The sequence below is a fragment of the Pseudomonas sp. P4_C4 genome, from assembly GCF_056402055.1.
In genome coordinates this window covers 1-49,454 of the sequence record NZ_JBFUID010000048.1, presented here as the reverse complement: position 1 = coordinate 49,454, position 49,454 = coordinate 1, and the positions used below count along the sequence as shown (strand labels likewise).

48 protein-coding genes and 3 pseudogenes are annotated in these 49,454 nt (G+C 59.1%); 20 read left to right on the top strand and 31 right to left on the bottom strand.

What is annotated here, in order from left to right; translation table 11 throughout:
- On the top strand, window positions 1-821 hold an 821-nt coding region (locus AC1DXW_RS22570), incomplete at its 5' end, for an AMP-binding enzyme (protein ID WP_477760465.1).
- Window positions 822-1,039: 218 nt separating this feature from the next.
- Here AC1DXW_RS22570 and AC1DXW_RS22565 read toward each other — a convergent pair.
- Window positions 1,040-1,915 (bottom strand): LysR family transcriptional regulator, encoded by an 876-nt coding sequence (locus AC1DXW_RS22565; RefSeq protein ID WP_477752791.1) that lies wholly within the window; start codon window positions 1,913-1,915, stop codon window positions 1,040-1,042.
- Between the two features lie 102 nt (window positions 1,916-2,017).
- Here AC1DXW_RS22565 and AC1DXW_RS22560 point away from each other — a divergent pair, with 102 nt between their 5' ends.
- From AC1DXW_RS22560 to AC1DXW_RS22550, 3 genes and pseudogenes are all read left to right on the top strand, one after another.
- On the top strand, window positions 2,018-2,953 hold the full coding sequence (locus tag AC1DXW_RS22560) for an NADP-dependent oxidoreductase (protein ID WP_477752790.1): 936 nt from the start codon (window positions 2,018-2,020) through the stop codon (window positions 2,951-2,953).
- Between the two features lie 34 nt (window positions 2,954-2,987).
- The gene (locus AC1DXW_RS22555; RefSeq protein ID WP_477752789.1) at window positions 2,988-3,857 is read left to right on the top strand and encodes an NmrA/HSCARG family protein; all 870 of its coding nucleotides are present in this window, start codon (window positions 2,988-2,990) and stop codon (window positions 3,855-3,857) included.
- Between the two features lie 133 nt (window positions 3,858-3,990).
- Window positions 3,991-4,166: pseudogene (locus AC1DXW_RS22550) on the top strand (IS110 family transposase); the annotation flags it as partial.
- A 158-nt stretch (window positions 4,167-4,324) separates the two neighbouring features.
- On the opposite strand, the gene AC1DXW_RS22545 reads toward AC1DXW_RS22550, so the two are convergent.
- Window positions 4,325-5,113, bottom strand: a complete 789-nt coding sequence (locus tag AC1DXW_RS22545) for an AraC family transcriptional regulator (RefSeq protein WP_477752788.1) — start codon at window positions 5,111-5,113, stop codon at window positions 4,325-4,327.
- 85 nt (window positions 5,114-5,198) lie between these two features.
- Between AC1DXW_RS22545 and AC1DXW_RS22540 the strand changes: the two genes are divergently transcribed.
- Window positions 5,199-6,197, top strand: coding sequence for a bile acid:sodium symporter family protein (locus tag AC1DXW_RS22540; protein ID WP_477752787.1), 999 nt, complete (start codon window positions 5,199-5,201; stop codon window positions 6,195-6,197).
- Between the two features lie 45 nt (window positions 6,198-6,242).
- Here the strand turns inward: AC1DXW_RS22540 and AC1DXW_RS22535 are convergent, their stop codons facing one another.
- From AC1DXW_RS22535 to ribBA, 6 genes are all read right to left on the bottom strand, one after another.
- Window positions 6,243-7,958 carry an amidase gene (locus tag AC1DXW_RS22535; RefSeq protein ID WP_477752786.1) on the bottom strand — a complete coding sequence of 572 codons (1,716 nt, stop codon included), beginning with the start codon at window positions 7,956-7,958 and terminating at the stop codon, window positions 6,243-6,245.
- Between the two features lie 264 nt (window positions 7,959-8,222).
- Entirely contained in the window at window positions 8,223-9,377 is a 1,155-nt protein-coding gene (locus AC1DXW_RS22530) for an ABC transporter ATP-binding protein (protein WP_477752785.1), read from the bottom strand.
- A gap of 17 nt (window positions 9,378-9,394) precedes the next feature.
- Window positions 9,395-10,204, bottom strand: coding sequence for an ABC transporter permease (locus tag AC1DXW_RS22525; protein WP_007976227.1), 810 nt, complete (start codon window positions 10,202-10,204; stop codon window positions 9,395-9,397).
- A 6-nt stretch (window positions 10,205-10,210) separates the two neighbouring features.
- Window positions 10,211-11,143 carry an ABC transporter permease gene (locus AC1DXW_RS22520; protein WP_223463131.1) on the bottom strand — a complete coding sequence of 311 codons (933 nt, stop codon included), beginning with the start codon at window positions 11,141-11,143 and terminating at the stop codon, window positions 10,211-10,213.
- On the bottom strand, window positions 11,140-12,165 hold the full coding sequence (locus tag AC1DXW_RS22515; protein WP_477752784.1) for an ABC transporter substrate-binding protein: 1,026 nt from the start codon (window positions 12,163-12,165) through the stop codon (window positions 11,140-11,142). Before AC1DXW_RS22515 ends, AC1DXW_RS22520 begins: the two co-directional genes overlap by 4 nt.
- Before the next feature lie 321 nt (window positions 12,166-12,486).
- A complete protein-coding gene (ribBA, locus tag AC1DXW_RS22510; RefSeq protein ID WP_477752783.1) occupies window positions 12,487-13,596 on the bottom strand; it encodes a bifunctional 3,4-dihydroxy-2-butanone-4-phosphate synthase/GTP cyclohydrolase II in 1,110 nt (369 codons plus the stop codon).
- Between the two features lie 70 nt (window positions 13,597-13,666).
- On the opposite strand from ribBA, the gene AC1DXW_RS22505 reads away from it, so the two are divergent.
- A complete protein-coding gene (locus AC1DXW_RS22505; RefSeq protein ID WP_477752782.1) occupies window positions 13,667-13,963 on the top strand; it encodes a DUF1330 domain-containing protein in 297 nt (98 codons plus the stop codon).
- A gap of 935 nt (window positions 13,964-14,898) precedes the next feature.
- On the opposite strand, the gene AC1DXW_RS22500 is transcribed toward AC1DXW_RS22505, so the two are convergent.
- Entirely contained in the window at window positions 14,899-16,209 is a 1,311-nt protein-coding gene (locus AC1DXW_RS22500) for an ATP-binding protein (RefSeq protein ID WP_477752781.1), read from the bottom strand.
- On the bottom strand, window positions 16,206-16,946 hold the full coding sequence (locus tag AC1DXW_RS22495; protein ID WP_477752780.1) for a response regulator: 741 nt from the start codon (window positions 16,944-16,946) through the stop codon (window positions 16,206-16,208). The genes AC1DXW_RS22500 and AC1DXW_RS22495 overlap by 4 nt, the downstream gene beginning before the upstream one ends.
- Before the next feature lie 295 nt (window positions 16,947-17,241).
- On the opposite strand from AC1DXW_RS22495, the gene AC1DXW_RS22490 reads away from it, so the two are divergent.
- The 3 genes from AC1DXW_RS22490 (at window position 17,242) to AC1DXW_RS22480 (ending at window position 19,130) form a co-directional block, all read left to right on the top strand.
- The gene (locus AC1DXW_RS22490) at window positions 17,242-17,505 is read left to right on the top strand and encodes a DUF2790 domain-containing protein (RefSeq protein WP_477752779.1); all 264 of its coding nucleotides are present in this window, start codon (window positions 17,242-17,244) and stop codon (window positions 17,503-17,505) included.
- Between the two features lie 48 nt (window positions 17,506-17,553).
- Entirely contained in the window at window positions 17,554-17,766 is a 213-nt protein-coding gene (locus tag AC1DXW_RS22485) for a hypothetical protein (protein ID WP_477752778.1), read from the top strand.
- Between the two features lie 146 nt (window positions 17,767-17,912).
- Window positions 17,913-19,130: a cytochrome c biogenesis protein DipZ gene (locus AC1DXW_RS22480; protein WP_477752777.1), complete on the top strand. Its 1,218-nt coding sequence runs from the start codon at window positions 17,913-17,915 to the stop codon at window positions 19,128-19,130.
- 17 nt (window positions 19,131-19,147) lie between these two features.
- Here the strand turns inward: AC1DXW_RS22480 and AC1DXW_RS22475 are convergent, their stop codons facing one another.
- Both AC1DXW_RS22475 and AC1DXW_RS22470 read right to left on the bottom strand, forming a co-directional pair.
- The gene (locus AC1DXW_RS22475; protein ID WP_477752776.1) at window positions 19,148-19,609 is read right to left on the bottom strand and encodes a GNAT family N-acetyltransferase; all 462 of its coding nucleotides are present in this window, start codon (window positions 19,607-19,609) and stop codon (window positions 19,148-19,150) included.
- Window positions 19,610-19,685: 76 nt separating this feature from the next.
- A complete protein-coding gene (locus AC1DXW_RS22470; RefSeq protein WP_477752775.1) occupies window positions 19,686-20,663 on the bottom strand; it encodes an AraC family transcriptional regulator in 978 nt (325 codons plus the stop codon).
- Window positions 20,664-20,841: 178 nt separating this feature from the next.
- On the opposite strand from AC1DXW_RS22470, the gene AC1DXW_RS22465 reads away from it, so the two are divergent.
- Window positions 20,842-21,111, top strand: coding sequence for a DUF4242 domain-containing protein (locus tag AC1DXW_RS22465; RefSeq protein WP_477752774.1), 270 nt, complete (start codon window positions 20,842-20,844; stop codon window positions 21,109-21,111).
- Window positions 21,112-21,155: 44 nt separating this feature from the next.
- Window positions 21,156-21,968: a class I SAM-dependent methyltransferase gene (locus AC1DXW_RS22460; RefSeq protein ID WP_477752773.1), complete on the top strand. Its 813-nt coding sequence runs from the start codon at window positions 21,156-21,158 to the stop codon at window positions 21,966-21,968.
- Window positions 21,969-22,101: 133 nt separating this feature from the next.
- On the opposite strand, the gene AC1DXW_RS22455 is transcribed toward AC1DXW_RS22460, so the two are convergent.
- Entirely contained in the window at window positions 22,102-22,488 is a 387-nt protein-coding gene (locus tag AC1DXW_RS22455) for a DUF488 domain-containing protein (protein ID WP_477752772.1), read from the bottom strand.
- A gap of 2 nt (window positions 22,489-22,490) precedes the next feature.
- Window positions 22,491-23,213, bottom strand: coding sequence for a phosphatidylcholine synthase (gene pcsA / locus AC1DXW_RS22450; RefSeq protein WP_477752771.1), 723 nt, complete (start codon window positions 23,211-23,213; stop codon window positions 22,491-22,493).
- 259 nt (window positions 23,214-23,472) lie between these two features.
- Here pcsA and AC1DXW_RS22445 point away from each other — a divergent pair, with 259 nt between their 5' ends.
- The gene (locus AC1DXW_RS22445; RefSeq protein WP_477752770.1) at window positions 23,473-24,198 is read left to right on the top strand and encodes a tellurite resistance TerB family protein; all 726 of its coding nucleotides are present in this window, start codon (window positions 23,473-23,475) and stop codon (window positions 24,196-24,198) included.
- A gap of 102 nt (window positions 24,199-24,300) precedes the next feature.
- On the opposite strand, the gene AC1DXW_RS22440 is transcribed toward AC1DXW_RS22445, so the two are convergent.
- The 8 genes from AC1DXW_RS22440 to potE form a co-directional block, all read right to left on the bottom strand.
- A complete protein-coding gene (locus AC1DXW_RS22440; protein ID WP_477752769.1) occupies window positions 24,301-24,975 on the bottom strand; it encodes a DUF3313 domain-containing protein in 675 nt (224 codons plus the stop codon).
- Between the two features lie 50 nt (window positions 24,976-25,025).
- The gene (locus AC1DXW_RS22435) at window positions 25,026-26,294 is read right to left on the bottom strand and encodes an OmpP1/FadL family transporter (RefSeq protein ID WP_477752768.1); all 1,269 of its coding nucleotides are present in this window, start codon (window positions 26,292-26,294) and stop codon (window positions 25,026-25,028) included.
- Between the two features lie 68 nt (window positions 26,295-26,362).
- The gene (locus AC1DXW_RS22430) at window positions 26,363-27,976 is read right to left on the bottom strand and encodes an arylsulfatase (protein ID WP_477752767.1); all 1,614 of its coding nucleotides are present in this window, start codon (window positions 27,974-27,976) and stop codon (window positions 26,363-26,365) included.
- Between the two features lie 216 nt (window positions 27,977-28,192).
- A complete protein-coding gene (locus tag AC1DXW_RS22425) occupies window positions 28,193-28,471 on the bottom strand; it encodes a DUF3303 domain-containing protein (protein WP_116263655.1) in 279 nt (92 codons plus the stop codon).
- 204 nt (window positions 28,472-28,675) lie between these two features.
- The gene (locus AC1DXW_RS22420) at window positions 28,676-29,215 is read right to left on the bottom strand and encodes an HD domain-containing protein (RefSeq protein ID WP_477752766.1); all 540 of its coding nucleotides are present in this window, start codon (window positions 29,213-29,215) and stop codon (window positions 28,676-28,678) included.
- Entirely contained in the window at window positions 29,215-29,616 is a 402-nt protein-coding gene (locus AC1DXW_RS22415) for a hypothetical protein (RefSeq protein WP_477752765.1), read from the bottom strand. The genes AC1DXW_RS22420 and AC1DXW_RS22415 overlap by 1 nt, the downstream gene beginning before the upstream one ends.
- Before the next feature lie 196 nt (window positions 29,617-29,812).
- Complete coding sequence (locus tag AC1DXW_RS22410) at window positions 29,813-32,098, bottom strand: Orn/Lys/Arg family decarboxylase (protein WP_477752764.1); 2,286 nt, start codon at window positions 32,096-32,098, stop codon at window positions 29,813-29,815.
- On the bottom strand, window positions 32,095-33,504 hold the full coding sequence (gene potE, locus AC1DXW_RS22405; protein ID WP_477752763.1) for a putrescine-ornithine antiporter: 1,410 nt from the start codon (window positions 33,502-33,504) through the stop codon (window positions 32,095-32,097). The genes AC1DXW_RS22410 and potE overlap by 4 nt, the downstream gene beginning before the upstream one ends.
- 182 nt (window positions 33,505-33,686) lie before the next feature.
- Between potE and AC1DXW_RS22400 the strand changes: the two genes are divergently transcribed.
- Both AC1DXW_RS22400 and AC1DXW_RS22395 read left to right on the top strand, forming a co-directional pair.
- Window positions 33,687-34,016, top strand: a complete 330-nt coding sequence (locus AC1DXW_RS22400) for a hypothetical protein (RefSeq protein ID WP_477752762.1) — start codon at window positions 33,687-33,689, stop codon at window positions 34,014-34,016.
- Window positions 34,017-34,140: 124 nt separating this feature from the next.
- Window positions 34,141-34,557: an organic hydroperoxide resistance protein gene (locus AC1DXW_RS22395; RefSeq protein ID WP_007991821.1), complete on the top strand. Its 417-nt coding sequence runs from the start codon at window positions 34,141-34,143 to the stop codon at window positions 34,555-34,557.
- Window positions 34,558-34,800: 243 nt separating this feature from the next.
- Here the strand turns inward: AC1DXW_RS22395 and AC1DXW_RS22390 are convergent, their stop codons facing one another.
- From AC1DXW_RS22390 to AC1DXW_RS22365, 6 genes and pseudogenes are all read right to left on the bottom strand, one after another.
- On the bottom strand, window positions 34,801-35,310 hold the full coding sequence (locus AC1DXW_RS22390) for a copper chaperone PCu(A)C (protein WP_477752761.1): 510 nt from the start codon (window positions 35,308-35,310) through the stop codon (window positions 34,801-34,803).
- Between the two features lies 1 nt (window position 35,311).
- A complete protein-coding gene (locus AC1DXW_RS22385) occupies window positions 35,312-35,917 on the bottom strand; it encodes an SCO family protein (protein ID WP_477752760.1) in 606 nt (201 codons plus the stop codon).
- A 180-nt stretch (window positions 35,918-36,097) separates the two neighbouring features.
- Complete coding sequence (locus AC1DXW_RS22380) at window positions 36,098-36,982, bottom strand: ChaN family lipoprotein (RefSeq protein WP_477752759.1); 885 nt, start codon at window positions 36,980-36,982, stop codon at window positions 36,098-36,100.
- A gap of 53 nt (window positions 36,983-37,035) precedes the next feature.
- On the bottom strand, window positions 37,036-37,803 hold the full coding sequence (locus AC1DXW_RS22375; protein ID WP_477752758.1) for a heme ABC transporter ATP-binding protein: 768 nt from the start codon (window positions 37,801-37,803) through the stop codon (window positions 37,036-37,038).
- Window positions 37,803-38,786, bottom strand: a complete 984-nt coding sequence (locus AC1DXW_RS22370; protein WP_477752798.1) for a FecCD family ABC transporter permease — start codon at window positions 38,784-38,786, stop codon at window positions 37,803-37,805. The genes AC1DXW_RS22375 and AC1DXW_RS22370 overlap by 1 nt, the downstream gene beginning before the upstream one ends.
- Window positions 38,787-38,952: 166 nt before the next feature.
- Window positions 38,953-39,095 (bottom strand): annotated as a pseudogene (locus AC1DXW_RS22365) (hemin-degrading factor); the annotation flags it as partial.
- Between the two features lie 114 nt (window positions 39,096-39,209).
- On the opposite strand from AC1DXW_RS22365, the gene metE reads away from it, so the two are divergent.
- Window positions 39,210-41,498: a 5-methyltetrahydropteroyltriglutamate--homocysteine S-methyltransferase gene (metE, locus tag AC1DXW_RS22360; protein WP_477752757.1), complete on the top strand. Its 2,289-nt coding sequence runs from the start codon at window positions 39,210-39,212 to the stop codon at window positions 41,496-41,498.
- Between the two features lie 224 nt (window positions 41,499-41,722).
- Here the strand turns inward: metE and AC1DXW_RS22355 are convergent, their stop codons facing one another.
- Both AC1DXW_RS22355 and AC1DXW_RS22350 read right to left on the bottom strand, forming a co-directional pair.
- Complete coding sequence (locus AC1DXW_RS22355; protein ID WP_477752756.1) at window positions 41,723-42,394, bottom strand: class I SAM-dependent methyltransferase; 672 nt, start codon at window positions 42,392-42,394, stop codon at window positions 41,723-41,725.
- A 96-nt stretch (window positions 42,395-42,490) separates the two neighbouring features.
- Window positions 42,491-42,709, bottom strand: a complete 219-nt coding sequence (locus AC1DXW_RS22350; RefSeq protein ID WP_223463933.1) for a DUF4287 domain-containing protein — start codon at window positions 42,707-42,709, stop codon at window positions 42,491-42,493.
- 250 nt (window positions 42,710-42,959) lie between these two features.
- Here AC1DXW_RS22350 and AC1DXW_RS22345 point away from each other — a divergent pair.
- From AC1DXW_RS22345 to AC1DXW_RS22325, 5 genes and pseudogenes are all read left to right on the top strand, one after another.
- Window positions 42,960-43,133 (top strand): annotated as a pseudogene (locus AC1DXW_RS22345) (AraC family transcriptional regulator); the annotation flags it as partial.
- A 732-nt stretch (window positions 43,134-43,865) separates the two neighbouring features.
- Entirely contained in the window at window positions 43,866-44,723 is an 858-nt protein-coding gene (locus AC1DXW_RS22340; protein WP_477752755.1) for an McbB family protein, read from the top strand.
- Window positions 44,720-45,523: a nitroreductase family protein gene (locus AC1DXW_RS22335; RefSeq protein WP_477760464.1), complete on the top strand. Its 804-nt coding sequence runs from the start codon at window positions 44,720-44,722 to the stop codon at window positions 45,521-45,523. Before AC1DXW_RS22340 ends, AC1DXW_RS22335 begins: the two co-directional genes overlap by 4 nt.
- Window positions 45,510-46,709, top strand: coding sequence for a YcaO-like family protein (locus tag AC1DXW_RS22330; RefSeq protein WP_477760463.1), 1,200 nt, complete (start codon window positions 45,510-45,512; stop codon window positions 46,707-46,709). Before AC1DXW_RS22335 ends, AC1DXW_RS22330 begins: the two co-directional genes overlap by 14 nt.
- A 754-nt stretch (window positions 46,710-47,463) precedes the next feature.
- Entirely contained in the window at window positions 47,464-48,198 is a 735-nt protein-coding gene (locus AC1DXW_RS22325) for an AAA family ATPase (RefSeq protein WP_477760462.1), read from the top strand.
- A 192-nt stretch (window positions 48,199-48,390) separates the two neighbouring features.
- On the opposite strand, the gene AC1DXW_RS22320 is transcribed toward AC1DXW_RS22325, so the two are convergent.
- A partial coding sequence (locus AC1DXW_RS22320) for a mechanosensitive ion channel family protein (protein ID WP_477760461.1) occupies window positions 48,391-49,454 on the bottom strand: 1,064 nt, incomplete at its 5' end.

Here is a 49,454-nt window from a genome sequence, read left to right as displayed (position 1 = left end):
GCCTGCGCCTGTTGGGTTCGGTGGGTGAGCCGATCAACCCGGAAGCCTGGGACTGGTACTACAAGAATGTCGGCAATTCCCGCTGCCCGATCGTCGACACCTGGTGGCAGACCGAGACCGGCGGCAACATGATGAGCCCGCTGCCGGGTGCTCACGCGCTCAAGCCAGGCTCTGCGGCGCGTCCGTTCTTCGGCGTGGTGCCGGCACTGGTGGACAACCTGGGCAACATCGTCGAAGGCGAGGCCGAGGGCAACCTGGTGATTCTCGATTCGTGGCCAGGCCAGGCGCGTACGCTGTTTGGCGATCATGACCGCTTCGTCGACACTTACTTCAAGACCTTCCGTGGCATGTACTTCACCGGTGACGGTGCCCGTCGCGATGCCGATGGTTACTACTGGATCACCGGTCGCGTGGACGACGTGCTCAACGTGTCCGGCCACCGCATGGGCACCGCCGAGATCGAAAGCGCAATGGTCGCTCACCCGAAAGTCGCCGAAGCCGCGGTGGTCGGTGTGCCGCACGACATCAAGGGGCAGGGCATTTATGTCTACGTCACTATCAACAGCGGTGAAGAGCCGAACGAGCAACTGCGCCTGGAACTGAAAAACTGGGTGCGCAAAGAGATCGGTCCGATCGCTTCGCCGGATGTCATTCAGTGGGCACCGGGGCTGCCGAAGACTCGCTCGGGCAAGATCATGCGGCGGATTCTGCGCAAGATTGCGACGGCCGAATACGATGGGTTGGGGGATATTTCCACCCTGGCCGATCCAGGTGTGGTGCAGTATCTGATCGACACCCACAAAACCATGAACGCTTCATAAACTACAAAAAAACCATGTCGAGGATGAAGCTTCGCCCGGTCATTTACCGGGAGGAGCTTCTTTGTCCTGTGGATTCAACCGATCGATGCAACACACTAGATTCTGTGTAGACAGGAGGAGTGTTGCAGACGAAGCAGCGACCTCGGATCTATTGCACCGAAAACCAGAAAAAACTGATATGGGATCGCTGGCAGAAAGGCGATACAGGGAGTGGGCTTCTATCCCTTTAAAACCAGAGACATGTCCGGGTATTTAGCGCACATGAAATCGACGAATGCGCGAACCTTCGGAGCAGCAAGGCGCCTGGAGGTGTGCAAGACCCAGAGCTCGGGTTCTACACCCGATACCGTGCCCCACTGGACCAACTCGCCACGGGCAAGCTGGTTCCATGCGATGGACTGTGGGATGAGGGCGGCACCACCTCCGGCGATAGCCGCGTCGCGAACCATCAGTAACGAAGAGAACCGCAGCTTTGGGATCGGCTCCAGGACCAAATGCCCTCCATCGAGACTCCAGTGGGTGGGCTGGAAACTCGAAGTTACTATGCTGGGCACTGGTCTGATTGCGCCGGGCATTGGCTTAAGCACTTCTGGCGCAGCCACTACCACCAGCCGGTCCTTGGCGAAGCAGCGGCCGACCAAACTGCTGTCGGGACTCGGGTTGATCCGAATGGCGACGTCGAATTGTTCCTCCACGAGGTCGACCAGGCGATCCTCCGCCACGACTTCAATCACAACCTCTGGGTAGGCCGCACAGAATTCGGCGCCAATGCGGCCCATCGCAAGCTGGGAGAACAGGACAGGGGAGGCGACACGCAAGCGTCCGCGGGGTGTCGATACGCCCTCACGGGCCGCCGTCATGGCTTCGGCCACCTCGCCCAATGGACCTTCTGTTCGAGCCATCAGCATTTCGCCAGCTTCGGTGAGCTTCAGGCCGCGAGCGCTGCGCTCGATCAGCCTCACGCCCAGTTGTTCCTCAAGGTCGGAGATTCGGCGCGATAAGGTTGCTTTGGATATGCCGCTCGCACGGCTCGCCTTCCCGAGCCCCTCATTCGTTGCGACGAGCGTGAAATCGATCAGAGCGTTAAGGTTCATGGTGTTCCATTTTTGAAACGAAGTGTCTGCATTTTGGTGTCTCTGCTTTATCTGTGCAACAGCATATCTTCTCGTCATCGGAACTCGATACGAGGAACTGCAATGAGCACCATGCAACGCGCGGTACTGATCCGGGCATACGGCGGCGCTGACGCCGCGCAAGTGGCCGAGATCGAAAAACCAGAACCTGGACAAAACCAGGTTCTGGTTCGAGTTCGTGCCGCCGGCGTGAACGGCATCGATTGGAAGGTCCGCGAAGGCCATGTGCGAAATGCCTTCCCGCTTCCATTGCCAATAGTACTGGGCGCCGAAATGGCGGGTGTTGTCGAGGCTGTCGGGCCCGGTGCCTCTCGCTTTCGTGTTGGCGATCGCGTCATGGGCGCGGTGGGAGGGCTGGGCGCGTACGCCGAATTCGTGAGCGTCAGTGAAGCGAGCCTCTCCCTTACGCCTGAAAACCTTGATGACGTCCATGCTGCCGCTGTACCCGTCGCAGCCGTGGCGGCCTGGAAGAGCCTCCATCATGCGGGTCCGATTCATCCAGGCCAGCGAATCCTTATTCACGGCGCTGCAGGAGGACTGGGCGCCTATGCCGTGCAGTACGCCAAGCGGGCCGCCGCCGAGGTCTTCGCCACTGCGGGCACGGCTGACCTGGATTATGTGCGCAGCCTCGGCGCGGATCATGTCATCGACTATCAATCCCAACGTTTCGAGGATGTCGTCCAGGACATTGACCTGGTGCTCGACTACGTCGGGGGTGAGGTACTGGATCGCTCGTGGCAGGTGTTGGCGGAAAACGGCGTCATTGTCGGCACGTCATCACCCGACATTCTGGCGCGCACGCCGGCGAATCGCCGAGGCCTCTGGTTCATGAACAAGCCCGACCCCGAGTTGCTGGAGACGCTGGCCCAGGAAATCGCCAGCGGCACGCTGCAGTCCAGGATCGGCAAGGTCGTTGGTTTCGCCGACATCCCTGATGCCATCGAACGCAATCGCAGCGTTTCACGGACTGGCAAGGTCGTTGCGGACTTCTCTCGCTAATCCACCCTAAGTATCCACTGTAGGAAATTCAAAAATGAGCATTCTCGTTATTGGTGCCACGGGCACCATTGGTTCACTCATCACTCAGGGCCTTGCCAGCGCGGGCGCCGAGGTCAAAGCTCTAGTGCGCCAATCGGGTAAGTGCGACTTCCCGGCTGGCGTCACTGAAGTTGTTGCAGACCTCACCGATGTACCGTCGCTGCGCGTCGCGCTGTCGTCGGTGCGGACGCTGTTCCTGCTCAACGCCGTTACGCCCGATGAGGTGACGCAAGCCCTCATCACGCTGAACCTTGCTCGCGAGGCTGGCATCGAGCGCCTCGTTTACCTGTCTGTGATTCATGCCGACAAGTTCACCAATGTGCCGCACTTCACCGGCAAGCATACGGTTGAACGGATGATCGAAAGCTTCAACATCCCCGCAACTATCCTGCGTCCGGCTTACTTCATGCAAAACGACCGTATGGTCCAACAGTCGATTCAGAATTACTCGGTGTACCCGATGCCAATCGGCTCGGCGGGCGTCTCGATGATAGATGCGCGCGACATCGCCGATGTTGCCGTTGCAGAGTTGCTGCGACGCGACAAAGCGTCTTCTGCTCTGGATCGTGTAACCCTGGAGTTGGTTGGACCGCAAGCGCTTACCGGTGCTTCCGTGGCGAAGATCTGGAGTTCCGCCCTGGGTCGCGACATTGCCTACGGCGGTGACGATGTGGCGGCCTTCGAAGGACAGCTGGCTTCATACGGTTCCACCTGGTTGGCTTATGACATGCGCCTGATGATGACGGGTATCCAGACGTTCGGCATGCAAGCAACTGAAGGAACCGTAGAACAGCTTCAGACCATCATCGGGCACCCGCTGCGCACCTATGAAGACTTCGTCCGCGAGGCCATTGCAGAGGTTTAAACAGCCAGGGCGGTGAGGGCGGGTTTATTTCTTGGCTGGTGCGCCGCCCCCATGAAAATCTGTCCTCGTTCGCCATACCACTACTCCCTCAATGGACGAACGGCGCCAGACATTGCCGGCAGGAACATAGGGTCGACCTGCGCTTTACATGTCTTGCTGGGTCGTAATCCTTCATCAGCCAGACTTCAAGGCACGCTATGACGCTCTTCGGGAGCGAGGCAAGAGCGCGAAAGTCGCGCTCTTGCCTGCATGCGAGTCTTACTGATTAGGCTGAATGCCATGTTGCGGGACGGCACCGAATGGCGGTGACGAGTGGTATGGTGAAGGCAGTTGCTCCCACAGGGTTCGCGGCTATCCGCAGAATCCGCGAGCAACCAACACAACTGTAGGAGCGAGCCTGCTCGCGATGGCGGCCTGATAGGCAATAAAAGAATTGAATTGCTCCCACAGTTTTTCCTGTGCAGGGCTCAGCGAAAAAACTCCCCCGGTGTTTCGCCGAACTGCTGGCGGAACGCAGCGATAAACGCCGACGTCGAGTCGTAGCCACAGGCCAGCGCGACGTCGGTCACTCGCTCGCCCTGTTCCAGTGGCGTCAGGGCGCCGAGCAGGCGCAAGCGCTGGCGCCAGGCGCGAAACGTCAGGCCAGTGTCGCGCAGGAACAGGCGACTGAGGGTTTTCTCTGTGACGCCGAATTTGTCGCTCCAGTGGCTGAGGGTGGTCTGTTGCTCCGGGTGCGACTCCAGGCTTTGGGCGATTTGCCGCAATCGGCTGTCCTGGGGCAGGGGCAGCATCAAATTGATCTGCGGCGCCTCAGCCAATTGATCCAGAATCACCTGGGCCAACCGGCCGTGCGGACCGTTCTGATCGTATTCCACCGGAATCTGACTAAAGGCGCGGATCAACTCACGCAACAAATCACTGACCCCCAGCACATGACAGCCCGGCGGCGCCCACGTCGAGACGCTGCAATCGATGTACAGGCTGCGCATTTCCGTGCGCGGCGAGCTGAACACCCGGTGCGGCATGCCCGCCGGAATCCACACCGCACGCTCCGGCGGGGCGACGAAGCGCCCGACGCCGGTCTGTATTTCGAGCACGCCCTGAATCGCATAGGAAAGCTGCACCCACGGATGGCTGTGGCGCCGGGTCAGGGCGCGATTGGGCAGCGATTCGGTGCGACCGTAGAGCGGTCGTGGCAGGCTGGACAGTCCGGGAATACTGCGTCGAACACTCTTGTCATGTTCTTTAGGCGGCATCAGCTGGCTCATCGGCGTTAGTCGGTAATTATCAGGCACGTTAGAGTCGCTTTCACGTACTGGCAACCCCCGGATGATCAACCCCATGACTCGCCCCCGTCTGTTACCCGACAACTTCACCCTGACCCTGATCGGCGTGGTGACGCTCGCCAGCCTGCTGCCCGCCAGCGGTCAGGTCGCGGTCGGTTTTGGCTGGCTGACCAACATCGCCATCGCGCTGCTGTTTTTCCTGCATGGCGCCAAACTGTCCCGCGAGTCGATCATTGCCGGTGCCGGACACTGGCGCCTGCATTTGCTGGTGTTCAGCCTGACCTTCGTGCTGTTCCCGCTGCTCGGCCTGGCGCTCAAGCCGCTGCTGTCGCCGCTGATCGGCAATGACCTGTACATGGGCATGCTCTACCTGTGCGCGTTGCCTGCCACGGTGCAGTCGGCGATTGCCTTTACTTCGCTGGCACGGGGCAACATCCCGGCGGCAATTTGCAGCGCGGCGGCGTCCAGCCTGTTCGGGATTTTCCTCACGCCGTTGCTGGTGACCCTGCTGCTCAATGTGCACGGCGAAGGCGCCTCGACCCTCGACGCCATCCTCAAGATCAGCGTGCAGTTACTGCTGCCGTTCATTGCCGGGCAAATCGCGCGGCGCTGGATCGGCAATTGGGTAGCGCGCAACAAGAGCTGGTTGAAGTTCGTCGATCAGGGTTCGATTTTGCTGGTGGTCTACGGCGCGTTCAGCGAGGCGGTGATCGAGGGGCTCTGGCAGCAGATTCCGTTGCTGGATCTGGTCGGGCTGGTGGTGGTCTGTTGCATCGTTTTGGCGCTGGTGTTGCTGGCGTCGACGGTGCTCGGCAAAGCCTTCGGCTTCAACCAGGAAGACCGCATCACCATTCTCTTCTGTGGCTCGAAGAAAAGCCTGGCGACCGGCGTGCCGATGGCGCAGGTGTTGTTTGCCGGTAGCACCATTGGCTTGCTGATCTTGCCGCTGATGCTGTTCCACCAGATTCAATTGATGGTCTGTGCAGTGCTGGCGCAGCGTTATGCCAATCGGCCGGAATCGATTCCGGAACTGATGGCCCAGGTTGATCCCTGATTTGCCAGCCGTGGCGGCTCGCGTGAGCCGCCACGGTTTTACCGGTCAGCGCTTGTCAGCGACCAATGGCGGGGTACGCGGCGGGATCATGCGTTTTTTCCCGGTCGACTCGAATGCCGACGCCAGGTGCAGCAGCGACGAGTCGTCATAGGCGCGCCCGGCAAACGTCAGGCCGACCGGCATGCCGATGTCCGGCATCACGCCCATCGGCACGGTCACCGTCGGCACGCCAAGGTGACGGATGGCGAGGTTGCCGTTGGCGACCCATACGCCGTTGCTCCAGGCGATATCTGCCGATTGCGGATCGACATCGGCATTCGCCGGGCCCACGTCGGCAACCGTCGGGAACAGCACTGCGTCGAGACCCAGGCGATCCATCCAGTCTTCCAGATCGATCTTGCGGGTTTTCTCCAGCCCGCGCAGGCCGTCCGGCATCGTGCTGATCTGGTCCCACGGCGTGATGCCACGCTCGGCCATGCGCACGTATTCGTCCATGCCGGCAACCAGGTCGCCTTCGCGGTTGGGCAGGGTGCCCGGGTCGTGAGGGAAGATCTGCGGGCCGTCGACATCGACGAGGCGATTCAGTTTGGGATCGCCGTTCGCTTGCAGGAAATCATCGAACGCCCAGGCGGTCAGGTCCCACAGTTCGTGGTGCAGGAATTCCTTGGAAACGATGCCGCGATTGAACACGGTCGGCGCGCCAGGACGATCACCTTCGCAATTGGAGACCAGCGGGAAATCCACTTCGAGCACTTCGGCGCCCGCGGCTTCGAGGGCCTTGCGTGCCTGTTCCCAGAGCCCGATCACCGAAGGACGGGTGTTGATGCGTTGGCCGGTCGGCCCACCGATGCCCGGCGCTTCGGATGTGCCGGCTTCAGGGTCGGCGTTGATGTACATGCGTGGAATGCCGAACTTCTTGCCTTTGAGCGCCTCGCTGTTGGCGGCCAGCGCCGCGTAGGATTTGGGGCGCACCAGGGACGAGCTCGGGATCGGCACCCAGGGTTGCAGGCGCCACAGGTCGCCACGGGTGTCCGGGTCATCGGCCACGACCACGTCGAGCACTTCGAGCAGGTCGGCCATGGTCCGGGCAAACGGCACGACCACGTCCATGGTCGGGGTCAACGGCCAGTTGCCGCGTACCGAGATCACCCCGCGCGAAGGCGTGTAGGCGCACAAGCCATTGTTCGAGGCCGGGCCGCGACCGCTCGACCAGGTTTCTTCCGCCAGGCCGAAGGCCGCGAAACTCGCGGCAGTGGCCGTACCCGCGCCGTTCGACGAACCAGAGGCGAAAGGAGCGGTGAGGTAATCAGCGTTGTACGGGCTTTCGGCGCGGCCGTAGACGCCGCGCTGCATCCCGCCGTTGGCCATCGGCGGCATGTTGGTCTTGCCCAGGCAGATCGCCCCGGCGGCGCGCAGGCGCTCGATGGTGAACGCATCGCGATAGGCGACCAGGTCCTTGAAGGCCGGGCTGCCGGAAGCGGCGGTGAGGCCCTTGACCAGATAGCTGTCCTTGGCGGTGTAAGGGATACCGTCCAGCGCTCCCAGCGTCTGGCCCTTGGCGCGACGGGCGTCGGACGCCTGCGCTTCGGCGAGCGCCTCGGGGTTGCGCACCACGACCGCATTCAGCGCCGTTGGCGTTTCGGGGCCGTCATAGGCGTCGATCCGCGCGAGATAAGCCTGGACCAGTTCAACCGAGGTGGTCTGGCCGGATTCGAGCGCGGCGCGCAGCTCGGCAATGGAAACTTCGGTAACTTCGATCATGCTGCCACCGCCGCTTGCAGGTGGAGGGTCCCAAACACTTCACTTTTCTCGAAATGGACTTTCATATCGTTATTCTCGTTGCACTGTGTGGCACGACAGGGTTGGGTGTTAAAAATACTGAGCACTATTTAGCATTAAACCGGGATTTTAGGAATCCGTTGTCCAATTTATCTTACAGGCGACAGAAAAAAGGCCACCACAACCCGACGTTGTGGTGGCCCGAGGGTGACTCATTATAGTGGCCCGCGCGCGCAGGCCAATGGATCAGTGAGCGCCGGCGGCCTTGTTCAGGTCGCTTTCGGCCCATTCGGTGTACACACAGGCATCGGCGGTGGCCCAGCGCACTCGCACCGGGTCACCGGCCTTGAGCGGCATGCCGGCGGCGGACAGCGCCTTGACCGTCATCGAGGTGCCGCCAGCGGTGACCACGCTGCAGGTCTGGCTTTCGCCGAGAAACAGCACTTCCACGACCTTGGCCGAGACTTCGTTCCAGCCGGCGGCCAGCGGTTCGGCAAGGGCTTGTTCATTGCTCAGGGCCAGGGCTTTTTCCGGACGCACCATCAGCAGCACGTCCTGATCGGTGTGCAGGCCGGCCGTGAGTCGGATCGACAGCGCCTGGCCTTCGAAGGTCGCCACCGCATTACCCTGGGCCTTGAGCTTGAGGAAGTTCGAGTTGCCGAGGAACGAGGCGACAAAGGCGTTCGGCGGATTCTGGTACAGGTCATAGCCGCTGCCCAGGCCGACGATTTTGCCGTGGCTGAAAATCGCGATGCGCTGGGACAAACGCATGGCTTCTTCCTGATCGTGGGTCACGTAGACGATGGTGATGCCCAGGCGCCGATGCAGTTGGCGCAGTTCATCCTGCAAGTCTTCACGCAGTTTCTTGTCCAGTGCACCGAGGGGTTCGTCCATCAACAGGATGCGTGGCTCATAAACCAGCGCCCGTGCAATGGCGACTCGTTGCTGCTGGCCACCGGAGAGTTGCGAAGGGCGGCGATGGGCAAATTGCTCAAGCTGCACCAGCTTGAGCATCGCATCGACCCGGCGTTCGCGTTCGGCGGCGGCCAGTTTGCGAATGGCCAACGGGAAGGCGATGTTGTCGCGTACCGACAGGTGCGGGAACAGTGAGTAGCGCTGGAACACCATGCCGATGTCGCGTTTGTGCGGCGGCACGTTGACCAGCGACTGGCCGTTGACCAGGATCTCGCCGCTGCTCGGGGTTTCGAAGCCGGCGAGCATCGACAGCGTAGTGCTTTTGCCCGAGCCGCTGGAGCCAAGGAAGGTGAGGAATTCACCGTCCTTGATGTCCAGCGAGATGTTGTCCACGGCGGCGAAGTCGCCGTAGTGCTTGTTCAGGTTACGCAGGCTGACCAGGGGCTTGTCATTTTGCTGCGCGGAATCTTTGATCACTGCACTCATGTCGTACTCCTGGGCGCTCAGGCGCTGATTTCGTTGCGCCGGCGCAGAGCGGCGGCGATCACCATGACCAATACCGAGAGGCCGATCAGCAGCGTCGAAGCGACGGCGATCACGGGCGTCAGGTCCTGGCGCAGGGTGGTCCACATTTTCACGGGAAGGGTTTGCAGGGTCGGGCTGGCCATCATCACGCTCAGCACCACTTCATCCCACGAGACGAGGAAGGCGAAGAGGGCGCCGGCCACCATGCCCGGACGGATCGCCGGGAAGGTCACCTTGAACACCGCTTGCAGGCGCGAGGCGCCGCAGATCACCGCTGCATCCTCGATCGACTGGTCGAACAGCTTCAGCGAGTTGATGATCGAGATGATGGTGAACGGCAACGCGACGATGACGTGGCTGACCACAAACGCGAACATGGTCCCGGTGTAGCCGAGTTTCAGGAACAGCGCGTACACCGCCACGGCGATAATCACCAGCGGCACGATCATCGGCAGGGTGAACAGGCCATAGAGCATTTCCCGGCCGGGGAAGCGGCCACGCACCAGGGCGAAAGCGGTCGGCAGGCCCAGCGCGACGGCGAAGAACGTGGTCAGCACCGCGACTTTCAGGCTGGCCATGGCGGCGTTCATCCAGTCGGCGTTGGAGAAGAACTGGCCGTACCATTTCAGCGTCCAGCCCGGCGGCGGGAACACCAGCCATTGCGACGATCCGAACGACAGCAGCACGATGAACACGATCGGCAACAGCAGGAACAGACCGATCAGCCCGGTGGTGGCATACAGGCCGAAGCGCATGCGCCGGCTCATGGCATTGGGGGTCAGGAGCATGACGGCTTACCTCGCGTTGCTGGCGCCAACCGGGGATTCCGGCTGAAGCTTCAGGTAGAAGTAGAACAGCACCAGCGTGATCACGATCAGCAACGCGGCGCCGGCGCTGGCCAGGCCCCAGTTGAGGAACGACTGCACCTGCTGAATGATGAACTCGGGCAGCATCATGTTCTGTGCACCGCCCAGCAGCGCCGGGGTCACGTAGTAACCGAGGGACATCACGAACACCATCAAACCACCGGAGAACAGCCCCGGCCGGCACAGCGGCAGGAACACCCGGAAGAAGTTGGTCCAGGGGCTGGCGCCGCAGATCGAACCGGCCTGCAGGATCATCGGGTCGATGGCCTGCATGGTCGCCTGCAACGGCAGCACGATGAACGGGATCATGATGTAACTCATGCCGATCACCACGCCGGTGAGGTTGTGCACCATCTCCAGCGGTTGATCGATGATGCCCATGGCCATCAACGCCTTGTTGATCACCCCGGAGGCTTGCAGCAACACCAGCCAGGAGTAGGTGCGGGCGAGCAGGCTGGTCCACATCGACAGCAGCACGATGTTGAGGATCCAGCGGCCCCAGCCGCGCGGCACCAGGGTGATTGCCCAGGCCAGCGGGAAGCCCAGCAACAGGCTGAACAGCGTCACCAGTCCCGCCACCGAGAAGGTGTTCAACAACACCCGTGCGTAGGCGGAGTTGGCGAACAGTTGCTCGTAGTTGCCCAGACCCGGCACCGGTTCCAGCACGCCGCGCAGCAGCAGGCCAATCAGCGGCGCGAGAAAGAACAGGCCGAGAAACAGCAGGGCGGGGATCAGGTTGCTCGATCCGCGCCAGCGCTGGGCCAGGCTTGGCGATTGCGTCATTGCAGCCGCCTTGCCGGCAGCGCCAGGGGCGCTCCCGACTGACGTGGAGGGACGGGATGCGGTTGCCGTCATTTTCATTTGACCAGCCATTCGTTCCACCGTGTCGCGATGGCCGGACCGTTCTTGGCCCAGTACGCGAAATCAAGAGTGATCTGATCCTTTACGTAGGCGGTCGGCAGATTCGGGGCCAGCACCGAGTCCAGGCGCTGCACGCTGTCGACGTTGACCGGGGCGTAGGCGGTCAGGTTGGAGAAGTCGGCCTGGCCCTTGGCACTGCTGGCGTTGGCCAGGAACTTCATCGCCGCGTCCTTGTTTTTCGAACCCTTGGGAATGACCAGGATGTCGGCCATGACCAGGTTCTGTTTCCAGCTTACGCCGACTGGGGCGCCGTCTTCTTGCAGGGCATGAATCCGGCCGTTCCAGAACTGGCCCATGCTTGCCTCACCGGAGGCCAGCAGCTGCTGCGACTGCGCGCCGCCGCCCCACCAGACGATGTCTTTCTTGATGGTGTCGAGTTTTTTGAAGGCGCGGTCCAGGTCCAGCGGGTAGAGCTTGTCCGCCGCTACACCGTCGGCCAGCAGCGCCAGTTCCAGCACGCCAGGGCTTGGCCATTTGTACAGGGCGCGTTTGCCGGGGTAGGTCTTGGTGTCGAACAGCGCGGACCAGTCTTGAGGCTTGTTGGCGCCGAGCTTGCCTTCGTTGTAGCCGAGGACGAAGGAGAAGAAGAACGAGCCGACGCCGTAATCGCTGACGAAGCGCGGGTCGATCTTGTCGCGTTCAATCACTTTGAAATCGAGGGGCTCGAGCAAGCCTTCAGCGGCGGCGCGCAGGGCGAAGTCGGCTTCGACGTCGACCACGTCCCACTGCACGTTGCCGCTCTCGACCATGGCCTTGAGCTTGCCGTAGTCGGTCGGGCCATCCTGCACCACGGTGATGCCGCTGGCCTTGCTGAACGGGTCGGCCCAGGCCTGCTTCTGTGCATCCTGGGTGCTGCCGCCCCAGCTCACGAAGTTGACGCTTTCAGCCGCCAGCAATGCCTGGCTGGTCACGCTCAGCAGTCCCGCAAAAAGAACTGCGGTCGCACGTTTGTTCAACACCATTTTCACGCCCTCATTGTTGTGTTTATGAGCGGGGCTTTGGAGTGCCCGCCTATCGGGAGCAGTAAGTCCGTCGAGTCAGTGCTGACTGTTCGGTCTATGGAATATCATATTATGGTATTCCAAGCTTTGTGCAAGCACTTTGCCGTACCGGCTATCAGCCGAAAGTGGATTTTCAGTGGTTCCGAAGGTTGCCCGGTTACGCAATCCCCTGTGGGAGCGAGCTTGCTCGCGATGAGGGCGTGTCAGTCGATACCAGTGTTGACTGTCATACCGCTATCGCGAGCAAGCTCGCTCCCACAGGGAAATGTGCTACGCCAAGAGTCACCCGGTGAATGGAATACTCTCCACCACCTCCAGGTCATACCCGGTCAAGCCTGCATATTTCAGAGGCGGACCCAGATGACGCAGCTTGCCGACACCCAGGTTTTGCAGGATCTGCGCTCCAGTGCCCACCTCCGAATAAATCCGCGACTGCGAGCGGTTGAACTGCCGGGGCGGCTGGGTCAGTTGCGGCACGCGTTCGAGCAGCGCCTGCGAGGATTCGTGATTGGCCAGCACCACCACCACGCCGTGGCCTTCGGCGGCGACGCGCTGCAAGGCGGCCCACAACGTCCAGTTGGTCGGCCCGCTGTATTCGGCGCCGACCAGATCGCGCAACGGATCGATCACATGCACGCGCACCAGCGTCGGCTCATCGCGACGCAGATCGCCCATGACCATGGCCATGTGGACACCGCCTTCGATGTGATCCTCAAAGGTGATCAGACGAAAGGTGCCGTGCACGGTCGGCAGGTCACGTTCACCGATGCGCACGATGGTGTGTTCGGTGCTCAGGCGATAGTGGATCAGGTCGGCGATGGTGCCGATCTTGATCCCGTGCTTGCGCGCGAACACTTCCAGGTCGGGGCGGCGGGCCATGGTGCCGTCGTCGTTCATCACTTCGACGATCACCGAGGCGGGCGTATGGCCGGCCAGGCGGGCCAGGTCGCAGCCGGCTTCGGTATGGCCGGCACGAGTCAGCACGCCGCCTTCCCGGGCGCGCAACGGGAAGATATGGCCGGGTTGCACGATGTCGGCAGGGCCGGCATGGGCGGCGACAGCAGCGGCCACGGTGCAGGCCCGATCCGCAGCGGAGATACCGGTGGTCACGCCGACGGCGGCCTCGATGGACACGGTGAAGGCGGTGCTGAACACGCTGCCGTTGCTCGGCACCATCTGCTCCAGGCCCAGGCGTTTGCAGTGCTCGTCGGTCAGGGTCAGGCAGATCAGGCCGCGGGCTTCCCGGGCCATGAAGCTGATCGCCTCGGGTGTGCAGCAATCGGCGGCCAGCAACAGGTCGCCTTCGTTTTCCCGGTCTTCATCGTCCACCAGCAGAACCATTTTGCCGAGGCGGTAATCTTCGATGATTTCTTCGATGCTGTTGAAGGCCATGCTGGAGTCTCAGTGTTTGTTGGATTGGTAATGTGGTATACCATAATACAAAATAAACCGAGAGGTCACTATGAAGGCGTACTGGATTGCTCACGTGGATGTCACCGACCCCGATCAATACAGCCAATACACTCAGCGGGCGCCGCAGGCGTTTGCCCTGTATGGCGGACGGATTCTGGCTCGCGGTGGGCGTAGCGAGGCGATGGAAGGCCGGCCTACGCCGCAACGCAGCGTGGTGATCGAGTTCGATTCCTATGAGCAGGCGGTGGCTTGTTATCACTCGGCGTTGTATCAGGAGGCTAGGGGGTATCGTGAAGGGGTGGCTTCGGCTGAGGTGATTATTGTCGAGGGCGTGGCGCCGCTCTGAATGGCGACTGAGTACATATCCGTTGCTGCGGTAACGGCGGCTGGCGGTTTCGCCCTTACGGCGAGTCCCTTTTTTTACAAGCGCCTAAAAAAAGTAACCAAAAAAACGCTCGCCCCGAACGTACGGCCCCTCGCTAAGGCTCGGCGTTCCTTCGCTCCGGCATTCATCCGGGGGCATTGCCCTCCGGTCGGCTTCGCTTCGACCTACATGCAATGAGTTCGACTGCGTCGAACGGCGCTGCGCGCCAATCCCCGGATAAACACCTCCGCTCAGCCTGCCGAGGGGGCGGGTGGATCAAGATCAAAAGCTGCAGGCGAGCTAACGCTCGGCCTGATGAGTGGTGAGAAGCGACGCGGTGGTGTGGGCTGCTGTGCTTTTGCTGTTTTGTGGGAGCGAGCTTGCTCGCGATGGCGGCCTGACAGCCGACCAATTTCTTTCGAATGTACCCAGCCCAACTGTAGGAGCGAGCTTGCTCGCGATGACGGCCTTTCAGCCGACCAGGTACTCACAGACGAACGACCCCAGCAAACAGGCCGGCCGGTAGGCCGCCTCGGACGCTTTTGCGGTGTACGCCCCCTCGTGAGGCCGAGTGGAGGTTCTGCGCAGTGGGCAACCCGGTATGGATGGCGGCGGGCCCACGGAGCAGGACCGGAGCGAGGGGATGCCGAGCCACGGCGAGGCACCGAATGTCAGGGGCAAGAGCCCTTGGTTACTTGGGGCCGGGCGGCGTTCCGCTTTTCCAAGTGACCCGCCGTAAGGGCGGAACCCTAAGTGGCCGTTACGGCAGCAACGGATAGGTACACCCTCAAAAATCCATGCCGCCTGACACAAAGCCATCGTCGGAACGCCGCCCGGACCAAGCTCGCTCCCACAGGGATCTTCAGTGGCCACAAGTCCCGAGTAAACCCGAGAACCGGAACCGAAACCGAAAAGATCTACACCGACAATCGCAACTCCGCACACAACCCGCCACCCTCTCGATTGCTCAGGGTCAACGACCCGCCAATTGCGTTCGCCAGTTGCTGGGCGATTGCCAGTCCCAGCCCGGTGCCACCAGTGCTGCGGTTGCGGGAGTTTTCCACGCGGTAGAACGGTTCCATCACTTGCTTGAGTTCTTCTTCAGCGATGCCCGGGCCGCGGTCGAGGATCTTGATCGACAGGTTGCCATCGGCCTGTTTTTCCACTTGCAACTCGGCAGCACCGGCAAATTTCAATGCGTTGTCCGTCAGGTTGACCAGCACCCGGCGCAAGGCGTGGGGGCGGGTGTCGATGACGGTGGCGCTTTTGCCTGTGAGCCGAACGTCCTTGCCCACGTCCTGGTAGTCGAACACCAGGCTGTCGAGGAACGAGTCGAGGTCGGTGCGGCGGCTTTCTTCGGTGGCGCCGTGGATGCTGCGGGCGTAGGCCACGCCTTCGCGAACCAGGTGTTCCATCTCGCCAAGGTCGTTCCACAGTTTGTCTTTTTCGCTGGAGTCGTCCATGAACTCGGCGCGCAGTTTCATGCGGGTGATCGGGGTTTGCAGGTCGTGGGAAATCGCCGCGAGCAACTGCATGCGTTCCTTCAGGTACGCCGCGATGCGTGCCTGCATCGAGTTGAAGGCCTTGGCGGCGTGGGCGACTTCGGTCGGGCCTTTTTCGTCCAGGAGTACCGGGTGCGCGTTGGGGTCCAGGGTTTCGACGGCACCGGCGAGGCGGGTGAGGGGGCGGATGGCGATTCTGACCGCCAGCCAGGAGCAGGCCAGCATCAGCGCCAGTTGCCCGAGCAACACGAAGGGCAGCCAGGGCGACAACGGGACCATTGCCGGACGGACGTCGATGGTCAGCGGGCTGCCATCTGCCAGGTTCAAGTGCACTTGAAAATGTTTTTTCGGCCCGGGGATGTCGGTAAAGGTCATCGGGTAATCGTGACCGATGGCGTCTTTGATCGAGGCAATGGCAATGGGCGTATCGGGCATGTCGGTGCGTATGGGCGTGCCCGGCGAACCCTCATTGAGCAGGTAGCTGTAATTGCGCCGCTCCAGTTGTTGCAGCCAGCCGGATCGCTCGTTGGCGGGCAAGCGGTCGAGGATGGCTATGGACGTGGAAACGTCGGTTTCCAGGTTGCCGAGCATGGTGTTTTTCGAGGATTCGTAGCGCTCGTAATACTGCGCGCCGAAGGACAGCGCCTGGGCGAGGATCAGGCCGATCAGGAAAATCAGCGACAGCCGCGAGGCCAGGGTCCGCGGCCAATGCAGCGCCTGCGTCATGATCGATCGCCCAGGATTTCCACCGGCAGGGAGAACACATAGCCTTCGCTGCGCACGGTCTTGATATAGGCCGGTTCGCGGGCGTCGTCGAGCAGGCGCTGGCGCAGGCGACTGACCAGCAAGTCGATGGAACGGTCGAACAGGTCGGCATCGCGACCCTGGGTCAGGTTCAGCAGCTGATCACGGTTGAGCACTCGTTGCGGATGATCGAGAAACACCCGCAGCAATCGATACTCGGCACCGCTCAGGGCCACCATGGTACCGTTTTCGTCGAGCAGGTGACGGGCCGAGGTGTCCAGGCGCCAGCGCCCGAAGGCCAGCAGACGGCTGGCTTCGGTCACCACCAGGTTCGGCGGCAGCATGCGGGTGCGCCGTAGCACCGCGTTGATCCGCGCCAACAGTTCACGGGCCGCGAAGGGCTTGACCAGGTAGTCGTCGGCGCCCATTTCCAGGCCGAGAATGCGATCGGTTTCATCGTTGCGGGCGGTGAGCATCAGCACTGGCGTGGTCTTGTGTTTGCCGGCGCGCAGTTCGCGGCACAACAGCAAGCCATCGTCCCCCGGCATCATGATGTCCAGCACGATCAGGTCCACCGGGGTGGTTTCCAGAAAAGCGCGCATCTGCCGTCCATCCGCCACGACCGTGGTGCGCAAGCCGTTCTTCTTCAGGTAGTTGCCTACCAGCTCGCGGATTTCGCGGTCATCGTCAACGATGAGGATGTGATCAACGTGATCCATTGGGCCAAACCTCTGATAAATGGGGAATGCCACACAGTCTATCGAGCCTGGGCGGGCTCGCCTGCCGCCCTTTGTATTGCAGTGTATCTGGCTTGCCTGAGGATACACACGAAGGCAAAAAAGCCGATTTTCAGCGGTTTTGTATTGCTCTGTATCTGCGCCCGGTTCTGATACGTACCGATTGATTCACGCCGATTCCCGACACAGACGAGATACCTCGCAAGCTTTTAATAGGTTCCATCGAGGCAAACCAGACCGCTTCGGATCAACCTTTTGAAACCTTGAGGAACTCGCCATGAACACCAAAGCCATCTACGCCGCGTGCCTGTTTGCCGCACTGAACATCTGCACCCTGTCGGCCCGTGCCGAAGCCGATGTCGCTCCAAAAACCTACACCTACGGCACCCAACTTGACATCAGGAAAGTGGTGTCGCTGACCGAGGACGCTACACCTTCCTGCGGCGTGGTGAATGCGCAGCTGACGTACCTCGATTCCCAGTCCAAAACCCAGGTGCTGGATTACCGCAAGTTGGCTGACAACTGCAACTCGGAAAACTGAGTGTTGCGATCAACGACCGCTTAATCCATTTGCAACAGGAAGGACATCATGAACAACGTTTCCCGCTACCTGACCGCCATCGCCTTTTCCGTCGCCGGTGCGGCAGCCCATGCCAACGCCGCTGTCGAGCAAAGTGCCTGCGCCAGCAACACCTGCTTCCAGCTCACGCCGGTGGCAGAGAAGGGCACCCATGGGTTCCTTGCGCAAGACGGTTCCAGCCGCACGCCGCAGGGGCAGTTGCTGAATGAACAGACCGCTTGAGAACACCCCCAATCCATTGTAGGAGCGAGCCTGCTCGCGATGGCGTCGGGTCAGGCGATACATCGTTGACCGAACAATCGCTATCGCGAGCAGGCTCGCTCCTACAGTGGTGATGTGTTGCCCTCTAATTTGCATCAGGTGATCCCATGTTACTCATCGCTTTCCTGGGCGGCATATTGACCGTCCTCAGCCCGTGCATCCTGCCGGTCGTGCCATTGCTGTTTGCCGGGGCCGACCGCACACGCTCCTCGATCCTGCTCACCCTCGGCGGCATGGTCCTGACCTTTGCCCTGGTCTCCAGCCTGGCCGTGGTCAGCAGTGAGTGGGTGATTCAGGCCAGCAACACCGGCCGCCACGTAGCGCTGGTGGTGATGGTGCTGTTCGCCCTGTCGCTGATTTCCGCTCGGGTCGGTGACTGGCTGGCGCGGCCCTTCGTGCTGCTGGGTAATCGCATCGACCCGAACTCGCGCAAGGTGTCCGGGCCGCTGGCTTCGATCATGATCGGTGTCGCCACCGGGTTGCTCTGGGCACCGTGCGCCGGGCCGATCCTCGGGGTGATTCTGACCAGCGCCATGCTGCAGGGCGCGAACGCCGGCACCAGTCTGTTGTTGGTGGCCTATGGCGCGGGCAGTGCGCTGTCCCTGGGCACCTTGATCTTTACCGGTCGCGGCCTGGTCAATCGCTTGAAACCGTCGATTCCGGTTACGGGCTGGTTGCGCCGTGGCGCCGGGGTTGCGGTGCTGGTCGGGGCGGCGGTGATTGCAACGGGGGCCAACGACCTGTTGCTGGCCAATACTTCTTCGCAAGGTGTCAGCAGTGTCGAGAAGGGCGTGCTGGAGACCGTGCCGAAAGTCGTCGATTACCTGGTCAGCAAGGTCAAGGCCGACAGCACCATGGGCAACGCCCAGGGCGCCATGCCGTCGCTGTCCGGCGCAGTGGACTGGCTCAACTCGCCCGCACTGACCAACGAAGCGCTGAAAGGCAAAGTGGTGCTGGTGGACTTCTGGACCTTCGACTGCATCAACTGCAAGCACACCCTGCCGTACGTGAAGGACTGGGCGAAGAAATATGAAAAGGACGGACTGGTGGTGATCGGCGTGCACACGCCCGAATACGGCTTTGAACGCATCATCGACAACGTCAGGGCCAAGGTGAAGGAGTACGGCATCACCTACCCGGTGGCGATCGACAACAACTACGCGATCTGGCGCAACTTCGACAACCAGTACTGGCCGGCGCACTACCTGATCGATGCCAAGGGGCAGGTGCGTTACACCCACTTCGGTGAAGGCAGCTACGACACGCAGGAACAAATGATTCAGCAGTTGCTGCAGGAGGCCAGGGCCAGCGCGCCTGCGGCGTAATCCGCTTGATCAATGGCTCACAGGTCCCGAGCCATGAGCCATTGATCTTTTTCCCACGCTTCAAAACGCTCCAGCACCACCCAGCCGCGCTTGGCGTAATAAGCACTCTGGTCCTGGGTGTGCAGGTAGATCCTCTTCTCGCCGCTGGCTTTGGCTTGCGCGCAAATCCCTTCGATCAATCGCTCTGCCAGGCCCTTGCCGCGTGCCTCGGGGGTGATGAACACGCAAGCGAGCCACGGCCCCAGATCCGGGCGATGGTCCAGGTCGGCCCTGGCCAGTGCTGCGCCGCCCACCAGCTCGTCGTGGTCGAGGGCGATCAGACATTTCCAGTCGCCGTTGTCTTGGCCTTCGGCGAACTCTCGTTGCCAGTCAGGCAGGGGCTGTCCGGCGTATTCGTAGTGGAACTGCTGGTGGATCCACGAAGCGAATGTGTTGCTGTGCTGCATATGTCGAGCAAGCCAGTCCAGGCGGGGTGCCATGTTGTGAGTCCTTTCAGAGGTCAGTCGCTGGGTAGCGAGAGTAGCGGGCCTGGGCGGTGCTGTCGCCTTCGCTGGCTCAGCGACCGCTCAAGTGATTCGAGGCCGCCTGACCGCGCCGCCACGCCGCCGGCGGCGCACCGTACTCGCGACGAAAGGCGCGGCTGAAGGCGGTATCGGTCTGGTAGCCGACTTCTTCGGCGATCCGCGTCAAGGAGCTGTTGCTGCTGCGCAACAGATTGGCGGCCAGCAACATGCGCCATTGCGTCAGGTATTGCATCGGCGACACCCCCACCAGTTGCTGGAAACGTTCGGCCAATACCGATCTTGAGGTGCTGGCGGTGCGCGCCAGTTCGTCCAGCGTCCAGGCGTGGCAGGGTTTTTTATGCAAGGCGTTGAGGGCAGCGCCGACGATGCGGTCGCGAACACCGGCCAGCCAGCCGGTGCGGCCTTCGCCCTGTTCATTCATGTACAGGCGCAGCACTTCGATGAACAGCACTTCGGCGAGTTTGGCCAATACCCCTTCGCCGCCGGGGCGGGGCGAGCGGGCTTCGGCGAGGGCATAGCGCACCGAGGATTCCAGCCAGATACCGGCATCCGAACCGCGCACATTGACCCGCACCACGGCCGGCAAGCCCTTGAGCAACATGCCTGCCAGGCGCGTGTCGCAGGCCAAGTACCCGCACACCAGGCGGGTGACCGCGCCACCCCCGCCATAACTCAGCTGCCGGGGCCGCCGCGCCAACACCGCATCCAGTCGCGCACCCGTGGCCGGGGGTAATCCGGGACGTGAGCACATGCGATGGGCATCGCCCTGGGGGAAGATCACCACGTCGCCCGCACTCAGCAGCAGCGGCGGGTCATCGCCCAGTTCGACGTAGCACTCGCCCTCGGTGATCAGGTGAAAGATCACCACCCGTTCCGCATCGGGCTCCAGAAACGGCGCCGCCGTATCGGCGCTGGGCGACTGGTAGCACCAGGGCGCAGTGAAGCGGGCGTTGATGAAGATCGCGCCGACCAGATGCACGACGCGCAGGGTCTGTGACAGAGCGTCCATTGGGGTTTCCCCGTGGGAGGGTTCCTGATTGTGAACGCGCCGGCGCGCAACGTGGAATCTCCGGACGATCGGGCAGGGTTGGGCGACGATCGGGCAGGACGCCAGCGCCCGTCAGGACGATAGTTTGACCACAGGGTGAGTGCCGCCCTGCCATCCAGAACAATAAAGAGAGGTTGCCATGCCTAAGTTCGTCATCGAACGTGAGATCCAGGGCGCCGGAGCTCTGTCGGAAAGGGATTTGAAAGCCGCTTCGCAAAAGTCCTGCCGGGCCTTGCGTGAGTTGCCAGAGGTGCAGTGGCTGCAGAGTTATGTCACTGGTGACAAGCTCTATTGCGTGTACATCTCGCCGAGCGAGGCGCAGATCCAGGAGCACGCCAGGCTGAGCGGTTTTCCTGCCAACCGCATTTCCCAGGTCATGAACATCATCGATCCGACAACGGCGGAGTAACCGCGGCCGGACCCGATTTGTGTTTCAACCCAGAGACCGCCTCCATGAGTACACCCATTGACCTGACTGCCTTGAAAAACCGCCAGATGGCCTCCTGGGCCAGCGGTGACTACGCCGTGATCGGCACCACCCTGCAAATTGTCGGCGAGCAACTGGCCGAAGCCTGCGACCTGTTGTGCGATGAGCGCGTGCTCGATGTTGCTGCCGGCAACGGCAACGCGACACTCGCGGCTGCACGCCGTGGTTGCCAGGTGACGTCCACCGACTATGTCGCGGCCTTGCTCGAACGCGGCGAAGAACGGGCCCGGGCAGAACGCCTGAACGTCTCCTTCCAGGTCGCCGATGCCGAAGCCTTGCCCTTTGCCGACGGCAGTTTTGATGCCGTGCTGTCGACCTTCGGCGTGATGTTCACGCCGGACCAGCCCAAAGCCGCCACGGAACTGGCGCGGGTTTGCCGCCCGGGCGGCCGGATCGGCCTGGCCAACTGGACGCCGGAAGGTTTCGTCGGCCAGATGTTCAAGACCCTGGGCCAGCACCTGCCACCCCCGCCGGGAGCGAATCCGCCCTCGCGCTGGGGTACTGAAGCCTGGCTGCACGAGCATTTTGACGAGCGCGAATTTCTGCTCCAGGTGACGCGTCGCACCTTCAATTTCCGCTATCGCTCGGCGGCGCATTTCATCGACACCTTCCGCGAGTGGTACGGGCCGGTGCACAAGGCCTTCGCCGCGCTGCCCGCGGATGGGGCCAAAGCCCTGGAGTCGGACCTGACCGAGTTGATCAACCGGATGAACCGGGCGGGCGACAAGTCGCTGGTGGTGCCGAGTGAATACCTGGAGGTGGTGATTACGCGGCGGTAGCTGACAACCCGGCAAAAAACTGTGGGAGCGAGCTTGCTCGCGATAGCGGTCTTCCAGTCACAGTGCTGTGTCTGATACACCGCCATCGCGAGCAAGCTCGCTCCCACAGGGGTTGTGTGGTGGTCAATGGCATCTAAATCACTACGGCACCACGCGCCTCCAGCAACTCGCGCAACACCGACCGGTGACAATGCGCTTCATCCTCGCAATAACACCCCACGGCCAGGGACGTCTGATGAGACAACGCGGCCAGCAGGTCGAGCATCTGACTGGCAGCGGGCTGGCTCATCTCGGCCTTGAATTTGCGTCTGAACACCTCCCAGGCCTTGGCATCTTGCGCAGCCTTGGCCTCGGCCACCAGCTCCGCGCTGGGCGACAGCAGCGGCTGCCAGACATCATAAAAATCCCGACAGGCGAATTCGGCTTTCGGTACGCCACGGGGAGGGCGGCGTACCGTACCCAGGCGCAAACCTTCGTCGGGTCGACGGGGTGATCCGAGTTGAACAATATGGACCGCCATGGCTACTTGAGCCGCGATTGGTCAAACCACTCGAGCGCCGTGCGCCATAAGCAGATGCCCAGGAAGTACGCCGACATCAGCAGCCACAGCCCCATCACCAACGGGTTGATCACCGGGTGGTTGAGCACCAGCGACAAACTGCACAGCAACCAGATGGCCGTCACCGCAATGTTGATCGGCATGAACCGGCGCACGCGGAACGGATGCAGGAATTTCATCCGGGTCACGGTCAGCAGCGCCAGGCCAATCACCGTAACAAAGGTGATCCACGGCGACGGAGCGATGATGTACAGGCACAGGGCAACCACGTTCCAGGCGGCGGGGAAGCCCTGGAAGTAGTTGTCCTTGCTCTTCATGTTGACGTTGCAGAAGCAGAACAGCGACGACACCAGAATCAGCGAAACGCTCAGCAGCAAGGTGTAGTCCGGCAACGGGATGTAGCGATAGATGAACAGTGCCGGGATAAACACATACGTCAGGTAATCGATCACCAGGTCGAGGATCGAGCCATCGAAGCTCGGCAACACTGACTGCACATTGACCTTGCGCGCCAGTGCACCGTCCAGCCCGTCGACGATCAGGGCGACGCCCAGCCACAGCAGGCAATGGGTCGGCTGGTTATCCAGCAGGGACAGGGTGGCGAGGAAAGCGGTGACCACGCCAGTGGCGGTAAAACCATGGGCGCCCCATGCTTTGAGTCTGGCGATTCGTAGGGTTGAAATCACGGGGGCGTTCTCCAGTGAATGAAGCAAGCCAGTTGTCACCCCGCGTATGGGGGCGGTGGCAAACCGGGTCGGGTTGCAGGTATCGACCGGGTATCCGGGAATAAGGTTCACCACCTATGAATCTTAGCTGCGCCGCAAAAAAACACTCCGGACCCATCTGCGGTAGCACGGGCGCGTCAGCCCAACGGTGCTGGCACATTCGCCTGCGGGGACTATCGTTGCCTGACTGGATAAACCCCTTCCAAAGAGGACAAGCGTCATGAACACCAGCGATCTGCTCGAACAATTATTGCGCGCCGGCCAGGGCTCGATGGCGCAGCAGGGTGGCAGTGGCGCGGCGGCCCAAGGCGGGCTCGGCGACCTGGGTGGATTGCTCGGCGGGTTGTTGGGCGGTGGCGGCGGTGCTGGCGGCGGTGGCGCAGGGTTGGGCGGTTTGCTCGGTGGTTTGCTCGGCGGCGGTTCGCCGATGGGTGGCGCGCCACAAAGCCGCTCCGGTGGTGGCACAAATTATGCGGCGCTGGCGTCCCTCGGCATGATGGCGTTCCAGGCGTACCAGGCCTGGCAGCGCAGTCAGGCGTCGGCCCCGCAAGAAGCTCCGCGCACGGTGGACTTGCTCGCCGGCCCGGAAGCCGAGGAGCACAGCCATGCGATCCTGCGGGCATTGATTGCGGCGGCCAAGGCCGATGGCCGGATCGACGACGTCGAGAAGCAGATGATCAGCACCGAGATCGGCCGTCACACTGACGATCCTCAATTGCAGCAATGGCTGGACGATGAAGTCGCCAAGCCACTGGACCCCAATGACGTGGCGCAGTCGGCGACCGATCCTGGAATGGCCTCGGAGATGTATCTGGCCAGCGTGATGCTGGTGGACGACCAGCAGGACGCCGAGCGCAACTATCTGGATGAACTGGCCGCGGCGTTGCAGATCGAGCCGCAGTTGCAATTGCATCTGGAGCAGCAAGCCAAGGGCGGCGCGGTCTAAGTTGCCTACGGCAGCAGAAACGTGGGGATGTAGGAGTGACCGCAAGAGTCAGGAAGGAACTCCAGGTGGCGAGGGAGCAAGCTCCCTCGCCACAAGAGTGTGTTACTTCAGGAACGCCTGGAAGTCGGTGCCCAGTTTGTCGATCGCCGCCTTGAAGTCCTTGGCGGTAATCTTCTGGCTTTCGTTTTCCAGGGCGGTGCCAAACACTTTGCGCACCACTTTGGCCACGGTCTGGTTGCTCTTCGCGTCGACGAACTCGGCTTCGATGAACAGGGTGGTGTCCTGGTCGCGGTGACCGGTGGCGGCCTGAGTCGCGCCGACAACGGCTGCGACCGGGACCACTTCATACCACTTCATGCCTTCGTTCTCGGCGGTCACCCCGGTAATTGCCGCACGCATGATCAGGGGCCTGGAACCGGCCGGTACGGACGAGGTGTTGGACACTACGCGGTATTTCTGACCCAGGGTGGCCTTGGCCTTGCTGGTCATGTAGTTCTGGATGTCGGAGAGCGTTTGCTGGTTGACCCGTTCGTTGGGCTTGGGCGCCGGGTACAGCTCCAGCTTGTTGAACACCACGGTGTCATAAGCATTCGGGTTCCACGAAGGGCTGACCCAGCGCATCGCGGTGCCGCCGCTCGGCGTTTGGACTTCCTGCAGGTTGTTGTAGTTGGACAGGAAGCCAGAGTATTGCTCCTTCTCAGTCACTTTCGAGGTGCAACCGCCTAGCAACAGACTGGCCAGCGCGGCGCCGACAAGCAGTTTTCGGGACAGATTCATAGTGGTGTTTACTCCTTGGATGAAATCGTCGTTCTTTCGTTTACAAAACATCAGAATCGCCAGGTCATATTCCCGGTCAAGGCTTGAATCCAGGCATTGTCGAATTCACCGGAAATTTGATTGCCCGATACGGATTTGGCCTGGTCAACCGGCATGTCGCCGATCCAGACCATGGCCCAGCTGACGTTGACATCAGTGTCTTTGTTCAGAGCATAGGTGGCTCCTGTGGCAATGCGCCAGGATTCGCTCATCGGCACGACCACGCTACGGTTGCTGTCCGAGACGGCACTGCTGTCGTAGGCCACGCCGAAGTTCCACAACCACTGCTCGGTGGCCTGGTATTGCGCGCCAAGGGAAAGGTGCCAGGTGTCCTTGAAGCCGGCGTCGACCGTTGTCGATTGCGCACCAAGGGCCGTGGTGTCGACCTCTACGGCGATGTCGCCGAACTTGGACCAGTCCTGCCAGTTGGCCGAGGCCAACAACGCCCATTGCCGGTCCAGTTGCTGGAACAGACTCAGGGTGACGGTTTGCGGTACCTTCATATCGAGTTCGGTGTTGGTGTTGTTGACGCGCTCGAGCAGACGTCCGTCGCCCTTCACATCGAGCCGGTCCTCGAAGTCCAGGTCGACCTGGCTGGTGTAGGTCAGGCCGATGCGTGTGCCGGGTTGCGGGGCGTAGATCACCCCGACGTTGGCGCCATAACCCCAGTCGTTGTCCTTGTATTTGTACTGGCCGTCCGAGCGGTCAGTGAAGCCGAAAGGGGAACGGTCGATAGCGGTGTCTGCCTTCAACATGCCGTACATGGCCTTGATGCCCAGGCCGACCGACCACTGCTCGTTGAAGCGATAAGCCACGCTCGGTACCAGCGACAGGCCGAGCAGGCTGGAGTTCTGTGCGAAGTAACGGCCGGACCAATCGTTGTCGTAGTTGACCGCCAACCCGAAGTCACCGTACTGGCCGAAACCGACGCTCCAGTGCTCGTCCAGTTCATGGCTGATGAAGAAGCTGCCACCGGGAATCGGATCGAGGGCATTGCCACTGCCGCTGCCCGGGACGTTGGTGCCGGAGTCGCGGTCGAAGCTCAGGTCGCCATACAGAACCTGCAAGCCGGCGGTGATTTGCGTGCCCGGCAGGTAGCTCATGCCCGCGGGGTTACTGGCTATGGTCGAGGGGCCTTGGGCACGGGCGGCGGCACCGGCGTTGGCCAGGCCGGCGTTATCGGTGCCGATTTCATAGAGCATGATGCCACCGGCCCAGGCTTGCTGGCAGCACAGGGCAAGTAGCGCAGAAGCGGGCAGGGTAGCGGTTTTTGTCGGCATTGAAATCCCTCAGCAATTGTCCATTTCGAATACGGGTGGACTGCACCAGCCACCCGTGGATTCGGCTGTTACTTAGCCATCTCTGCTCGAGCCTTGGCGATCTTGGCTTTAACCGAGTCGAGGTTGAAACTCGCGCCTTTTTGCATCGGCGGGAACTCGATCGCTGTTTCAGCCAGTTTGGCCACCTGCTGCTGGACGAACACGAAACGCCAGAATTGGAACTTGAACCAGTCGAAGTATTGTTGTGAACCCTGCGCGGCCTGATTTTCCGGCCAGCCCATGCGCTCGAACGGGTCGAGTCGAAGATTGGTCAGGTTCGGCACGTCCACATCAACTTTAGCCCCCAACCAGCCACCCGGTTGGTCAATGAAGCGATATTTGTAGTCGTCTATGCGCACTGCACCCAAGGAGCTTTCTCCGAAGTAGAAGACTTCATGCCGGTTCGACGGACCTTTTCCGGTGATCATTGGAGTTTGATCATAGCCGTCCAGGTGAACTTTGTAGGTGGTGTCGCCCAATTGTTTGCCTTTGAGCAGTTCCGCCGTGATGTTCGGGTTGCCCGCCGCCGCGACCAGGGTCGGGAACCAGTCCATGCCGGACATGATGCCGTTGCCGATCTGGTTGGCCGGCACCTTGCCCGGCCAGCGGATGATCGCCGGCACCCGGAAGCCACCTTCCATGACCGTGCCTTTGCCCATGGCGAACGGCGTCGTGCCGCCATCGGGCCAGGTGAAGTTTTCCGCACCATTGTCGGTGGTGAAAATTACGATGGTGTTGTCGTCCATACCGTCTTTTTTCAGCTTCGCCAGGACGTCGCCAACGATGTCATCGAGCTGCGCCATGCCGGCTTCCTGTTCCGACCAGCCATTCTGCGAGTTGCGCATGGCTTCGTACTTGTCGGACAGGTGCGTGACGATGTGCATGCGGGTCGGGTTGAGCCAGACGAAGAACGGTTTGTTGTCCTGTTTGGCCTTGTCGATGAAAGAGAAGGCCTTGTCGCGAATCTCCTCGTCGACGGTTTTCATCCGCTCCGGATAGAGCGTACCGGCGTCTTCGATTTTCTGCTTGCCCACCTTGCCCCAGCGCGGCATCACGGTCGTGTCATCGGTGGTGGAGGCCCAACTGTGGACCATGTTGCGTGGGCCGACGCTGTCCAGCAGTTCCTTCGGATAATTGGGGTGCGCCGGGTCTTCCATGGCGTCGAGGTGATAGAGGTAGCCGAAGAATTCATCGAAACCGTGGACGGTGGGCAGGAACTGGTTGAGGTCACCCAAGTGGTTCTTGCCGAACTGGCCAGTGGCATAACCCATGGCCTTGAGTGCGGTCGCGATGGTGACGGCTTCGGCGGGAATACCCACGGGCGAGCCGGCCTGGCCGACAGTGGTCATGCCCGTACGAATCGGCAGTTCGCCGGTGATGAAATTGGCGCGGCCGGCGGTGCAACTGGCTTCGGCGTAATAGTCGGTGAAACGCATGCCTTCGTTCGCTAGCTGATCAAGGTTGGGCGTTCGGCCGGCCATCATGCCCTGGTTGTAGACGCCGATATTCGACCAGCCGATATCGTCGCCCATGATCACCAGGATGTTGGGGGCTTTGTCGGCGGCCAGGGTCAGGCTGGGAAACGCCATTGCAGACAGCAACAGGGGGACCGCTAACATCGAGGTTAAGGTTGTCCGATTCATGTCGAGCTCCTGCGTACTTGCGTGAGTAAATCGAGACGAGCCCCCAACCGTCGTTGAAATTCGTAACCCCCGGGAAGAGCGTAGGTTTGAATTGCGAAATATCCAGTAATGGATAGTCAGAAAGCATTGATTCAGGCGCATTGCGCCGAAAGAGTGTCCCGTTAAAGACACCGGCGAAATCGGGGCGGCGAGCGGTACTCGCCGCCTCGATCGTCATTACCGGGCGGCAGTGGCGGCCAGCAAGGGTGCGATTTGCTCATCGGTCAATGCGGCGTGCACGTCCATGCTCATCAGGTCGTTCCACTCCAGCACCCATTTTTGAATCGGCACCAAATCACTCGCCTCGGCAATGCCGAAGCCGGCCGAGCTCCCTACAGCATGCCAGCGTCCGTGCATGGTGACGCCTGCAGGCGGCGCGCCACCGGTCTTGAGAAAACGTGCGATTGCGGCATCACGGTTGTCCGGGCTGATTGTCCAACTGACGATGAATAACATCGGCCACCTCCTGTTACGGATTGGCACCGGTCTTTATGCGCGTACCTGGCTGGCGCCGGGGCCGTGGCCACGCTTGGATTTCCAGTTCCGTCCTGGCTGGCTTGCGGCAAAATCTCCCATGGAAGGCATAGCAGCGCCTCGCGATTCATGTACGACCGCTGATCCTGTTCCGGTGCATTTTCGAGGGGGTAACAGACGCCTGTTTCACCAGCGAAACATGGGCAGCGGGCGCAGCGGCGAGCGGATGAATTGCCGGGCTGAAAGCTTCATCAGCATCGAGTGAAAACCGTGATCGGGAAAGGTCGCCTGCACGGTTTTGATGAAGCTTCGGGGCAAGCCGAAACGCACCAGGCCCAGGGACACATCCACCAGATCGGCCTGGCGGAAGGGTTCGACACTGTTGGCACAAGCGCCGCGATACCGGCGCAGCTTGTGATGCTCAAGTATCAACGCACTGACTTCATCCTTCAGTTCCGCTCGTTGCTGGCTGTCGAGGTACTCAGTGGCCAGGGCAATGGATGGCGGCAGGTAGTCGAGGGTGTCATCGGTCCAGATACCCAGGTCATGAAATGCCGCTGCGATCTGTACGGCGTCCGAGGGCAAACCTTCGGCACCGCTGAGGGCAACATGGAAATTCAGCACCCGGTAAATGTGGTTGCGGTAGCCCTGCAGGTCGGCACCGATGGCCAGGGCGTACGTGGTGAGAATCTTGTCGGTGAGGGGGAATTCGAGAAGAGGTTTCATCAGGCGTCACGCAACAGGTCGTTGGCATTGAGCAGTTCGTAGGCAATCTCCGGGCGCTTTTCCATGGCACGGCGAATAGCGGCGGGGATGTTGGCGCGGGTCTTGCGGCACAGCCCCGGCAGTTCGCCAACGCGGATGCCGATGCCGCGCATGGTGCGCACTTCGTTGAAGCCGGGGGCGATGTCCACGCGCAGACCCAACTGTTCGAACATGCGCCGTTGCACGTGCTCAAGATCGCTCAGACTCTGCAGGTTTTCCAGGCGTTCGATCAGGCGTTTTTCTTCGTTGCGGGTCAGAAACAGAATGCGCAGGTCCGCCCCCGGTGTTTCCAGCAACGGGTCACGCCCGCAGTCGCAGGCGCCAGGTGGGCAGGGTGAGCGGATCGCAGCGGTGGTGGTCATGGGGATCAATCATAGAGCGCTGTGATCGAATTTGCCCATAGGGATTTGTGGGGGCGATGCAAAGCAATGTAGGAGCGAGCTTGCTCGCGATGGCGGAGTATCAGCCGACATCATTGCTGAATGTCAGTCCGCAATCGTCGGAACGCCGCCCGGAGCAAGCTCGCTCCCACAGGTTTTACGGTGAGTCTCGCTTACCTCACTTCAAGACAAGCATCCGATAAACGCCGTCTTCGACTTCGATCCCGTGGGTGTCATGGGTGAAGCCGGGGAAGGATTTGTCGAAGGCTTCCAGTGCCTTGAGATACGCCAGCAATGGACCGTCCGCCGGACCCGCGTTCTCGCCTGGCATGAGCAGCGGGATGCCTGGTGGATACGGCACGATACCGGTCGCGGCAAGACGCCCGGCGGCTTCGTTGAGGGTGACCAGTTCGATGTCGTTGCGCACCAGTTTTTCGTAGGCCTCCACCGGGCTGAACTCGGCTTTTGGCAGGGTGCCGAAGGCCTGGGACATGTTGGCGGTGGTCTTGTGTTTCTTCATGGCGGCGAAGATTTCGTCGGCCAGATCCTTCAGGCCCATGCCGGCATAGCGGTGCTGGTTGGCGTTGTACAGGTCGGGCAGGCACAGCTCGAGCTCGGCGTTGTCGTCGTAATCGCGTTTGAAGTCGAGCAGGGCATTGAGCAGCGTGCCCCATTTGCCTTTGGTGATACCGATGGAGAACAGGAACAGGATGGTGAAGTCGGTGGTTTTCTCGACCACGATACCCTGACGACCCAGGTAAGCGGTGACTACGCAGGCGGGGATGCCATTGGTGAGCAGGTTGCCGTCGTCACCCATGCCCGGGGCAAGTACCGAAACCTTGATCGGGTCGAGCATGCAGTAGCCGTCTTCGATGTCACCGAAACCGTGCCATACCGCGTTCGGGTGCAGGACCCAGCAGTTCGGGTCGGTTTTAAGCGTAGCCGGGTCGACCTCATGGAACGGCACGGTCGCTGCGCCAACCTGTACGGTCGGTGGCTGCCAACAGGTGAAGAACCAGTCATCCTTGCTCAGCATCTCGTTGTGCATGCGCGAGAGAACCTGGCGGAAGCTGATCGCTTCTTCAATCGATTCGCTGGTGAGGATCTGCCCGCTCGGCGCTTCCATCATTGCCGAGCTGACGTCACAGGACGCCATGATCGCGTAGTTCGGCGAGGTCGAGGCGTGCATCATGTACGACTCGTTGAAGCGCGCATGTTCGATCGGGTTACGCCCGTCACGTACGTGGATCATCGAGGCCTGGGACAGGGCGGCCAGCAATTTGTGGGTCGACTGGGTGGCGAACACGGTCGGCTTGGACTTGTCGTGATCGGCCGGGTTGCCGTGCATGGCATGGCGCCCGCTGTACAGCGGGTTGAAGCGCGCATAACCGTACCAGGCTTCGTCGAAGTGCAGACGGTCGACACTTTCGCCCAGCAGCTCTTCGACGCGGGTGACGTTGTAGGTCAGGCCGTCGTAGGTGGAGTTGGTGACAATGGCGTGCACCGGCGTCGGGTCGATGCCTGCCTTGACCAGCGGGTTGTTGGCGATGGCGGCTTTCACGCCTTCGGCGCTCAGGGTCTGCGGCAGGATCGGGCCGATGATGCCGTAGCGGTTGCGGGTCGGCACCAGGTAGGTCGGAATCGCCCCGGACAGAGTCATCGCATGCTCGGCGGACTTGTGGCAATTGCGGTCGCACAGGGCGATCTGGTTGCGCGTGACGCTGGCCATGAGGATGACGCGGTTGGACATCGACGAACCGTTGGTCACGTAATACGTGCGGTGCGCGCCGAAAACCTTGGCGGCATAACGTTCGCCCTGGCCGATGGGGCCGCTGTGATCGAGTAGCGAACCGAGTTCGCCGACCGAGATCGACAGGTCGGAACGCAGCAGGTTTTCGCCGAAGAACTCGTAGAAGGCCCGGCCTGCGGTGCTCTTCAGGAATGCCGTGCCACCGGCATGCCCTGGGGTGTGCCACGAGTATTCATAGTTGCGGGCAAACTTCACCAGCGCGCCGAACATCGGCGGCAGGGCAGCCTGGCGATAGCGTTCGATGGCCGCCAGGATGCGCCCGCTGAGGAAACGGGAGGTGTCCTCGGGCAGCCAGATGAAGTCGTCGGCGTGTTGCATGACCAATAACGGAATGGTCGACGCGGTGGTACGGTCGCTGATCAGGAACACCGGCACCCGGGTGTTGCGCTCACGCAGCTTGACCAGCAATTTGGTGCAGTCGGCGTGGCCTTCGCTGGTGTCCATTTCCCATCGGATGAGCACGCATTGAATAGCCGGGTCAGAGCGCAGGATCGAGGCGGCATCGGTGAGGCTTTCCGAGGCCAGAACACTGACGCCACGTCCCTCTACGTCGTGGACCAGTTGGTCCAGGGCGCGGCCGAACACCGTTCGCTTGTCCGGCGGACTGCTGACCAGTAGCGCCAGCATGCCCAGCGAGTGTTTATATTCCGTCATGCTTGAACCTCCATAGTGGCTGTATTCAGATTATTCACCGGCACTGGCTCGGCAGTGAGGTGCTGCGCGCTGACGGTTTGCGTCGGTACGCTGTTGTTGAGAGCTTCGAGGCGGATCAGGCGGTTGTTGACGAAGCCGAACAGGGTGTAACCGAAGATCGTGGCCACGCCGCCCAGCATCAGGGCCTGCTCACCGGAGCTGTACAGTGCCAGGTAGCTGTAGGCCGCCGCGATCAGGGCAATGACGTTGGTCACCAGTGCCTTGCCTTCCGGCACGTTGGAGACTTTCTGCATGGTCATCAGCGCGGCCATGGACAGGATGTAAGGCACCAGGTTGGTCACCACCGCGAGATTGACCAGGGTGTCGAACTGCTTGCTCAGGTCAGGGCTGATGGTGAGCAGGGCCAGCGCGGTCTGTGCGGCGAGCAGTACCAGCATGCCGACAATCGGCGTTCCCGCTTTGTTGGCCTTGGCGAAGATCGACAGGAAGTAACCGGTGTCCGCCGAGCTTTTGTACACCTGGGCGATGGTGAACTGCCAACCCAGCAGCGAGCCGATGCAGGCGAGTACCATGGCCGCCATCACGATGTCGCCGACCATTGGGGTGAACATCTTGGCAAACACCAGGCCGAACGGTGCGGTGGACGCGACCAGTTCTTCGTTGCCGACGATACCGAAGATGACGTTGGTGGAGACGATGTAGATCACCGCCGCACCCAGGGTGCCGCCCAGCACGGCAATCGGTACGTTGCGCTCAGGGTTTTCCACCGCGTCGGTGTTGGCGCAAGCCGATTCCAGGCCGAGGAAGGCCCACAGGGTGATCGCCACCGAGGCGCCTGCCGCTTCGAACCAGCCTTTGTCGTGAGGGTTCCAGCCTGCGGCGTAGACGCTGCTGTCGAACCAGAACCAGCCCACCGTGGATACCAGCACCACCGGGGCAATTACACCCCAGACCGTGATCGCACCGATCCGGCCGGTAATGCTGGCGCCGCCAAAGTTGGCGAAGGTGGTGATCCACAACAGAGCAATAGTCGCCAGACCTACTTGCAGCGAATCGAGTTTTATCCCGAACAACACCTGGATATAACCAACCGCAGTAATACTGATCGCCACGTTGGCAATCAACAGCGACAGACCGTAGGTGTAGTTGGTGATGTAGTTACCCGCTTTACCGAACGTGTATTCGGCATAACCGCCCATGCCGCCGGTCTTGCGGCTGAGCATCCCGCATCGCGCAAACGCGTAGGCCAGAGCGAGGGAACCGGTGGCCGTCACCAGCCAGGAGAGGATCGAAATTGCACCGACTTCCGCGAGTTTCGTCGGTAGAAGCACAATGCCGGAGCCCAACATGTTGACGGCAGTCAACATTGTCAGTTGCCCCACACTCATTTTCTTTGCGACTGACATTCCGTTGCCTCACTTAGTTGGCGATTGAGAGTCTTAGCTATAGCAAAGGATTGAAAACTCGCAAGAAATGACATTGCCCATCTCGTTTTCGCTTTAATTTGCAGAAAAGGCACGATGCTGGCCCCCAAGTTTAAAAATCCTCAGCAAAATTAGTTCATTTTCAGCCAGTTAAATAGGTCAAGATGCGCAAGATATGGATCGCGTTAATCCCGCTGGTAGTTGCGGGTGTAGCCAATTCGGCTCAAGCCAAAGAGCTGGCCAGCAATGATCAGTACATGTGCAGTTGGGGTGCGGGCACCGCTGCAAGGGCACAGGAACTCAAGCTTGCAGGCGTTTCTTTGTATGCTGCGCGCCAGAAAATCCAGGTCTACAAGTTCGCCAAAACCTGGATGCGCATGATGGCACTTGGCATTACAGAGCAAACTTATGACAGTCCGTCGCGATTCAAACCGACTGCTGTACGGCAGAGCTTTTATGAGGACTGCGTCAGGTACAAGTTGGCACGTAAATAAACAAGAAACGGGCGCTGGTCGGATCGACCACGGTGTGGGCGTGTGACGTCTATATTGATTGACCATCCCAGCGATCCGATGGGGTGTTAAAGCCGGTTTTTTACAACTTAATCAGGAGGTCACCATGAACCAGATCGATAAAGTGTTGTACACCGCCAAAACCCACACCACCGGCGGGCGTGACGGCGCCTCCCGCAGCTCCGACGGAATCCTCGATGTGAAGCTGTCGTCGCCAGGTGCGGGCGGTGGCGGTACTAACCCTGAGCAACTGTTCTCTGCCGGATGGTCAGCCTGTTTTATCGGCGCCATGCAGGTTGCGGCCAGGGAAATGAAAGTAGCGTTGCCCAAGGATGTGGCCGTCGATGCCGAAGTCGACCTGGGCACCAATGAAGGCGGCTACCTGCTCCAGGCGCGGCTCAATGTCAGCCTGCCAGGGCTGGATCGCGAAACCGCGCAGAAAATCGTCGACACCGGGCACCAGTACTGCCCGTACTCGAAAGCCACGCGCAACAACATCAACGTCGTACTCAAGCTGGTTTGAGTTGATGTGAAAAGGTCTTGGCGAATGACATGGGTTATCGCCAAGACCTGAAAGGCTCGCCCCACAAATATTGTGGCCGACCGCGGGACTCACATTCACTGAAGATCAAACCTGTGGGAGCGAGCTTGCTCCGGGCGGCGATCCGACGATGGCGAAGTGTCAGGCGACATCGATGTCGAATGTGCTGGCCTCATCGCGAGCAAGCTCGCTCCCACAGGTTCTGTGTTTTAACTGACGGAGCAATCAATTCATCTTGCTGTGATCATGCATCATCGAGCTGTGATCCATAGTGCCAATCGCCTTGGCAACGGCTTCAACCTGAATCGACGCTTTCTCACCCCTGGCGTCTTCCACGGTCAGGGTCAGCGGCACCTTGTCGCCTTCCTTGATCTGGCCCGTCAGGTTCATGAGCATGATGTGGTAGCCGTGGGGATCGAAGCTCACCGCTTTACCGGCGGGCAGTGCGACGGCGCCCACCTGCTGCATTTTCATCACGTCGTCTTTCATGCTCATTTCATGGATCTGCACAAGCCCGGCAACCGGCGTTTGCACGCTCAGCAGTTTGCTGTCGCTGCTCGCGGTGACGGTCATGAAGGCACCGCTCGACGGCTGGCCGGCCACGGTGGCGCGGACCCAGGCGTCTTCGACCTCGGTTTGTGCCGACGCCTGAAAGGCCAGGCCGACCAGGGACAAGCCCAGCGCCAGTTGCTTGCAGCGTTGTGCGAAACGGTTTTTAGCCTGCGGGGCATTCATTTCAGCAAACCTCCATCACGGTGAGCAGGTCTTCTGCGCACTCTTGGGCCGTCAGGGACGTGGACAGTCCCAGGCGCAGAGTGCCCCGGGAGTCGAAGACATAGCTGGTCGCGGTATGGGAGAGGGTATAGGTATCGCCGCTCGGGACTTTTTCAAAAAACACGCCAAATTCCTTGGCGGTGGCAGCGGTTTCTTCCAGGGTGCCGTACAGCGCTTCAAAACTCGGGTCGAAGGCTTTTACGTATTTATCGATCATCTCTGGCGTGTCGCGCTCAGGGTCCAGGGTGATGAAGATCACCTGCAGCCTTTCGCCATCGCGACCCATCAGCTTTTTGGCCTGGGCCGCGCGGGCCAGGGTGGTCGGGCACACGGCCGGGCACTGGGTGAAACCGAAGAACACCATCGGCATCAGGCCGCGATAGCTGCCCAGCATCCGGGTTTCGCCCTGAGCGTTCTTGAGCTTGAAGTTGCGCCCCATGATCTTGTCGCTGAGGTCTTTGCCGTACTTGAACGACAGCTTGCTGCTGTCGTCGCAACCGGCGAGCAGGCCCAGGCTCAACAGGCCCATGCCTTGCAGGACCGTTCGGCGGGTATACACAGTACTCATGAAAAAAAGCATCCTGTTGAACAGGCTGAAATGACAGCGTGATGACTGTACAGACGAAAAAATCGTGGGGATGTTAACAAACTGTGTCGGTGCCGGAGGGGCGGATACGACCATTGGACCGACACAGAGGCGTGACATAGTGTCGCGCCGGAACGGGGCTTGATGATTTTGTAGGGGGGATTAACGACGCAGCTGCGCGCAATGATCCTCTTCCGGTTGTGCGGCGGTGTACCACACGTAATCCGCACTCTCGGCAGTCACGGTCTTGCCCGCTTCGGCCAGGATCAGCACCGCATTCCCTTCACCGGCACCGAGGTCTTTCAAGTGCAATGGCACCCCCAGGTCCTTGCGCACGTGGAAGGCACCGGCCAGCAGCAACGCCGGCAGAGGCGCGGCCATCAGGCGCTCCGCCATGTGCCGGTCACGCTGTTGCTGCACCGCGAGCATCGCCGGCATCTGTGCTTCGGGCAACAGACCACAATGGGATTCGCGGATGTCGTCCAGCAAGGTCGCCTGCACCTGTTGGGTGGTGGACGCTTGCCCCGTGAGTACCGGGCGCTGTTTGTAGATCTGCATGATCTGCGCGCGGTCCAGGTTCGCCGCCAGCAGCGGATACGGTTGTCGCAGCGCGTAGGTGACCAGTGCGCCATAAACACTCCAGTCCCAATTGGCCTGCCAGGCCAGCGCCGTGAACGCATCGGCCGGTGGCTGTCCGGCGCGGGTCGCGGCTTGGGCGGCATCGACCCTGGCCTGTTGATCGGGATTGAGCATTTCCATCAGCAGACTGCCCTGGGCGCGTTGTGCCGCCAGTTCGCGCAGCAACCACAGTTGCAGGGCGTGGTGGTCCGGGTTGTCGTGCTGCTCTCCGGCCAAAACACGTGGGGCAGCGGCCAGGCGTTGGACCAGTTCTTGCGGCGTCAGCGTGCGGCCCGTGGCGAGTTCACGGATGACCCCGAAGTCAGTGTGATCACGCCCTTGCGGGGCGATCGACGCCGGCAGTGGTGTAACTTGATGGGTTTGGCAGGCAGCCAACAGGCTGAATGCACAGAGCAATACAAAGCGCATCGGTTTTCCTTATTGGACAGGTGCCCCCTCGATGACAGAGGAGGGGGGCGGTATCAGCGCGCGATGATCAACGGATGGCCGCGTTCCGGATGCTGGTGGATCAGCACCTCCAACCCATAGACCGCCGCCAGCGCTTCGGCGGTCAGCACCTCGGCCGGTGGACCGTAGGCGTGGGGCAGGCCCTGTTGCAACAACAGTAGTTGATCGCAGTAACGTGCGGCCAGGTTGAGGTCGTGCAGAATCACCAGCACCGCCGCCCCGCGCTCGGCGAAATCACGCACGGCTTGCAAAATGGTGTGCTGGTGCAGCGGATCGAGCATCGACGTCGGTTCATCGAGCAGCAGGGTTTGCCCTTCGGCACCCGGCCACAGTTGAGCGAGCACCCGCGCCAGATGCACGCGCTGGCGTTCACCGCCGGACAGGGCCAGGTAACTGCGTCCGGCCAGATGAAGCGCATCGGCAGCTGAAAGCGCCTCGGCGACGATTTCGCCATCGCGCACACGGCCGCTGGCGTGAGGCAAGCGACCCATGCCCACGACTTGATTGACCGAGAAGGCAAAGTTCAGGCTCGAACTCTGCGGCAGCACGGCCAGGCGTTTGGCCCGTTCCTGATCCGGCCAGTCGGCGAGTGGACGCTCGTCGAGGCTGACCGTGCCTTCGCTGCTCGCCAGTTCGCCGCATAAAGCGGTGAGCAGGGTGCTTTTGCCGGCACCATTGGGCCCCAGCACACCGAGCACTTCACCGGGGCGCAACTCGATATCGATGTTCGCCAGTACCGTGCGGTTGCCACGACGTACCAGCAAGTTGTTTGCCCGCAGCATCAGGAACGCCCTCGTACCAGCAGATAAAGAAAGAACGGAGCGCCGATCAGTGCCGTCACGATGCCGATGGGTAATTCCGCCGGCGCCAACAGCAGGCGTGCGGCCAGGTCGGCCAGCAACAGCAGGCTGGCGCCGGCCAGCAACGACGCGGGCAGTAACACCCGGTGATCAGGACCGACCAGCAGACGCATCAGATGCGGTACCACCAAGCCGATAAAACCGATCAGGCCTGCCGCGGCGACTGCCGCGCCGACGCCGAGCGCCGTGCACAGCACCAGCTCAAGCTTGATCCGCTCGATGTCGAAGCCCAGGTGCCGGGCCTCCGACTCACCCAGCAGCATGGCATTGAGCGCCGCCGCCCGACGGGGCAACCACAGCGCCACGCCCAGGGTGACGATCAGCAACGGCCACAAGCGCAGGTAGCTGGCACCGTTGAGGCTGCCCAGGTTCCAGAACGTCAAGGTGCGCAAGGTCGCGTCATCGGCCAGGTAGGTGAACAGCCCCACGCCGGCACCGGCCATGGCCGTCATCGCCACTCCCGCCAAGAGCAGGGTGGCAACGTCGGTTTGCCCGTTGCGGCGGCCGAAGCGATACACCACCGCCGTGACAATCAAGCCACCGGCGAAGGCGCTGACCGACAGCAGATAAGGTTCGATGGCCGCTGGCATGCCGCCGAGCAGGCTGCCGCCGACGATGGCGAGCGCGGCACCGAGTGCCGCGCCACCGGAAACACCGACCAGGCCCGGATCGGCCAAGGGGTTGCGGAACAACCCCTGCATCGCCACGCCGGACAACGCCAGTACCGAACCCACGGCGATGCCGAGCAAGCTGCGCGGCAGGCGAATCTGACCGAGGATCAACTCCGCCTGCTGCGTGTCGCCACCGTCAAGTGGCAACCCGAGCAGGCGCATCCCGCCCAGCAAGGTATCGCCCAGCGGCAGGCTGACCGGCCCGAGGGCCAGGGACAGCCAGAACACCAGCACCAGCAACAGCAGCAAAAAGATCAACGTCGGACGCGGCCGAAAAATGGCCGTCATGGGTTGGTCCCGGCGGTCTGCGCTTTGGCGTTCGGGTAGAACGCCGTGGCACAGGCCGGCAGTGTCTTGATACGCATCGGGACTATTCCTTAGCCGATCAGAGGGGGTGGTGGGCATCGAAACCTTCGTAGCGGGTGATGATGCCATCGACGCCCGGCTTACGCACACGCCACGGTTCGGTCACGCCAGTGGTTTCTGATGCAGGTTGAACATTGGGGCGAGCACGCTAAATCAGGTGTCCATCCAGCGCAGGCTGTGCATTGTCATCGATCATGAGAATAACTTGTGATCATCACGATTAAAATGAGTTTGTCTCACTCGCTGGCACTGTCGACAATGGCCCCATTGAACGCATTGGAGTTATTTGACATGGCTGTGGCCCATTCCCTTGGATTTCCGCGCATTGGTCGCGACCGCGAACTGAAAAAGGCTCAAGAGGCGTTCTGGAAGGGCGAGCTCGACGAAGCCGGTCTGCGCACCGTGGGCCGCGACCTGCGCAAGACCCACTGGGACTTGCAGAAAAAGGCCGGGATCGAGCTGTTGCCGGTCGGTGACTTTGCCTGGTACGACCAGGTCCTGACCCACTCGCTGATGTTCGGTGTGATCCCTGAGCGCTTCCGCCCGCACGATGGCAAGGCCAGCCTGCAAACCCTGTTCGGCATGGCGCGCGGTGTGAGCGACAGCTGCTGCGGCGGCGCGCATGCCCAGGAAATGACCAAGTGGTTCGACACCAACTATCACTACCTCGTGCCTGAATTCAGCGCCGATCAACAATTCCAGCTCGGCTGGGATCAGCTGTTCGAAGAAGTCGAAGAGGCCCGCGCACTGGGGCACCACGTCAAGCCGGTGATCATCGGCCCGTTGACTTACCTGTGGCTGGGCAAGGTCAAGGGCGCCGAATTCGACAAGCTGGAGCTGCTGGATCGTCTGCTGCCACTGTACGGTCAAATCTTCCAGCGCCTCGCGGCACAAGGCGTTGAATGGGTACAAATCGACGAGCCGATCCTGGTCCTCGATTTGCCGCAGGACTGGAAAAACGCCTTTGAGCGMGCCTACAACCTGATTCAGCGCGACCCGCTGAAGAAGCTGGTCGCCACTTACTTCGGCGGTCTGGAAGAGAACCTGGGCCTGGCCGCCAACCTGCCGGTGGACGGTCTGCACATCGATCTGGTGCGCGCACCTGAGCAGTTCCCGACCATCCTCGACCGCCTGCCGGCCTACAAAGTGCTGTCGCTGGGCGTGGTCAACGGCCGCAACGTCTGGCGCTGCGACCTGGAAAACGCCCTGGCCACGTTGCAGTATGCTCACGAGCGTCTGGGTGATCGCCTGTGGGTCGCGCCATCCTGCTCGCTGCTGCACAGCCCGGTTGACCTGGGGCGTGAAGACAAGCTCGATGCCGAACTGAAAAGCTGGCTGGCGTTTGCCGTGCAGAAGTGTGAAGAAGTTGCGGTGCTGGCTCAGGCGGTGAATGAACCTGAAGCGCCGAAGGTGCTTGAAGCGCTGACTCGAAGCCGTGCCGTGCAGGCCAGCCGTGCTGCGTCGCCGCGCATCCACAAACCGGCCGTGCAGGCACGTGTTGCCGCGATCACCGCCAAGGACAGCCAGCGTCATTCGCTGTTTGCCCAGCGTATCGAGAAGCAACGCGCCGGTTTGAACCTGCCGCTGTTCCCGACCACCACCATCGGTTCGTTCCCGCAAACCGCGTCGATCCGTCTGGCTCGCCAGTCGTTCAAGCAAGGCAAACTGACCGAAGCCGAATACACCGAAGCGATGCACAGCGAGATCCGTCACGCCGTGCAAGTGCAGGAACACCTGGGCCTGGACGTGCTGGTGCACGGTGAAGCCGAGCGTAACGACATGGTCGAGTACTTCGCCGAGCAACTCGACGGCTACGTGTTCACCCGTTTCGGTTGGGTCCAGAGCTACGGTTCGCGCTGTGTGAAACCGGCGGTGATCTTCGGCGACCTGAGCCGTCCGAACGCCATGACCGTGGAGTGGATCCGCTACGCCCAAGGCCTCACCGACAAAGTGATGAAGGGCATGCTGACCGGTCCTGTGACCATGCTGATGTGGTCGTTCCCGCGCGAAGACGTGAGCCGCGAAGTGCAGGCCCGCCAACTGGCCCTGGCGATTCGCGACGAAGTGGTGGACCTGGAAGCCGCCGGGATCAAGATCGTGCAGATCGACGAAGCCGCGTTCCGCGAAGGCTTGCCGTTGCGCCGGGCGCAGTGGCAGCACTACCTGGACTGGGCGACCGAAGTGTTCCGCCTGTGCGCCTGCGGCGTGCGTGACGAAACCCAGATCCACACCCACATGTGCTACAGCGAATTCAATGATGTGATCGAGTCCATCGCCGCCATGGATGCCGACGTGATCACCATCGAAACCTCGCGCTCGGACATGGAACTGCTGGATGCGTTCGAAGCCTTCGCTTACCCCAACGAAATCGGCCCGGGCGTGTATGACATCCACTCGCCACGGGTGCCGGACTCCGCGGAAATGGCCAACCTGCTGCGCAAGGCCGCCAAGCGTATTCCCGCCGACCGCCTGTGGGTCAACCCGGACTGCGGCCTGAAGACCCGCGGCTGGCCGGAAACCGAAGCGGCGCTGGTGCACATGGTCAATGCGGCGCGCCAGCTGCGTAAAGAGTGGGCCTGACGCTTTAGTGGGGGTGGCACTGAAACCTGTGGGAGCGAGCTTGCTCGCGATGGCGGCGTGACAGCCACCGACGAAGTGACTACCAGACCGCTATCGCGAGCAAGTCGGATCGCCGCACCGTCGCTCCCACAGTGATTTGGGTGGTTCGCAGATTTTGCGTACAGCCGCCGCTTCTACAGGAATTGCATGACAGTCAGCACCTGTATGCAGGCATTGAAAGCCAATCACCGCCGCGGCTCGGCCACCAACAGCAACGACTGCGGCACAGGGCTTTGCGGGTGCTGCGGCTCCTGCAAGCCGGCTAGCGCAAAACCCGCCATGTCCAGCGCATTGAGCCAGCTGGACAGGGTGCGGAAATACCACGGCATGGGCTGCCACTGCCCCTTGAACCCGGCGAAGGTCTCTTCCCGCCAGCCATCCTGATAGTCGCCCGCCGCAGCTGCCCATGGATGCAACGTCTGGATCACCAGTGCACCGCCAGGAGCGAGCAGGACGTTCATGGCGGCGAGCAGAGGGATGATGTCCTGATGCAGCAGGGCAAAATTGGCGCAGATCAGGTCGTAGTCGCGGCCGATGTCGACTTTCGCTTCGGCCAACGCTTCATAACTCGCCACATGCACCTTCGACGAACCCGCCGCTTGCGCCGCCTCCACCAGCGTCACGTCGCCATCCACACCCACCGCGTCAATGGCCCGTTCAGCCAGCGCGCGCAACAACCAGCCTTCGCCGCAACCCAGGTCGAGTACACGCTCGGGCTGACGACCCAGCACCGCCAGCAGAATGGCCTGGTCGGTGACCTTGAGGCGGCTTTCGATGGTGCCGCTGCGGATGGCGTCGATCCAGGCCTGGGCGTTGTGGTGCCAGCTGTCGAGGAGGATGGATTCGGGGGCTGACATGGTCGATGTCCGGCGTGATGGCTTGGATGAAAGGATAGGGCAACCGAAGGTTAACGGTGGAGCCGGTTTTTACCCGGCTCCACCGACTGCGCGTGGCTAGGCGCTTTTGGTGGCTGCCAAATGATAGGCAACCAACGCGTTGGCGTGGCCATGACCCATGCCGTGTTCGGCTTTGAGCCAGGTCACCATCTCCATGTGTTTCTTGTCGCTGACGGTTTTAAGCAGATCCAGCCAATGGGTGATCGGCTGACCGTACTTTTTTTCGATTGACGGGAAGTACGAAGCCGGTCCTTTGGTTTTTGTCTCTTCGGTCACGATGCAAACTCCCTTTTCGATTTTCCAGGTTCGAAAGCAGCGCCGGTTACGTTACTTATTTGCCGTCAACGAGTCTATCGTCCGAGAGACGAAGCAAGGGGGACTTGAGCATGGCGTGGCATCCGTTCTTGTTCTTGAGCGCAGGTTTGCGGGCTCTATCGATGAGTACCGCAGCGGTGAACTGAATATGAGTTTTGTCGACGTGGCCCAGGCTCAGTTGTTCCGCACTCAACATGAGATCGATCAGGGCGAGGGTAAACTGTGTGCACAGGGTCATGCCTGGGGCTTCAACGATTCCAGCTATTTCTCTACAGCGTTCAAGGTCCGCTTCGGTGTTTCTCCTGACGAATACCGTAAGTGCTACATCAATGCCTCGTTTGAAACTCTGTGGGCGGGCGCGTTTTTTCCCAGTTGCACGAACTGAGCAGCACACTCCCTCAAACATCACCGCCAACAACGTAGTGGGTACCTTCGTCGCCATCTACAGCCTCACCACCGAATGCCATCCGACTATCAAGATTACCGTCCGTCGTCTTTATTTGAATTCAAAAGCCCAGTTCAAAAAAAGAACCTTTAAAAAATAAGAAATTTCTTACTCCGTCCTACAAAAGTCTGAGTGCGGTGCTATTCGGGCTGTTTCAGTTTGGAGTCAATTTTGATGTGGGTTTTTAAATGCTTATGGATATCTGTGAATGTGATGCGATTTTTTAAACTTGAAGTAAACGAAAAGCGAACCGGATATCTTGCGCGAATCTTCCTGAAATATTGAGTGAAAGTTCCTACATCAAAAAAAATGACCTCTTGCGCCAAGTTCTGAAAATTACTAAATATAGAGGTGTCACTAATTCTGGTGGCGCTTCCTCTAACTGCGAGTAATCACTGATGAATAGCGAAAATTTTGGAGACGTTCTTTATTTTGGCGATGAGTTTGAATACGGCTCATGTCCACATATGGCTGGAGGCTCCGGTAGTCAAGGTGGATGTGGAGGTAGTGGTGGATGTGGGGGTGGGGGAGGTTGTAAAGGTGGAAGTGGCGGTAGCGGTGGTAGCGGCGGGAATGCTGTAACTACCCAAGTATCCTCCGACAACGACTGATAACTCATCGAACATGGCTTTTCTGGTCTTGGCCAGAAAAGCCATGCAAAGGATCTGCGTAATGATCAATATACAAAGTTATGAAATTCTTAATTTTCCTGCTGGTAATTTGGTGGTTTCAAAAAGAGGGGTATCGAAGATAAGCTCGCCACCATTGCTGGCGGCCCTGACTAAATTAAAGAGCTATAAAAATATTTCAAAGGATGAGTTCAATGAAATTTTGTCGGAGCATGGTTTGAATCCAGAGGCCGCTTATGAGTTTTTAGAAAAAACACTCTCCATCAGGGAAAACGTTGGTGGCGTGTATTTTGAAAAAACGATCGTGGCCCATGATTGGAGTGAAAATAGCGACTTTGAAGAGTTGTTGAGAAGTGAAATTGATACTCCGCTGGAAGTAAGAAATATCTCAGAATCGCTCAAGGATGTTGTTTTGGGTAAGAAGTATTACATAGTTGTCGCTTGCATGAACTATGATTATGATTTTATAAAGAAAATATACTTCGATCTTGTAAGTGTGGCGCCGGACAGCGCGATCAGTGTTTGTTATCGTACGGGTAATTCTTACTGCATTAGTCAACCATATTTGCCGAAAGTCGGAAATCCATGTCATTTTTGTAGCATAGACAGGCTGATAAACTATGAAGAGTATCACAGTAGCAGGAGTACTTGGTCAAAGCTCCTGCAGTTTTGCAAAAGCAAGCATATAGCAGTTCCTACCAGTCCGCTAAATATTCTGCAGCGATCTTTGGTTGTTGGTGCGATTATTAATAAAATAAAGTTGCTAGCGAGTCTTGATGGCGAATGTCGCTATCAAGATAATATACTTCAAGACTCTTACATTGATTTTAATGGTAATTTTGTGAGAGATGTCCCGGTTTCTCACTGGCATATGTGCGACTGCCTGAGGATGCAGGGATGAAATATATACCCCATGACTACTATCTAAAGTTTATGAGTTCAACTGTTCATGCAGAGACTCTGGATTTTCATGCAAAGGGAAATTATACGATTCACGACGCGTTCAAACATGCTACTCGTCTCCACAATGTCGGCGATGAGCAGCTTGCCAAATTGACCGGGAATGAACTTAGGCTTTACCCAGATCTTAATTTGGTTCTTCCAGTTCGCTCTCAATTAAATAGGGATTCGATTGTTTGTCGTAATGAATCTTGTGAAGCTTTTTCTAGCGCAAATATAGATTTTTCCAAGGTCGAAAAACTAATCTCCCCTATGCTTTCATTAAGAGAGGATAGTTATAAGCGTGGATACCCAAGCGGCGGTGCGCTATATCCAGTTGAAGTGTTTGTTTGTTCTCTCATGGAAGATGAGAAAAGTTGGCCCTGTCCTGAAAAAATATTGCATTTACTACCGCAGTCGAGAGGGTTTGAAGTAATGCAGGATACACAAAATATCCATGACCTTAAAAATGCAATTTTGTCTGCTCCAGGAAATATTGGTACACCGCGTATAGCAATAGTTTATGCCGTCTACATACCTAAAACGCTGTTCAAATACAGGTATCGAGGGTACAGACTTGCGCTAATGGAGGTCGGATCAATTTATATGCTCATCGAATTGCAAGCTAAAAAGCTTGGGTTGCGATGCAGGTTGTGGTCCGCGTACACAGACACGATGCTGAGTAAGGCAATAGGTCTTAATCCAACGCTTTTCTTTCCTATGTGTGTGCACTTTATTGGTGAACAATGTGATCCTATATAACTCTAGTTACTACTCATCGTTACCAGGGGCTCTGATTTGTCAGCCGGCCTGTTTACTATCTCTTCCATTTTCCGTTGAAGTGGAAGATCCGTGGTTAAACGGAGGGTCTGGAATAGGAAACGGTTCAACTTCTATAAAGGCGGCGCTAGGTGAGTACTTTGAAAGACGACATTTTTATATGGAGGTTAAGTCTGACGTAATGGGGGATATCAATCATTCATTGACGAGATTGGAAGCTAGCAAATTTATCTATGCTTTTTCTCAAACTAATGAGAGTAATTTGACATCCGCACAGCTTGCCAAACATTCATATAATTTGACGGAGGTGTTGCGCGTATCGGATTTTTCTTGTTGTCACATACCTACCGCATGTATTTCTCTTAATTATCATAAAATCGAAAGTGAAAATGCAATATATCCTCTGCGAGATACCTGTGGTTGTAGTTTTCATTATCGATTTGAAGATGCAGTATTTGGGTCAATAAAGGAATATTTGGAAAGGCAGTTTCTAGCAAGATTTTGGCTCACAAAAGAATGCGTTCGATTAATTTCGGAGTCTGATATCAAAGTGGCCCTGAGCGAAAGTCGCGTTAGTATGTTATACGGCGCACTATGTAAGTCAGGTGAGATTACGATCATCGATATATCTGATCCTGATTATCCCGGTTCATGTTTGCTGGCTGTTTACGGTCAAAAGGATAGCAAACGTCATGTTAGGTACTGCGCCGGTATGTCGTATGCAGAAACGCAAAGCGCCGCACTTGAAAAGTCGATCCATGAATTGTGGCAAACCTACAGATTTATTGATTTGTTTCGAGCTACTGAGAGTGATGTCGAGGAAGTTGAAGATTCGTATTTAAAATATTTTTTAAGCTGCAATACTTATGAAACATACAAAGAGATAATTTCTGTCAAATCTCGTGGCTTCGACACATCAGAGTCATCGCTTGATTTTAGCTTGTCTGGTCTTTTGGCTACGCTAAAGTCTCAGCAGATTGATGGTTATCTCTATATTAATTCTCTTGCTATGCATAGCGGTTTGTATTTTTTCTGCAAGTTTGTTTCTCCCGATTTATTTCTGCATATGAATAACTCTAGGGGGATAAATTTCCGAAATAAATACTCTGAAAAATTTTTGAGTCAGATACTTTCTGAGCGGAAAAAAATTATGGTTCCATTCCCATGAAAAGGTGACCTATGTCAAATTTTACAATACCAAGATCTTTCGCACTTGCGCGGTTATTTATGAAAGAGCAGCTAAAAGAACCTGTTGCGCTCTTTTGGATAATTGTCTCCCCAGCAGCAACCTATTATTTGCTGGCTTACTCCAGGGGAGGATTTTCTCCTTCGGACATTAGCTATCTAGAAAGCACTTCCTGGTTTTACTCTTATATTTCTTCAAGTGTCGCTTTTTTTGGCTTCTCCTTTTATATCGTGGGTAGAAGGGAAAGCGGATTTATTAGGTCGTTTGTATATGCGTTCGAAGCGAGGCTGATATTTATGTTKGCACAGTTTTTTGCTTATTCGCTTATTGCTTTGATTTACTGTACCGCTTTCTATACGTTGACCTGTTTTCCTTTTGGGGACTTTGATATGGCTGAGCTCTTATTGATTTTTTCTCGGTTTTATATCTGCTATGTGCTGTTTTGTGTGCTCGGGATTTTGTTGAGCTTGTTGCCTGTAAATTTTCAGAACGCCAATACCGTTTTCTCAATAACGTCATTTGGGATGCTTGCGTCAGGTATTCTCAGTATTCACGGCTCGCACCCYGCAATCGATTTTGTCAATGTATTTAATCCACTGTATGTTGCGAATGAAATTATGACTGGAGGTTTTGAAAAACACTCCATTCTGATATTTGGAATTCTAATTTCATTTGTTTTGGTCTTTTTGTTGTCGCTACGATTTATGCGCGTAAATCCAGTGTGGAGTCGATATTAATGGGCATTATTAAAGCTAAATCACTTTGCTTCGGGTTTTCTGAAAAAACAATATTCAATGATGCATCTATCAATGTGGTTCCAGGCTGTATTACCGGTCTACTAGGTCCAAACGGTTCCGGAAAGACAACGTTTTTCGATATTGTGTGTGGCCTGAAAAAGCCGAGTGAAGGACAGCTTGTCAATAGTTTTGTCAGCCGGCTTTATCTATCGCAGACAATCATGACTCCCCCCGTGCTGCGTATGTTCGATATCTTTAAAATGACAACTTTGCTTTGCTCTTCGAACCGAATATCGCAAGAGCAGGCTTTGAAAAAACTCGCTGTGTGGAGCCCAGAAATAGTTGAGCGATATAAGGAAATCTGGATAAAAAAATCTTCCGTGTGTAGTTACGGTGAAAAACGTTGGTTCTTTACTCTATCGTTGCTGGCCGTCGATGCAGATCTGGTGATACTGGATGAACCCACCGCTGGAGTTGATCCTGAATTCAGACATTATATTTGGAAGTGTTTGCGTGGAGCTGCTAATGAAGGAGCGGCGATTCTAGTGTCATCCCATAACATTGAGGAGGTAGCAAGCAATTGCGATAACTTCTACATGATCAGCGAACAACAGTTTAAACCGTTCAGTTCAGGCAAGGAGTTCATGAGTCGCTACGACGCAAGCACACTGGACGAAGCTTTTATCCGTGCGGCTGCCGCACCCGGGTTCACGGCACCTTCTGTTCAAAAGTAATGACAAGGTCACACGTATTTAGCCAGTACAGGTGCCGATCGCGCAAACGCGTAATCGTCTTATCAATTGATCAATTTGGCACAACCGCCAATACAACTGGTACGCAGGGAAAAACCTGCGCACCGCTGGAAATCGTCGAGCGCACCGTGCAGTCGTCGCACAAGGCGTTCAAGTCTGCCGTGTGAACGAGCATCACACGGCAGGCGGTTTCGCCAGTTCAATCCCCGCGGCACCCAGCCGCTTGAGAATCTCGAACAGCAGCTCGCTTTTGATCGCGCCAACGGTGCGTGGGCTGCCGACATAACCGGTGATGGTCAAGGTGATGCCTTCAGGTTTCAGCTGACTGAAACGCAAAAATGGCACCGGTTTATCGAGAATGGATTCATGCTCGGTGTAGGTGTCCATCAGCAGGTTTTGCACCAGCTCCGGATCGATATCCAACGGGAACATCAGTTCGAGTATCACCACGCCCTGGGCGCTGCCGCCGAGGGTGACGTTGCGCAGGTTCTGCGAAATCAGGTGGGAGTTGGGCACGATCATGATCGAGCGGTCGGCCAGTTGTATTTCCGTGGCCCGCACGTTGATTCGGCGAATGTCGCCTTCGACGCCACTGATACTGATCAGGTCGCCGACTTTCACCGGGCGCTCGGTCAGCAGGATCAGGCCGGAGATGAAATTCTTCACGATCTCCTGAAGGCCGAAGCCGATACCCACGGACAGGGCACTGACGATCCAGGCCAGGTTGGTCCACTTGATCCCCAGCGACGCCAGCGTGAGCRGGACGACGGACACGTAGCCGATGTTGGCGAACAGGGTGCTCAGCGAGGCGCACATGCCCGGGTCCATCTCGGTTTTCGGCAGGAACTCGTTATCCAGCCAGCGCCGTAATGAGCGAATCAGGTAGATGCCGATCACCAGGGCGAGGATGGCATTGACCAGGTTGTCCGGGACGATGTTCAGTTTGCGCAGCCCTTCGCCGCCGAGTATGGCCACGGTGCCGGTGACCAGTTGCCCGAGCGTCGTCCCCACGCCGCCGACAAACAAGGCAATGATGCCGATCAGCAGGAGGATGGCGCGGCCTGCCCCGGACAACACGGTGCAGATCTGCTCCAGGCGCGGATTGCCGATGCCCAGCAGCTGTTTGATGGTCTTGCCGGCGGGTTGCCGGGGCGAAAAAACGTAGTCGCAGGTGTCCTGGTAAACCTGTGTGAGCAGGTAGAAACCGGCGAAGATGATGAATATCCAGACCAATTCAT

What these genes read in the sequence shown, in the direction of transcription:
- AC1DXW_RS22565 (WP_477752791.1), bottom strand. Translation starts at nt 1,915, where the DNA reads ATGAACCTTAACGCTCTGATCGATTTCACGCTCGTCGCAACGAATGAG.
- AC1DXW_RS22560 (WP_477752790.1), top strand. Translation starts at nt 2,018, where the DNA reads ATGAGCACCATGCAACGCGCGGTACTGATCCGGGCATACGGCGGCGCT.
- AC1DXW_RS22555 (WP_477752789.1), top strand. Translation starts at nt 2,988, where the DNA reads ATGAGCATTCTCGTTATTGGTGCCACGGGCACCATTGGTTCACTCATC.
- AC1DXW_RS22545 (WP_477752788.1), bottom strand. Translation starts at nt 5,113, where the DNA reads ATGCCGCCTAAAGAACATGACAAGAGTGTTCGACGCAGTATTCCCGGA.
- AC1DXW_RS22540 (WP_477752787.1), top strand. Translation starts at nt 5,199, where the DNA reads ATGACTCGCCCCCGTCTGTTACCCGACAACTTCACCCTGACCCTGATC.
- AC1DXW_RS22535 (WP_477752786.1), bottom strand. Translation starts at nt 7,958, where the DNA reads ATGATCGAAGTTACCGAAGTTTCCATTGCCGAGCTGCGCGCCGCGCTC.
- AC1DXW_RS22530 (WP_477752785.1), bottom strand. Translation starts at nt 9,377, where the DNA reads ATGAGTGCAGTGATCAAAGATTCCGCGCAGCAAAATGACAAGCCCCTG.
- AC1DXW_RS22525 (WP_007976227.1), bottom strand. Translation starts at nt 10,204, where the DNA reads ATGCTCCTGACCCCCAATGCCATGAGCCGGCGCATGCGCTTCGGCCTG.
- AC1DXW_RS22520 (WP_223463131.1), bottom strand. Translation starts at nt 11,143, where the DNA reads ATGAAAATGACGGCAACCGCATCCCGTCCCTCCACGTCAGTCGGGAGC.
- AC1DXW_RS22515 (WP_477752784.1), bottom strand. Translation starts at nt 12,165, where the DNA reads ATGGTGTTGAACAAACGTGCGACCGCAGTTCTTTTTGCGGGACTGCTG.
- ribBA (WP_477752783.1), bottom strand. Translation starts at nt 13,596, where the DNA reads ATGGCCTTCAACAGCATCGAAGAAATCATCGAAGATTACCGCCTCGGC.
- AC1DXW_RS22505 (WP_477752782.1), top strand. Translation starts at nt 13,667, where the DNA reads ATGAAGGCGTACTGGATTGCTCACGTGGATGTCACCGACCCCGATCAA.
- AC1DXW_RS22500 (WP_477752781.1), bottom strand. Translation starts at nt 16,209, where the DNA reads ATGACGCAGGCGCTGCATTGGCCGCGGACCCTGGCCTCGCGGCTGTCG.
- AC1DXW_RS22495 (WP_477752780.1), bottom strand. Translation starts at nt 16,946, where the DNA reads ATGGATCACGTTGATCACATCCTCATCGTTGACGATGACCGCGAAATC.
- AC1DXW_RS22490 (WP_477752779.1), top strand. Translation starts at nt 17,242, where the DNA reads ATGAACACCAAAGCCATCTACGCCGCGTGCCTGTTTGCCGCACTGAAC.
- AC1DXW_RS22485 (WP_477752778.1), top strand. Translation starts at nt 17,554, where the DNA reads ATGAACAACGTTTCCCGCTACCTGACCGCCATCGCCTTTTCCGTCGCC.
- AC1DXW_RS22480 (WP_477752777.1), top strand. Translation starts at nt 17,913, where the DNA reads ATGTTACTCATCGCTTTCCTGGGCGGCATATTGACCGTCCTCAGCCCG.
- AC1DXW_RS22475 (WP_477752776.1), bottom strand. Translation starts at nt 19,609, where the DNA reads ATGGCACCCCGCCTGGACTGGCTTGCTCGACATATGCAGCACAGCAAC.
- AC1DXW_RS22470 (WP_477752775.1), bottom strand. Translation starts at nt 20,663, where the DNA reads ATGGACGCTCTGTCACAGACCCTGCGCGTCGTGCATCTGGTCGGCGCG.
- AC1DXW_RS22465 (WP_477752774.1), top strand. Translation starts at nt 20,842, where the DNA reads ATGCCTAAGTTCGTCATCGAACGTGAGATCCAGGGCGCCGGAGCTCTG.
- AC1DXW_RS22460 (WP_477752773.1), top strand. Translation starts at nt 21,156, where the DNA reads ATGAGTACACCCATTGACCTGACTGCCTTGAAAAACCGCCAGATGGCC.
- AC1DXW_RS22455 (WP_477752772.1), bottom strand. Translation starts at nt 22,488, where the DNA reads ATGGCGGTCCATATTGTTCAACTCGGATCACCCCGTCGACCCGACGAA.
- AC1DXW_RS22445 (WP_477752770.1), top strand. Translation starts at nt 23,473, where the DNA reads ATGAACACCAGCGATCTGCTCGAACAATTATTGCGCGCCGGCCAGGGC.
- AC1DXW_RS22440 (WP_477752769.1), bottom strand. Translation starts at nt 24,975, where the DNA reads ATGAATCTGTCCCGAAAACTGCTTGTCGGCGCCGCGCTGGCCAGTCTG.
- AC1DXW_RS22435 (WP_477752768.1), bottom strand. Translation starts at nt 26,294, where the DNA reads ATGCCGACAAAAACCGCTACCCTGCCCGCTTCTGCGCTACTTGCCCTG.
- AC1DXW_RS22430 (WP_477752767.1), bottom strand. Translation starts at nt 27,976, where the DNA reads ATGAATCGGACAACCTTAACCTCGATGTTAGCGGTCCCCCTGTTGCTG.
- AC1DXW_RS22425 (WP_116263655.1), bottom strand. Translation starts at nt 28,471, where the DNA reads ATGTTATTCATCGTCAGTTGGACAATCAGCCCGGACAACCGTGATGCC.
- AC1DXW_RS22420 (WP_477752766.1), bottom strand. Translation starts at nt 29,215, where the DNA reads ATGAAACCTCTTCTCGAATTCCCCCTCACCGACAAGATTCTCACCACG.
- AC1DXW_RS22415 (WP_477752765.1), bottom strand. Translation starts at nt 29,616, where the DNA reads ATGACCACCACCGCTGCGATCCGCTCACCCTGCCCACCTGGCGCCTGC.
- AC1DXW_RS22410 (WP_477752764.1), bottom strand. Translation starts at nt 32,098, where the DNA reads ATGACGGAATATAAACACTCGCTGGGCATGCTGGCGCTACTGGTCAGC.
- potE (WP_477752763.1), bottom strand. Translation starts at nt 33,504, where the DNA reads ATGTCAGTCGCAAAGAAAATGAGTGTGGGGCAACTGACAATGTTGACT.
- AC1DXW_RS22400 (WP_477752762.1), top strand. Translation starts at nt 33,687, where the DNA reads ATGCGCAAGATATGGATCGCGTTAATCCCGCTGGTAGTTGCGGGTGTA.
- AC1DXW_RS22395 (WP_007991821.1), top strand. Translation starts at nt 34,141, where the DNA reads ATGAACCAGATCGATAAAGTGTTGTACACCGCCAAAACCCACACCACC.
- AC1DXW_RS22390 (WP_477752761.1), bottom strand. Translation starts at nt 35,310, where the DNA reads ATGAATGCCCCGCAGGCTAAAAACCGTTTCGCACAACGCTGCAAGCAA.
- AC1DXW_RS22385 (WP_477752760.1), bottom strand. Translation starts at nt 35,917, where the DNA reads ATGAGTACTGTGTATACCCGCCGAACGGTCCTGCAAGGCATGGGCCTG.
- AC1DXW_RS22380 (WP_477752759.1), bottom strand. Translation starts at nt 36,982, where the DNA reads ATGCGCTTTGTATTGCTCTGTGCATTCAGCCTGTTGGCTGCCTGCCAA.
- AC1DXW_RS22375 (WP_477752758.1), bottom strand. Translation starts at nt 37,803, where the DNA reads ATGCTGCGGGCAAACAACTTGCTGGTACGTCGTGGCAACCGCACGGTA.
- AC1DXW_RS22355 (WP_477752756.1), bottom strand. Translation starts at nt 42,394, where the DNA reads ATGTCAGCCCCCGAATCCATCCTCCTCGACAGCTGGCACCACAACGCC.
- AC1DXW_RS22340 (WP_477752755.1), top strand. Translation starts at nt 43,866, where the DNA reads ATGATCAATATACAAAGTTATGAAATTCTTAATTTTCCTGCTGGTAAT.
- AC1DXW_RS22335 (WP_477760464.1), top strand. Translation starts at nt 44,720, where the DNA reads ATGAAATATATACCCCATGACTACTATCTAAAGTTTATGAGTTCAACT.
- AC1DXW_RS22325 (WP_477760462.1), top strand. Translation starts at nt 47,464, where the DNA reads ATGGGCATTATTAAAGCTAAATCACTTTGCTTCGGGTTTTCTGAAAAA.